Annotated in this window: 55 protein-coding genes (1 of these 55 running past the window's edge); 30 read left to right on the top strand and 25 right to left on the bottom strand. The window is 51.3% G+C overall.

Going from position 1 to position 56,774, the window contains the following annotated elements:
• From ACAW87_RS24815 to purE, 4 genes are all read right to left on the bottom strand, one after another.
• Positions 1–749, bottom strand: partial view of an adenylate/guanylate cyclase domain-containing protein gene (locus ACAW87_RS24815; protein ID WP_370726359.1) — the 5' portion only. Its footprint begins 295 nt before the window's first position; 749 of the gene's 1,044 nt are visible here — the first part of the coding sequence; its start codon is at positions 747–749; its stop codon lies off the left edge, out of view.
• A gap of 193 nt (positions 750–942) precedes the next feature.
• On the bottom strand, positions 943–2,772 hold the full coding sequence (gene htpG / locus ACAW87_RS24810; RefSeq protein WP_370726358.1) for a molecular chaperone HtpG: 1,830 nt from the start codon (positions 2,770–2,772) through the stop codon (positions 943–945).
• Positions 2,773–3,064: 292 nt separating this feature from the next.
• Positions 3,065–3,769, bottom strand: coding sequence for a LysM peptidoglycan-binding domain-containing protein (locus ACAW87_RS24805; RefSeq protein ID WP_370726357.1), 705 nt, complete (start codon positions 3,767–3,769; stop codon positions 3,065–3,067).
• 15 nt (positions 3,770–3,784) lie between these two features.
• Entirely contained in the window at positions 3,785–4,264 is a 480-nt protein-coding gene (gene purE, locus ACAW87_RS24800) for a 5-(carboxyamino)imidazole ribonucleotide mutase (RefSeq protein ID WP_370726356.1), read from the bottom strand.
• Positions 4,265–4,465: 201 nt separating this feature from the next.
• Here purE and ACAW87_RS24795 point away from each other — a divergent pair, with 201 nt between their 5' ends.
• Positions 4,466–5,554, top strand: a complete 1,089-nt coding sequence (locus ACAW87_RS24795) for an endonuclease/exonuclease/phosphatase family protein (protein ID WP_370726355.1) — start codon at positions 4,466–4,468, stop codon at positions 5,552–5,554.
• A gap of 77 nt (positions 5,555–5,631) precedes the next feature.
• Here the strand turns inward: ACAW87_RS24795 and ACAW87_RS24790 are convergent, their stop codons facing one another.
• Entirely contained in the window at positions 5,632–7,107 is a 1,476-nt protein-coding gene (locus ACAW87_RS24790; RefSeq protein WP_370726354.1) for a tetratricopeptide repeat protein, read from the bottom strand.
• Positions 7,108–7,327: 220 nt separating this feature from the next.
• On the opposite strand from ACAW87_RS24790, the gene ACAW87_RS24785 reads away from it, so the two are divergent.
• Positions 7,328–7,543 (top strand): hypothetical protein, encoded by a 216-nt coding sequence (locus ACAW87_RS24785; protein ID WP_370726353.1) that lies wholly within the window; start codon positions 7,328–7,330, stop codon positions 7,541–7,543.
• A 3-nt stretch (positions 7,544–7,546) separates the two neighbouring features.
• Here ACAW87_RS24785 and ACAW87_RS24780 read toward each other — a convergent pair whose 3' ends face one another.
• Positions 7,547–8,395: a DUF481 domain-containing protein gene (locus ACAW87_RS24780; protein WP_370726352.1), complete on the bottom strand. Its 849-nt coding sequence runs from the start codon at positions 8,393–8,395 to the stop codon at positions 7,547–7,549.
• 69 nt (positions 8,396–8,464) lie between these two features.
• On the opposite strand from ACAW87_RS24780, the gene ACAW87_RS24775 reads away from it, so the two are divergent.
• Complete coding sequence (locus tag ACAW87_RS24775) at positions 8,465–9,460, top strand: Gfo/Idh/MocA family protein (protein ID WP_370726351.1); 996 nt, start codon at positions 8,465–8,467, stop codon at positions 9,458–9,460.
• 120 nt (positions 9,461–9,580) lie between these two features.
• On the opposite strand, the gene mscL is transcribed toward ACAW87_RS24775, so the two are convergent.
• Positions 9,581–9,976 (bottom strand): large conductance mechanosensitive channel protein MscL, encoded by a 396-nt coding sequence (gene mscL, locus ACAW87_RS24770; protein ID WP_370726350.1) that lies wholly within the window; start codon positions 9,974–9,976, stop codon positions 9,581–9,583.
• Between the two features lie 141 nt (positions 9,977–10,117).
• Between mscL and ACAW87_RS24765 the strand changes: the two genes are divergently transcribed.
• Positions 10,118–11,290 (top strand): AIR synthase related protein, encoded by a 1,173-nt coding sequence (locus tag ACAW87_RS24765; RefSeq protein ID WP_370726349.1) that lies wholly within the window; start codon positions 10,118–10,120, stop codon positions 11,288–11,290.
• A gap of 57 nt (positions 11,291–11,347) precedes the next feature.
• Positions 11,348–12,616 (top strand): T9SS type A sorting domain-containing protein, encoded by a 1,269-nt coding sequence (locus ACAW87_RS24760; RefSeq protein WP_370726348.1) that lies wholly within the window; start codon positions 11,348–11,350, stop codon positions 12,614–12,616.
• Between the two features lie 2 nt (positions 12,617–12,618).
• Here the strand turns inward: ACAW87_RS24760 and ACAW87_RS24755 are convergent, their stop codons facing one another.
• The 3 genes from ACAW87_RS24755 to ffh form a co-directional block, all read right to left on the bottom strand.
• Complete coding sequence (locus tag ACAW87_RS24755) at positions 12,619–14,037, bottom strand: S41 family peptidase (protein ID WP_370726347.1); 1,419 nt, start codon at positions 14,035–14,037, stop codon at positions 12,619–12,621.
• A 131-nt stretch (positions 14,038–14,168) separates the two neighbouring features.
• The gene (locus ACAW87_RS24750; protein ID WP_370726346.1) at positions 14,169–14,624 is read right to left on the bottom strand and encodes a hypothetical protein; all 456 of its coding nucleotides are present in this window, start codon (positions 14,622–14,624) and stop codon (positions 14,169–14,171) included.
• Positions 14,625–14,740: 116 nt separating this feature from the next.
• Positions 14,741–16,060 carry a signal recognition particle protein gene (ffh, locus tag ACAW87_RS24745; protein WP_370726345.1) on the bottom strand — a complete coding sequence of 440 codons (1,320 nt, stop codon included), beginning with the start codon at positions 16,058–16,060 and terminating at the stop codon, positions 14,741–14,743.
• 236 nt (positions 16,061–16,296) lie between these two features.
• Between ffh and ACAW87_RS24740 the strand changes: the two genes are divergently transcribed.
• Positions 16,297–16,599, top strand: a complete 303-nt coding sequence (locus ACAW87_RS24740; protein WP_370726344.1) for a hypothetical protein — start codon at positions 16,297–16,299, stop codon at positions 16,597–16,599.
• A 136-nt stretch (positions 16,600–16,735) separates the two neighbouring features.
• Here the strand turns inward: ACAW87_RS24740 and ACAW87_RS24735 are convergent, their stop codons facing one another.
• Complete coding sequence (locus ACAW87_RS24735) at positions 16,736–17,929, bottom strand: aldose epimerase family protein (RefSeq protein ID WP_370726343.1); 1,194 nt, start codon at positions 17,927–17,929, stop codon at positions 16,736–16,738.
• A gap of 307 nt (positions 17,930–18,236) precedes the next feature.
• A complete protein-coding gene (mdh, locus tag ACAW87_RS24730; protein ID WP_370726342.1) occupies positions 18,237–19,166 on the bottom strand; it encodes a malate dehydrogenase in 930 nt (309 codons plus the stop codon).
• A gap of 132 nt (positions 19,167–19,298) precedes the next feature.
• Here mdh and ACAW87_RS24725 point away from each other — a divergent pair, with 132 nt between their 5' ends.
• Entirely contained in the window at positions 19,299–19,946 is a 648-nt protein-coding gene (locus ACAW87_RS24725) for a peptidoglycan DD-metalloendopeptidase family protein (protein ID WP_370726341.1), read from the top strand.
• A gap of 83 nt (positions 19,947–20,029) precedes the next feature.
• Here the strand turns inward: ACAW87_RS24725 and ACAW87_RS24720 are convergent, their stop codons facing one another.
• Positions 20,030–21,217: a phosphoglycerate kinase gene (locus tag ACAW87_RS24720; protein WP_370726340.1), complete on the bottom strand. Its 1,188-nt coding sequence runs from the start codon at positions 21,215–21,217 to the stop codon at positions 20,030–20,032.
• A 139-nt stretch (positions 21,218–21,356) separates the two neighbouring features.
• Between ACAW87_RS24720 and ACAW87_RS24715 the strand changes: the two genes are divergently transcribed.
• Positions 21,357–21,743 carry a nuclear transport factor 2 family protein gene (locus ACAW87_RS24715; protein WP_370726339.1) on the top strand — a complete coding sequence of 129 codons (387 nt, stop codon included), beginning with the start codon at positions 21,357–21,359 and terminating at the stop codon, positions 21,741–21,743.
• A gap of 180 nt (positions 21,744–21,923) precedes the next feature.
• On the opposite strand, the gene ACAW87_RS24710 is transcribed toward ACAW87_RS24715, so the two are convergent.
• The 3 genes from ACAW87_RS24710 to ACAW87_RS24700 all read right to left on the bottom strand — a co-directional run bounded on the left by ACAW87_RS24710 (position 21,924) and on the right by ACAW87_RS24700 (position 25,361).
• The gene (locus ACAW87_RS24710; protein WP_370726338.1) at positions 21,924–23,012 is read right to left on the bottom strand and encodes an acyltransferase family protein; all 1,089 of its coding nucleotides are present in this window, start codon (positions 23,010–23,012) and stop codon (positions 21,924–21,926) included.
• Positions 23,013–23,211: 199 nt separating this feature from the next.
• Positions 23,212–24,390 (bottom strand): hypothetical protein, encoded by a 1,179-nt coding sequence (locus tag ACAW87_RS24705; RefSeq protein ID WP_370726337.1) that lies wholly within the window; start codon positions 24,388–24,390, stop codon positions 23,212–23,214.
• A gap of 5 nt (positions 24,391–24,395) precedes the next feature.
• On the bottom strand, positions 24,396–25,361 hold the full coding sequence (locus ACAW87_RS24700; protein WP_370726336.1) for a DUF2157 domain-containing protein: 966 nt from the start codon (positions 25,359–25,361) through the stop codon (positions 24,396–24,398).
• Between the two features lie 136 nt (positions 25,362–25,497).
• On the opposite strand from ACAW87_RS24700, the gene ACAW87_RS24695 reads away from it, so the two are divergent.
• From ACAW87_RS24695 to ACAW87_RS24685, 3 genes are all read left to right on the top strand, one after another.
• A complete protein-coding gene (locus tag ACAW87_RS24695) occupies positions 25,498–27,180 on the top strand; it encodes a VRR-NUC domain-containing protein (protein ID WP_370726335.1) in 1,683 nt (560 codons plus the stop codon).
• 34 nt (positions 27,181–27,214) lie between these two features.
• Positions 27,215–27,571: a helix-turn-helix domain-containing protein gene (locus ACAW87_RS24690; RefSeq protein WP_370726334.1), complete on the top strand. Its 357-nt coding sequence runs from the start codon at positions 27,215–27,217 to the stop codon at positions 27,569–27,571.
• A 135-nt stretch (positions 27,572–27,706) separates the two neighbouring features.
• Positions 27,707–28,114, top strand: a complete 408-nt coding sequence (locus tag ACAW87_RS24685; protein WP_370726333.1) for a PaaI family thioesterase — start codon at positions 27,707–27,709, stop codon at positions 28,112–28,114.
• A 110-nt stretch (positions 28,115–28,224) separates the two neighbouring features.
• On the opposite strand, the gene ACAW87_RS24680 is transcribed toward ACAW87_RS24685, so the two are convergent.
• Complete coding sequence (locus ACAW87_RS24680; RefSeq protein ID WP_370726332.1) at positions 28,225–28,968, bottom strand: class I SAM-dependent methyltransferase; 744 nt, start codon at positions 28,966–28,968, stop codon at positions 28,225–28,227.
• A gap of 10 nt (positions 28,969–28,978) precedes the next feature.
• The gene (locus tag ACAW87_RS24675; RefSeq protein ID WP_370726331.1) at positions 28,979–29,866 is read right to left on the bottom strand and encodes a cation diffusion facilitator family transporter; all 888 of its coding nucleotides are present in this window, start codon (positions 29,864–29,866) and stop codon (positions 28,979–28,981) included.
• A 53-nt stretch (positions 29,867–29,919) separates the two neighbouring features.
• On the opposite strand from ACAW87_RS24675, the gene ACAW87_RS24670 reads away from it, so the two are divergent.
• The gene (locus tag ACAW87_RS24670) at positions 29,920–30,201 is read left to right on the top strand and encodes a hypothetical protein (RefSeq protein WP_370726330.1); all 282 of its coding nucleotides are present in this window, start codon (positions 29,920–29,922) and stop codon (positions 30,199–30,201) included.
• Positions 30,202–30,262: 61 nt separating this feature from the next.
• Here the strand turns inward: ACAW87_RS24670 and ACAW87_RS24665 are convergent, their stop codons facing one another.
• On the bottom strand, positions 30,263–31,375 hold the full coding sequence (locus ACAW87_RS24665; protein ID WP_370726329.1) for an alpha/beta hydrolase: 1,113 nt from the start codon (positions 31,373–31,375) through the stop codon (positions 30,263–30,265).
• A gap of 183 nt (positions 31,376–31,558) precedes the next feature.
• On the opposite strand from ACAW87_RS24665, the gene ACAW87_RS24660 reads away from it, so the two are divergent.
• From ACAW87_RS24660 to ACAW87_RS24620, 9 genes are all read left to right on the top strand, one after another.
• A complete protein-coding gene (locus ACAW87_RS24660) occupies positions 31,559–31,945 on the top strand; it encodes a hypothetical protein (RefSeq protein ID WP_370726328.1) in 387 nt (128 codons plus the stop codon).
• 137 nt (positions 31,946–32,082) lie between these two features.
• Positions 32,083–34,416, top strand: coding sequence for a TonB-dependent receptor (locus tag ACAW87_RS24655; RefSeq protein ID WP_370726327.1), 2,334 nt, complete (start codon positions 32,083–32,085; stop codon positions 34,414–34,416).
• Between the two features lie 14 nt (positions 34,417–34,430).
• Positions 34,431–34,613: a hypothetical protein gene (locus tag ACAW87_RS24650; RefSeq protein WP_370726326.1), complete on the top strand. Its 183-nt coding sequence runs from the start codon at positions 34,431–34,433 to the stop codon at positions 34,611–34,613.
• An 86-nt stretch (positions 34,614–34,699) separates the two neighbouring features.
• Positions 34,700–35,527 (top strand): MbnP family protein, encoded by an 828-nt coding sequence (locus ACAW87_RS24645; protein WP_370726325.1) that lies wholly within the window; start codon positions 34,700–34,702, stop codon positions 35,525–35,527.
• Positions 35,528–35,572: 45 nt separating this feature from the next.
• Positions 35,573–36,622: a cytochrome-c peroxidase gene (locus ACAW87_RS24640; RefSeq protein WP_370726324.1), complete on the top strand. Its 1,050-nt coding sequence runs from the start codon at positions 35,573–35,575 to the stop codon at positions 36,620–36,622.
• 34 nt (positions 36,623–36,656) lie between these two features.
• Positions 36,657–37,571 carry a hypothetical protein gene (locus ACAW87_RS24635; RefSeq protein WP_370726323.1) on the top strand — a complete coding sequence of 305 codons (915 nt, stop codon included), beginning with the start codon at positions 36,657–36,659 and terminating at the stop codon, positions 37,569–37,571.
• A gap of 44 nt (positions 37,572–37,615) precedes the next feature.
• Positions 37,616–38,335 (top strand): DinB family protein, encoded by a 720-nt coding sequence (locus ACAW87_RS24630; protein ID WP_370726322.1) that lies wholly within the window; start codon positions 37,616–37,618, stop codon positions 38,333–38,335.
• A complete protein-coding gene (locus tag ACAW87_RS24625; RefSeq protein ID WP_370726376.1) occupies positions 38,223–39,026 on the top strand; it encodes a DUF4198 domain-containing protein in 804 nt (267 codons plus the stop codon). The genes ACAW87_RS24630 and ACAW87_RS24625 overlap by 113 nt, the downstream gene beginning before the upstream one ends.
• 18 nt (positions 39,027–39,044) lie before the next feature.
• Positions 39,045–40,259 carry a sialidase family protein gene (locus tag ACAW87_RS24620; RefSeq protein WP_370726321.1) on the top strand — a complete coding sequence of 405 codons (1,215 nt, stop codon included), beginning with the start codon at positions 39,045–39,047 and terminating at the stop codon, positions 40,257–40,259.
• Between the two features lie 99 nt (positions 40,260–40,358).
• Here ACAW87_RS24620 and ACAW87_RS24615 read toward each other — a convergent pair whose 3' ends face one another.
• Both ACAW87_RS24615 and ACAW87_RS24610 read right to left on the bottom strand, forming a co-directional pair.
• Positions 40,359–41,738 (bottom strand): M20/M25/M40 family metallo-hydrolase, encoded by a 1,380-nt coding sequence (locus ACAW87_RS24615; RefSeq protein WP_370726320.1) that lies wholly within the window; start codon positions 41,736–41,738, stop codon positions 40,359–40,361.
• Positions 41,739–41,825: 87 nt separating this feature from the next.
• On the bottom strand, positions 41,826–42,809 hold the full coding sequence (locus ACAW87_RS24610; protein ID WP_370726319.1) for an Rpn family recombination-promoting nuclease/putative transposase: 984 nt from the start codon (positions 42,807–42,809) through the stop codon (positions 41,826–41,828).
• A 71-nt stretch (positions 42,810–42,880) separates the two neighbouring features.
• Between ACAW87_RS24610 and ACAW87_RS24605 the strand changes: the two genes are divergently transcribed.
• A complete protein-coding gene (locus ACAW87_RS24605; RefSeq protein WP_370726318.1) occupies positions 42,881–43,732 on the top strand; it encodes an SdiA-regulated domain-containing protein in 852 nt (283 codons plus the stop codon).
• 63 nt (positions 43,733–43,795) lie between these two features.
• On the opposite strand, the gene ACAW87_RS24600 is transcribed toward ACAW87_RS24605, so the two are convergent.
• A complete protein-coding gene (locus ACAW87_RS24600) occupies positions 43,796–44,341 on the bottom strand; it encodes a hypothetical protein (protein ID WP_370726317.1) in 546 nt (181 codons plus the stop codon).
• Positions 44,342–44,460: 119 nt separating this feature from the next.
• On the opposite strand from ACAW87_RS24600, the gene recO reads away from it, so the two are divergent.
• Both recO and ACAW87_RS24590 read left to right on the top strand, forming a co-directional pair.
• Positions 44,461–45,153: a DNA repair protein RecO gene (recO, locus tag ACAW87_RS24595; protein WP_370726316.1), complete on the top strand. Its 693-nt coding sequence runs from the start codon at positions 44,461–44,463 to the stop codon at positions 45,151–45,153.
• Positions 45,154–45,272: 119 nt separating this feature from the next.
• Complete coding sequence (locus ACAW87_RS24590; RefSeq protein WP_370726315.1) at positions 45,273–46,073, top strand: hypothetical protein; 801 nt, start codon at positions 45,273–45,275, stop codon at positions 46,071–46,073.
• A gap of 92 nt (positions 46,074–46,165) precedes the next feature.
• On the opposite strand, the gene lptB is transcribed toward ACAW87_RS24590, so the two are convergent.
• Together lptB and recJ are read right to left on the bottom strand one after the other, a co-directional pair.
• On the bottom strand, positions 46,166–46,900 hold the full coding sequence (gene lptB / locus ACAW87_RS24585; RefSeq protein WP_370726314.1) for an LPS export ABC transporter ATP-binding protein: 735 nt from the start codon (positions 46,898–46,900) through the stop codon (positions 46,166–46,168).
• A 177-nt stretch (positions 46,901–47,077) separates the two neighbouring features.
• Positions 47,078–48,847: a single-stranded-DNA-specific exonuclease RecJ gene (gene recJ / locus ACAW87_RS24580; protein WP_370726313.1), complete on the bottom strand. Its 1,770-nt coding sequence runs from the start codon at positions 48,845–48,847 to the stop codon at positions 47,078–47,080.
• A 63-nt stretch (positions 48,848–48,910) separates the two neighbouring features.
• On the opposite strand from recJ, the gene ACAW87_RS24575 reads away from it, so the two are divergent.
• The 5 genes from ACAW87_RS24575 (at position 48,911) to ACAW87_RS24555 (ending at position 54,566) form a co-directional block, all read left to right on the top strand.
• Positions 48,911–49,327: a DUF2141 domain-containing protein gene (locus tag ACAW87_RS24575; RefSeq protein ID WP_370726312.1), complete on the top strand. Its 417-nt coding sequence runs from the start codon at positions 48,911–48,913 to the stop codon at positions 49,325–49,327.
• 87 nt (positions 49,328–49,414) lie between these two features.
• Positions 49,415–51,421, top strand: a complete 2,007-nt coding sequence (locus ACAW87_RS24570) for a M1 family metallopeptidase (protein WP_370726311.1) — start codon at positions 49,415–49,417, stop codon at positions 51,419–51,421.
• A gap of 88 nt (positions 51,422–51,509) precedes the next feature.
• On the top strand, positions 51,510–52,493 hold the full coding sequence (gene yiaK, locus ACAW87_RS24565; protein WP_370726310.1) for a 3-dehydro-L-gulonate 2-dehydrogenase: 984 nt from the start codon (positions 51,510–51,512) through the stop codon (positions 52,491–52,493).
• Between the two features lie 141 nt (positions 52,494–52,634).
• On the top strand, positions 52,635–53,087 hold the full coding sequence (locus ACAW87_RS24560; protein ID WP_370726309.1) for a VOC family protein: 453 nt from the start codon (positions 52,635–52,637) through the stop codon (positions 53,085–53,087).
• Between the two features lie 345 nt (positions 53,088–53,432).
• Positions 53,433–54,566, top strand: coding sequence for a glycosyltransferase family 1 protein (locus ACAW87_RS24555; protein ID WP_370726375.1), 1,134 nt, complete (start codon positions 53,433–53,435; stop codon positions 54,564–54,566).
• Positions 54,567–54,628: 62 nt separating this feature from the next.
• On the opposite strand, the gene ACAW87_RS24550 is transcribed toward ACAW87_RS24555, so the two are convergent.
• Positions 54,629–56,260: an NFACT RNA binding domain-containing protein gene (locus ACAW87_RS24550; RefSeq protein WP_370726308.1), complete on the bottom strand. Its 1,632-nt coding sequence runs from the start codon at positions 56,258–56,260 to the stop codon at positions 54,629–54,631.
• Between the two features lie 179 nt (positions 56,261–56,439).
• Between ACAW87_RS24550 and ACAW87_RS24545 the strand changes: the two genes are divergently transcribed.
• Complete coding sequence (locus tag ACAW87_RS24545; protein ID WP_370726307.1) at positions 56,440–56,688, top strand: hypothetical protein; 249 nt, start codon at positions 56,440–56,442, stop codon at positions 56,686–56,688.
• Positions 56,689–56,774: the final 86 nt, after the last annotated feature.

The raw sequence follows: 56,774 nt of genomic DNA, 5'->3' as shown, positions 1-56,774 counted from the left end.
ATATGCTGAATCTGGGTACGTATGGCCAAACTCGTTTCAATGGCACGGTCGAGGTGGTATTCGCCCTGAAAAACGGCCATCACAGCATCGCCCATGAACTTGTCGACGTATCCACCCTGACCCAGAATTTCTTTCACCATCACATCGAAGTACTTATTAATCAGGGCAACAACGGTGGCGGGTGTTTCGCGTTCGGCAATGGCCGTAAAGCCGCAAATATCAACAAATAGGATGGTGGCGGTGGTGGTTTCAGAGGCGGTCAGCGATTGCTCGAAGCCCGACTTGGTCATAAACTTCAGCACGCTTTCGTCTACATACATCCTCAGAATGTCGTTCTCTTTTACGGCTTTCACCGTCTCCCGCAGTTCGTGCACATGCTGAATGGTCTTCAGCATGGTTAGTTCCAGGTCTTCGAAGTTGACCGGCTTGCAGACGAAATCATAAGCGCCCCGGTTCATGGCCATACGGATATTTTCCATATCGCCGTAGGCCGAAACCATCACCGCTTTCAAAATCGGGTTAAACTCAGACATTTTCACCAACAGGGTCAGCCCGTCCATTTCAGGCATGTTGATGTCGGCCAGTACTACATCTATATCGGGTTCACGTTGCAGCACATCCATGGCTTCGAAGCCATTGTGGGCAAACGAAAACTCGTATTTCTGTTCGCGAATCTGCCTCCGAAATTTCTGTTTGATTAGCAGTTCGAGATCGGGTTCATCATCAACGACAAGGATTTTTGCTTTCATGCAGCGGGTGTATTCATTTCGTTGATAAAGATAAAGAGAAAAGGAAGAAAGGGAGAATGGAGAAAAGGAGGAAAGGTAGAAAAGGGAGGAACGGAGGAAGGGGAGGAAGGAGGAAAGGGGGCTGCCGCGAGTGTATCTATGCGGTAGCTCCCTTTCCTCCTTCCTCCCCTTCCTCCGTTCCTCCCTTTTTCTCTTACAATCCCGCTACCGTGCGCTTCACGAAGGCGGTTAGGCTTGGGCCAGTCAGGCGGTTTTGCGACAGCAGGGCCAGGTCATACAGTTGCTTGGCCAGCGCTTGCTGCGCGTCGCCCTCCAGACTCAGCACTTTCTGCGACAAGGCGTGGTTGGCGTTGATCACCACGTTGTAGCCACCCGGCATATTGCCAAACATATTAGCCTCACCCGAGAGGGCCGACATGTCTTTCATCCGACGCATAAATTCGGGCATCGTGATCGATACAGGCAGTTCGTCGGTTGGCAACGATTCTACGTTGACCATCAACGACTTGTCGTTCAACATGGTCTCGAACGCTTCTTTCAGCTTCGTCTTTTCATCGTCAGACAATACACTTTCGTTGGCAACGCCCGTGTCGATCAGCTTATCCAGTGTATCGGCATCTACGCGCTTGAACGTCGTTTTCTCCAGCTTCGATTCCAGCGTGTTGATGAAGTGTGCGTCGATGATCGTATCGAGCAACAGCACATCGTACCCCCGCCGTTTGGCCGATTCGATGTAGGCATCCTGCTGATTCCGGTCGGTCGTATACAACACCACTACCTGTTCGCTCTTGTCGGTTTGGTTAGCCTGTACGTGCTCGCGGTATTCGTTAAGCGTGAAGTACTTGCCCTCGGTATTTTTTACCAGCGCAAAGTCTTTGGCTTTTTCGTAGAACTTATCGTCGCTCAGTATACCGTATTTAACGAACAGCCCGATGTCGTCGAATTTGGCTTCAAAGCCAGCACGGTCAGCTTGGAACAGTTCGTTCAGTTTATCGGCCACCTTCCGGGTAATATAGCCGTTGATTTTCTTGACGTTACTGTCAGCCTGCAGGAAGCTCCGCGACACGTTCAGCGGAATATCCGGCGAGTCGATGACGCCGTGGAGCATCATCAGGAAGTCGGGCACCACGTCTTTCGTCTCATCGGTAATAAACACCTGCCGACTGTAAAGCTGAATTTTCTCCCGCTTCATCTGGAACTTGTCGTTGTCCAGTTTAGGGAAGTACAACACGCCCGTCAGGTTGAACGGATAATCGACGTTGAGGTGAATCCAGAACAGCGGCTCGGCCGACATCGGGTACAACTCGCGGTAAAACGTTTTGTAATCTTCGTCGGTCAGATCGTTCGGCGACTTTGTCCAGATTGGCGTGGCGTCATTGATCACCTTCCCGTCGAATTCGACCGGAATAGGCAGGAAACGACCGTATTTTTCCAGAATGCCCTGAAGGCGGAATTTGTCGAGGAACTCCTCAGAGTCAGGGGCAACGTGCAGAATGATCGACGAACCCCGATCTTCTTTCTCTACCTCGGTCAGTTCGTACTCGGTTGATCCGTCGCACACCCAACGCACTGCCTGCGATCCTTCCTTATATGATTTGGTAATGATCTCTACGTTTTCGGCTACCATAAACGCCGAGTAGAAGCCTAAGCCAAAATGACCGATAATATTGGTTTCTTCGCCCGCCTTGTCTTTATATTTCTCGATGAATTCGGTAGCTCCTGAGAAGGCAATCTGGTTGATATACTTCTTCACCTCATCGGCAGTCATACCAACACCCCGGTCGCTGATGGTGATCGTTTTAGCTTCAGGGTCAACTGAGACGGTGATCTTCAATTCACCAATTTCCTGCCCAAATTCGCCGTAGGAGGCTAGTTTCTGGAGTTTCTGGCTGGCATCGACCGCGTTACTGACCAATTCCCGCAGGAAGATCTCGTGGTCGGAATACAGGAATTTTTTAATGATCGGGAAGATGTTCTCGGTGTGGATCGAGATCTGTCCTTTTTCGTTTTGTACGGCTTCCATAAGCGAACGAGTGAACGAGTTAAAGAGTGATAGTTGCTGGGTACGTCCCCTCCAAAAGCCGGTCCATTCGGGCTAACTCTGTCAGATTGACAGAAAATGATACTCTGCTAACCATGTGCGCAAGCGCATCGATATATAAGCTGTACGATAAATCAGGCTTTACGCTCATAATACCATCATACCAAAATGCGAACCTGAAAAGAAGCCTGATCCAGTGACCAGGCTTCTTTTCAGGTTCGCATAATACTTTGTTCAGGTACGTGAGTTATCCCGATGACGTAACTGTCAGATACTATTCTTTCGATGAAAGCGGGATAATCAGTTTTTCGCCTCGAACAGCTCTGTCTTCCGTTTTGTGGTTGGCCTTCATAAGCGCCTCTTTGCTCACTCCATATTTCTGGGCAACTACCCGTAAGAGGTCGCCGGCACCAACAGTGTGAACTGCTTTTACCTTGATGCGAAGCTTCGTCACACCCGATTTTACGTTGTTTTCGTTTACATCAGGATTCAAGGCTTTCAACGTACTTACTTTCATGTTGAGCCGATTCGCAACGCCGTAAAACGTTTCGCCACTCCCTACTGTATAGGTCGATGTGGCTCCTTTGACAATGGGAACGTCAGGCTTTTTTTCTGGTTTTGGTTCTTCCTTTTTCGGCTCAGGCTTTTCTGCTACAGCCTCTTCAGCAACCGGTTTTTCAACAGGCGTTTCAGCGACTTCCTCGTCGGGCGGGGCAGGTGCTTGCGAAAGGTCAACGGGTGCAGGCGTGCTACTTGTATCAGGCAGCAGGTTTTCGGGATCCTCACTTTGTCCGGCCATTGCCTGATCCGTTGTATCCAGGGGCACGCTGGTTAGTTCGCGGGCATTTCCGGTGTCATCGGCCAGACTATCATAGCCAATATAGAGCAGGGCAGCAATTAGGCCTACCAGTACCAATAGCGTAATTAGCGGTAGCGATGCATTGCCCTTTTGGCGATCGTTGTTAGGAGTTTCGGGCATAGTAGTAGGACATAGTTACTTTAATTGCTCACTCATTTGAGCCACTTTTTCTTTCAGGTCTTCTTTGTAGGCGGCCAACCGAACGGCAACCGTTTCGTCAGCGGTGGCTATAATCTGTGCGGCCAGAATACCTGCGTTTTTGGCGCCGTTGAGGGCTACAGTAGCTACCGGAACACCGCCAGGCATCTGGAGGATAGACAATACAGAATCCCAGCCATCAATAGAGTTACTTGATTTGACCGGCACACCAATAACGGGTAAAATTGTCAGTGAGGCCACCATTCCGGGCAAGTGGGCAGCACCACCGGCACCGGCTACAATGACCCGAATGCCCCGGTCACGTGCCGATTTAGCATAGTCAAGCATTTTTTCGGGTGTACGATGAGCCGATACAATATCCATTTCCCAGGCAACGCCCAATTCCGTCAGCGCGTCGGCTGCTTCCTGCATCACCGGACGGTCGGAGATGCTACCCATGATGATTCCTACTTTCATTTACTGCGAAATAACGGACTTTACAGGCATTTAGAACGATATCAACTAAGTTTTTACTCAACGAACAGCTTTTCAGTGAACAGTTATCAGTTACCAGTTATCAGCTCCGCTTAGGTAAGTTACCCTAGCAGAGCTGATAACTGGTAACTGATAACTGTTCACTGTTAAAACCGGAAGGGCATAACTGTAGTTTAAGTCTGCATGACAACAACTGAGTGGGTCTGGCTTGTTTACGGATTGTTGATAACGATCCTTTCGTTTATTCATCTGCTAAGGATCGAATACTGGTGGGTACGTATCTGGGATTTCCCACACACTCAACTTGCTGCCCTTGCAGCCATTGGCCTAACTGGCTGGGTATCGTTCGTACACGATTATTCTTGGCCGCATTGGCTGGCTCCAGCCGGTGTAACGGCAGCCATGTTTTACCAGGCATGGCTATTCTGGCCCTATACATTTTTACACCCGAGGCAGGTAATCCGTCAACGGTATCCACGCGGGCAACGTACCCAGGCTAGTAAGGACCCCAATACACTGACGCTTTTAACGGCTAATGTATTGATGACCAACACGCAATGCCCGAAAGTGCTTTCACTGGTCCAAAAGCACAAACCCGATTTGATCATGATTCTGGAAGCGAGTGCGCACTGGAAACAAGAACTATCACCGCTCGAAGCAGATTACCCACACCGGATTTTATATCCGCAGGAGAACACATACGGCATGTTGTTCTATTCAAAATTTCCTTTCAAACATCAGGAACTTCGTTTCTTAGTCGAAGATGATATTCCATCAATTTATGTCCAGCTTGAGATCCGGTCAGGGCAAATTGTTCATTTTTACGGCGTACACCCACAACCGCCTAGTCCAACAGAACACTATCGATCTACCGAACGCGATGCCGAACTAGTATTGGTTGGCCGCGAGGCACGCCAGCAAACCGGCCCTGTCATGGTGGCGGGTGACCTCAACGACGTGGCCTGGTCGCACACCACGCGTCTATTTCAACGACTCAGTGGGCTATTCGACCCACGAATTGGCCGGGGACTGTACAGTACCTTTCACGCTGAATACTTCTTTCTCCGCTGGCCACTCGATCATGTTTTCGTTTCTCACCACTTCCGGTTGCGAACCCTTCGCCGCCTGCCCGCCTGTGGTTCCGACCATTTCCCGATTCTGGTTTCGCTAACGTATAACCCCGACCCCAAACGGATCAAAGATATTCCAGAGCCTGAAGGAGACGATCATCAGGAAGCCCACGAGATCGTAGCCAAAAGCCGGGAACAGTGAACAGTTAATCAGTTATCAGTTATCAGTTATCAGTTGCTCCGCTAAGGAGCCTATACCCAAGCAACGCTGATAACTGCTCACTGATAACTGTTCAACGCGGCTTTGGCTTTATTGTCGACGCTGTTTTTGTATTCGTGGTGCTTATAGCTCAGCGCCTTTTCGAAAGCCTGTCGGGCTTTGGGGACGTTACCCTGTTGCTGATAGAGATAGCCCAACTGCAGGGCTGATGTCGCTCCGAAGGATAGCTGCTCGGGATCGCTTAAGCGAATAGATCGTTCAAAACCCGCCATTGCGCCAGATACGTTGCCCTGTTTTTGATAAATACGACCCAGCCTATACTGATACTCCGCCCGCTCGGGCAAGGTCTGAAAGCTGGCTTCAGTATATGGTTTCAGCACAGTCAGTGCCTGATCCAGAAAACCACCGTCGGCCGCAAACCGGGCCTGCGTCAAGACACGTTGCCGTTGGTTTGGAAAAATTTTCAGGTACGTTGTGGCTGCCTTTTGCGCTGCTTTATCAGCCTCAACGGTGGTTCGGCCACTGACAACCACACGCGACAGTTCGGCACGGGCGCGCAATTCATCGCCGGCCAGCCAATAACAGAGAAAGCGTTTATAATGGCTATCTTTTATCAGGTTTTGACCTCTATACACGTTCAAAAATTGTCCGTAATGGCCAATGGCGGTGGTGTATTCCCCTTTTTGCAAATAAATATCACCCAGCAGATTGTCAATAACCGGCAACGAGACATAAGCTAAACCACGGGGCCGGGAGACCAGTAACGTCAGCGCCCGTTCTGACTGAGCGTTTTTCATGGCCGTGGTTGCAGCGAAAAACCGAACCAGCAGGTTATCCGGCGCATCGGCTATAAAATGCACTAAGTTGGCCTCGTCACTTTCTGTAAATTGTAATATGTAGGCCCGAATAAGAAGTTCTGCCATGCGGACTTCTGTTCTAAAAACAGGATCTTGCTGAGCACGTTGCAAATCGGCCAACCCATCGCGGGTGTTTCCGCGCAGGCCAAGCAACCTCGGCACCCAGGCATAGCTTTCCGGAACCGAGCCAATCATCACCCGAAGCATACCCAGCGATTTGTAAGTGGGCAGAAAGTCGGGGAATAATCGCTGATTTTCGGCCAGCAGTTTATAGGCTTTGATGATGCTCCAGCTTGCGGCCGTTTCTTTGCCGAATTTAAGCTTCACAAACGCCCAATGCAGGCGTACTTCAGCCAGGAGTAATCGTTGATAAGGTGATTTTTCGTTGAGGTCCTCTAACACATCAAGCCGTGTTTCTTCGTTGGCTGCCAGCTGACTAAATAACCGGTCATCATCAGAGCTGAGCAGAGCAATCATATCTGCATAATCAGCCACAAAAATCCGTAATCCGTTAACGGGAGCATCAGGCTCTGCCATCAAGATTTGCCTGGCTGCCGTTAACCTGCCTTTCGTCAGATCCGTATAAGCCTGCTTTACACCCGGCGTCCAGCGAAAATCCTGCGCCCGTCCGTAAACGGTTGTCATCATGCAGAACAGGAGCAGTAGGTTTCGCTTCATGGTGCAAAGCTATCAACCCTGATAACCAAAAAACAAACAGACATTTCTACCTGTAGATTGAATACTGAAACGCTTTTTGTGACCAAAGAAAGTACGCTTGAAATCATTATTGTAACAATTAAAACAATTTGGAAACCTAAAAAACAATTAAACTAAAATACTAAGTAATTACACTTAACTGCGCTTTATATTCGTGTCCATTCAACACAGTACCAACTATATGTATATAAGTATTTACCTGCTCTTTTACGGGTGTCTACTGCTTTTTTACGATTTTTTGGCATTCATCGATCATTCCTCACTTGTTGGCCTGAAACATTTTCGGCGTCTTCAGGAGCAAATCGGAAATCGTCAGGCCCATTGGGCATTACGCCTGATCGCCTTTTTGTTGGTTTTGGCGGGGTTGAGCATCTGGCACCGACAGCAGCGTTACTAACTGCTATTTGCGCTCATAGGTCATGCCGAGCGTTAAGCGCAGGTCGTTATTGACCCGCCCCGGCACCAAAATACTTTCATACGAATTAGCGAGTGTAGTTCTGAAACTCAACGACGTACTAAACTTGTACTGAACGCTTACGCTACCATTCCAACGCACATTTCGCGGCTGTCCGAGCGGTCTGCTCAACGCGGGCTGATAAAATGCAGTGTGCGACACCTTCCAGCGATCTTCGTCGAAGGTATACTCGCCAAATAGCCGTGCCGAGTTTCGCCAGATATTTACGTCGCTCAGTTCTACGTAATCGGTGTATTCGCGAATGAGTACATTGGTCAGCGATATATAAGCTCGCTTCCGGGCCAGTAGTTTGTACCCTAACCCCGCCGCCGCCGTGTACCGGTTTGAAATCTGGCGCAGGTTACTTCGTTCATACGACCCGAAAGCCAGGTAGTACAGCCGGTTTTCGTAGAACATGGTCAGGCGGGCATCACCGAAATATTCCCGTTCGGCCAGTACCCCGTTTTGGCGGCCAAATACAAACGACGGCGTGGTCGATAGTTTGGCAATCTTGCTCACCTCTACATCGAACGCGCTAACAAGTTGCAACAGAGATCGGTTAATGTTACCACTAGTTAACGTACCATCGGCCGTGAGTCTATACCGATATACCGACTTAAAAGCTGACTTGCTTTTTGGCTTTCCAGCCAATGAATCGGTAACAGCCCTGACCGAATCGGCGGCTACCTGTACACTGTCGGGAACAGATGGGCGCAAAGGGTCGGGTTGCTCTGTGTTTTGAGCCGCTGACCTAAGAAACGAGAACATAAACAGCAAAAGAAGGAGAAAGCGCATAACGTTGTTTTTACTGAAGTGACACAATGATTTTCGCAAAAGTCGCTTCATTGCGCTAAAAATAGAACCATGTCAACTAAAACTCGCTGGGCCATTCTGGGCCTGGGCCGCATCGCCCACAAGTTCGCTACCGACCTGATTACCATTCCCAACGCTGATTTAGTGGCAGTTGCCTCGACCGATCAGGGCCGCGCCGATGCCTTTGCCGCGGAGTATACACGAGCCAACGGAACACTTCCTCTTGCTCTGGGTTCGTATGAAGCCCTGCTCGATATGGCCGACGAAATCGACGTGGTCTACATTGCCACCCGGCACGTGTACCACCGGGCGAATACGTTGCTTTGCCTGAATGGCGGATTGGCGGTTCTATGCGAAAAACCGTTTGGTATGGCCATTGGTGATGTAAATCAGATGCTCAGCGTAGCCGAAGCGCGGCAAACGTTTCTGATGGAAGCCCTCTGGAGCCGGTTTATGCCCACGATTCAACAGGCGAAGTCATGGGTAGACGAAGGAGCTATTGGACAAGTATTGACCATCAAAGCCGACTTTGGGTTCAAGGCCGATTATGATCCCGGCAAGCGACTGTTCAACAAAGAACTCGGCGGCGGCTCCCTGCTCGATATCGGCATTTATCCGCTCTTTATCAGTTATCTCATTAATGGTATGCCGGTAAGCATTAAAGCATCAGCAACGCTGGCCCCGACGGGTGCTGATGAACAATGTGGCATGGTGCTGACCTATTCGAACGGAGCGATGGCTATTCTGAACAGCACGTTTATGGCCAATACCGAAAACGTGGCCCTGATCTACGGCACAGAAGGCACCATTCGCATTCACGGACGTTTTCACGAATCGACCGTCGTAACGCTTGAAAAGCCCGATGCAGAATCGGTTACGCATACCTTCGACCGCAGTACACATGGTTATGATTACGAAGCGCAACACGTGATGGACTGCCTCAACGAAGGATTCACCGAAAGTCCACTCTGGAGCCATACCGACAGCCGGAACCTGATGACCCTGCTCGACGATGTGCGCCGCGAAGCGGGTATTTTCTACGAGTAGCGTTCAATATCTAATGTCTGAAGTTCAATGTCTAAAGTCTAATGTTCAAAGTTGCTCTGCTAGCCCACGATTACTGAATCAGCGGAGCAACTTTGAACATTAGACTTTAGACATTGGACTTTAAATACTTTGCACCGGCCGTTTCCGTAATTCGTCGCGAATTTCGGTCAGTAGTTCTTCGGTTGGCGATGGGCCGGGAGGTGGAGCCGGGACGCCCAGTGCAGAGCCGGTCACCCGATTGTAAAGGCGAATGACCCAGAAGATGACAAAGGCGGTGATCAGAAAGTTAATAAACGTCTGAATGACAGCCCCGAATTTAAGCTGTGCCTTGTCGGTAAGCGATACTACGAGCGACTGACTCAAATCGAAACCGCCCAAAGCAAGTCCAATCAGAGGAGCTAGTAAATTTTCGGTTAGCGAAGTAACTACTCCGCCAAAAGCTGCACCAATGAGTACACCAACAGCCAGGTCCAGGGCATTACCCCTTTTGATGAATTCGGCAAAATCACGGATCATAACGACTAAACAATTGAGTGAAAATACTATTCTATTAAGTTGATAAGCAATATAGGAAAAGACCTAGAATTATCAATCGAAGTATAGCGTAACTGTTACTTCACGCAACGACAGACCGCACCTTGCCTTATCTTTGCGCGCATGACTGACCGCTATGCCCAACGGGGCGTTTCTGCCGACAAAGAAGACGTTCACAACGCTATTGCCCGTCTCGACAAAGGCCTTTTTCCGAAGGCTTTCTGCAAAATTGTCCCCGACGCCCTGGCTGGCGACCCCAATTACTGCACCATCATGCACGCCGATGGTGCGGGCACCAAATCATCGCTCGCTTATTTGTATTGGCGCGAAACCGGCGATATGAGCGTCTGGAAAGGCATTGCACAGGATGCCGTGGTCATGAATACCGACGATCTGCTTTGCGTAGGAGCCACCGGACCTATGTTACTATCATCGACTATTGGGCGTAACAAAAACCTGATTCCCGGCGAAGTCATTACTGCCCTCATCAACGGTACCGAAGAGGTGCTTCAGATGCTGCGCGACCACGGCATCGATATTCACAGCACTGGCGGCGAAACGGCCGACGTGGGCGATCTGGTCCGTACACTGATTGTAGACAGCACCGTTATTGCCCGAATGCGCCGCGCCGACGTGATCAGCAACGATCAGATCAGGCCCGGCGACGTGGTAGTCGGCCTGGCTTCATACGGACAGGCAACCTACGAGACCGAGTACAACGGCGGCATGGGGAGCAACGGCCTTACCTCGGCCCGGCACGACGTACTGGCACATGGGCTCGCCGACCGTTACCCTGAAAGCTTCGACCCCGCCGTTGATCGTAGTTTGATCTACAGCGGCAGCATGAACTTGCAGTCGCCAATTGAAGTAGGTCAGGGTAAGACCGTTCCGGCGGGCAAGCTAATTCTTTCGCCGACACGTACCTACGCACCGGTAGTAAAAACGCTGCTCGATCAGCTACGGAGACAGATTCACGGCATGGTACACTGTTCGGGTGGAGCCCAAACCAAGGTGCTGCACTTTATTGACGACCTGCACGTAGTGAAAGATAACCTGATGCCCGTACCACCGCTATTCAAGCTGATTCAGCAGGAAAGCGGTACTTCGTGGCAGGAAATGTTCAAGGTCTTCAACATGGGCCACCGACTCGAAGTCTATCTGGCTCCCGAATACGCGCAAACAGTTATCGATGTGTCGCAGTCGTTTGGCATTGATGCTCAGATTATTGGTCACGTAGAAACTTACTCGGGCAAATGCGTCACGATTCAGCATAATTCAGAAACGTTCGTATACTGATAAATTTGTAAGCAGTAGATAATTCAGTAGCTTGGCAACAGATCCACCCCGTTTGCCATGAAGCTTGCTGCCTATATTGGTCTGTTTTCTCTTTTCCTACAACCTGTCCGTGCGCAAACTACCCTGTTTCAGCAGGATTTTTCGGCGGGCAGTCCACTGAGCCAATACATCAGTGGATCACCCAACGCTAATCAGTTTAACGGCATAACGGGACCGTCGGTGGCCATTGTCAACGGCGCGTTGCAATTCGATCGTCCAAATAACAGCAGCACTGGCCATTTTGCCCGCTCAACTGATTTTTCACCAACCCCCGGTTCGCTCTACATGCAGATGGATTTTGAGGTGGTATCGGCTACTACGACGGCTGGTAACAGCGCGTTGCTTTTTTACGTCGGCAATGGCTTCAGCAACGGGCCGGGCAATCCCAGCAATGCCGATATCTATGCCCGGTTTGGCATCAACTTCACGGGTAACGGATACGAGTTTTCAGTGCGGCATATTCCCGTTGGCGGTGCCGGTTCGTTCAATTCAGCTACTTTTACCGGTAAGCAAACATTAACACTGGTCCTGAACAACACGGGCTACACCGTAACGTATCTGCAACCGGGCGGGGGGCTACAAACCCTGGCAAATGACACCTACGATTTGTGGGTCGGCAACACCGAAGTAGTCAACGGACTACCGGTGATTACGCCTAACCAAACCATGACCGACTTTAAACTGCGTATAGACGATGATGTGTACGCAGCGGTATTTCAGTTCGATAACTTTCTGATACGCGATATCACCGGCATTTTGCCCCTGTCAGCATCAGACTTTCAGGCCATCAGAAATGGCTCGCAAGTTGATTTGTCCTGGTCTTCGGCTAACCAATCAGCAAACTTTTTCGGGATAGAGCGGAGCGGAGATGCACAGGCATTTAGCGAAATTGGTCAGGTACGTACCCAGCCGAATCAGACCATTTATCGGTTCACCGACGACTTTCCCCCGGCCGGAACGAGCTATTATCGGCTCAAACAAACCCATGCTGATGGTGCCGTTTCAGTCAGCAAACCACTAGCCGTTGACGTCCCTGACAACGTACCTGACTTTACCGTGCTGGACAACCCCGGCGATGGCTCATCTATTGTAGTGCGGCCCCGCAACCTACCCGGTGCAACGTACCTGATTACGACCCTCAGCGGGCAAGTCATCCGGTACCAGCAACGCGAAACGCCCGACGGACAGGTAACGTTGCTGCTGCAACATCCCCTCCCATCGGGCGTTTATCTGCTCACGGCCCAAACCGAAACCCGTCGGCTTACCCGTAAGGTACTGGTACGCTAGGTTTATTTCAGTTTCACAAACGGCGATGCTGTGTACAACGTGTTAGCGCCCGGCTTGAAGTCATCAGATGAACCAATAGTTAAGTCAGGCGTACTTGCCCGGCGGCCACCTGTAGTCAGCCCTTTCATGTGGTTGATAGCGGTAGCCAAAAGAGGATCACGCAAATCACCTAATGGTACCAATGCACCAAACGGCTCGTTGACTTCTACTGTTGGTGTGAAGCCTGCCCAGTAGTCTGACTCGTTATTCTTGTTGAAGGTCCGGAAAACAATGGGCTGCATACCCCATTTGTTGCTCTTATTTTCATCGTCTGTAATGGTAATCGAACCAACATTTTTACCGTATGAAGTCGTGCCAATTGTGTTAACGGTCATGTACGGACGAAGACCATTAATCACCAACTCACTTGCCGAAGCCGTTCGCCGCGTAGTAACCACGTACACCCGCGATAACTGATTTCCTATATTGTTAGTCTTCGGCTGAAAATACGTGTTGAAGAAATTATCGCCCTCACTCGCCCTGATTTCCTGTGTCAGTGAAGCATTATATTCCCGGCGATGGAAAACCAGATTAGATTGACCATTCAATTCTTTCACGATCAGGCTGGCCAAATTAGTAGACGAAGTAGATGCCCCTCCTCCGTTGTAACGCAAATCCAGAATTAATTCGTTGACACCCTGCGCTTTAAATTTTCCAAAAATGGTATTGATCTGAGTGTCGTAAGAGGCTGTTGATGAGCCATTGGGGCCCGGTACAAACTGGTTATACATCAGATACGCAATTTTGCGACTACCATCTGTATACACCGAATCTTTAAAAATTGGATTTTCTTGAAGTACCACTGGCGTCACCGCTACGGTTTTGCTCGTTTTCGCAATAGCTCCATTCTGAATAGTGGCAATTCCGTACGTCTGTGTTACCGATTCATCGGCGAAAGCTCGGTTTAATACGGCCTGATCCGTAGTTAAGCTGATACCGTTAACCGAGTAAAATATGTCATTCCGTTTCATACCAGCTTTGTCGGCAGGCGAACCAGCTATTACATAAGTGACAACACCCACTACATCCGTCGATCCCTGTGCGGCCAGTAAAAGTGTAAAATCAAGACCGGTTGTTGTGGTCTCGCCGTTAAGCGTCGCAGTCAGTTCGGCCGCACTTTCCTGAATCCAGGAAAAGCGATCACCTTGCGGGTTAGACGTTGCATTGTATTTATACAGCAACCCATTAAAAAAAGCGTCGGGCGCCAACGCCTTGTTCGGACTAGCTGGAATTTTATCGTTCCAGTAATAGGCATATCGCATATTCTCCAGAATCCAGTCGTTGACGGCGGCATCGGCCGTTGTTACACCAGTTGGACTAACCTCAACGGGATCTTTTTTGCAGCCCGTCAGCAGCAACGTACCTACGACGAAAAGTGCCACAGAAGTACGTAATGGGTTTATTGATGTGTTCATAAATGACGTTGTAAACTCTTCTGGATTAGTAACGCAAAAAGCCCGGTAACTGGGATAGTACCGGGCTTAAAAATAGATGAAAATAAGGCTATATCCGTCTATTGATCAGCGCGTTTCCGAAAGTGCCAAACAAGCCCTAGATACGAGTAAAACACGCCCGATTTGAAGTTCGACCGGGCTGATGGCGATAGCTCAAAGGCAACGCGCAAATTGGGCAGGCTAGCCACCGGTGCCGCCCGCACGCCAACGTGCAGTGAGTAGCCTTCCAGAATTTTGTCGCCATTCACGGCATTGAGCGCGTTGACCTGAATACCCGGTCCTACATAATAGTTGACCCGCTCGGTACGGCTTACGTTCACCATCGGGCAAAACGTGGTGCTGAGTTGCTCGAACAGCGAGTTGGTCTGTAAGCGGCTATCGAGCCAAACCAGTTTATCGGGGTTGGTACTGACCGTAAACAAACCAAAGCTATTGAACGGATAATACCCCACCGACGCCTGGCAGAAGGCAGATATGGGTAAGGCAAGAAACAGGAGAATGGCGAGGTGCTTCATATGGTAAAAGAGTGAAAGAGGTGATGAGTGAAAGGTGCTCTGCCTGTGATCGACTCGTGATGCAAGCAGAGCACCTTTCACTCTTTCACTCATCACCTCTTTCACTCTTTAAATCTTTATTTCATCATCTTCGCCAGCTTGCCCGACGACTGCATGTTGTTCATTTTCTTCATCATCTTCCGCATTTCGTCGAACTGCTTCAACAAGTTAGTCACCTGCTGAACATCCGTGCCCGAACCGGCGGCGATACGCTTTTTGCGGCTTATGTCGATGATTTCAGGGCGAGACCGTTCTTTCGGCGTCATCGAACTGATGATCGCTTCGATGGGCGCGAATGACTTATTATCCAGATCGAGGTCTTTCACCATTTTGCCCATACCCGGAATCATCCCGATCAGATCTTTGATGTTACCCATCTTTTTGATCTGCTGCAACTGGCTCAGGAAGTCATCGAAATCGAACTGATTCTTCCGCATCTTGGCATTGATCCGGCGCGCTTCGTCATCATCGAACGCCTGTTGGGCACGTTCAACGAGCGAAATCACGTCGCCCATGCCCAGAATCCGGCTGGCCATCCGGTCGGGATAGAACACGTCGAGCGCGTCCATTTTCTCGCCGGTACTCATGAACTTAATCGGCTTGTTCACTACCGCCCGAATCGACAGCGCTGCTCCACCCCGCGAATCACCGTCGAGTTTGGTCAGCACCACGCCGTCGAAGTTCAAACGATCGTTGAAGGTTTTGGCCGTGTTTACCGCATCCTGCCCAGTCATTGAGTCAACCACAAACAGGGTTTCAGCTGGATTGAGCGCCAGTTTCACCTGCTCAATTTCCTGCATCATCACCTCGTCGACCGCCAAACGACCGGCCGTATCCACGATCATGATTTTCTTACCCGACTTCTTTGCATGTGCCAGCGCATTCTGCACGATAGAAACGGCGTTCTTGTTCTCTGGCTCGGCAAATACCTCAACACCAACTTGTTCGCCCAGTACTTTTAGCTGATCAATGGCGGCGGGGCGGTAAATATCGGCGGCAACGAGCAGTACGCTCTTGCCCTGTTTTTTGATGTATGAGGCCAGTTTCCCCGAAAACGTAGTTTTACCCGACCCCTGCAATCCGGCAATCAGAATCACGGCCGGATCACCTTTAAGGTTGATCGGTTTGGCCTCGCTGCCCATCAGTTCGGTCAGTTCCTCCTGCACGATCTTAATAAACAGTTGTCCCGGCTCAACGGCAATCAGCACTTTCCGGTCGAGGGCTTTTTCCTTCACCCGGTCGGTCACATCTTTGGCCACTTTATAGTTCACGTCGGCGTCGGTCAGCGCCCGGCGTACTTCCTTGATGGTAGCGGCAACATTGATTTCGGTAATGCGGCCCTGACCCTTCAGGGTTTTGAAGGCCTTATCAAGCTTACTCTGTAGGTTCTCGAACATAATGTGTACACGTAGTGACAGCAAAGATAACGGATTCGTATGCAGTGGCCTATAGGTGACTCGAAGGCATTTTAGTTGGAAGACATTTGGAGTCGAAACAGATAACTATCAATTCTATAGATCTAAATAAATATTATTTTACTGACAATTTTTGTCTAATCGCTTCGTCTAAAATTTATATATTGCTCCTTCGTAAGAATGAACGCCTGACCAACTAATCATATCAAAGCCTAGTTATGACCCGGATAATCGCCATACCCGTTTTCTCTTGCCTTGTATCGGCTTGTTTACTTGGTATTCCTGCCGATGCCACTGCTAATCAGCAACCGGTAGAAAAAACGGCTTCCGAAACGGTCAAAAAGGCTCCTCAGAAGACGCGAAAAAAGACCAGTCGTCCTACTTCTGCCAGGGTCACCTCACCAAAATCGACCACAGCGGTAGCCACTGCGAAATCAGATGAGAAACCCGGTAAACGCTTCTGGTCACGCATCATGGATGCGTTCCGCGATGTTCATTCAGTGGAAAAGAAGACGAATTAATCGCCCTCGTAATAACGTGGTTAAAGACGCATAACGTAACGCTCCGGCTTAGTAGAGAAGTCATGTAGTCTCTCTACTAAGCCGGAGCGTTGTCTGTTCACCTTCTTTCGATAAGCAGTTTATGCTGCTCAGTCAACTATTTATCGAACGTATACGTAGTTGTCTGGGTATACGTTTGTCCCGGTTTCAGCGTGGTTGTTGGGTACGTTGGCTTGTTTGGCGAATCAGGGTAGTGCTGGGCTTCCAAAGCAAAACCGCCCCGGAAGTTGGTCACCTGGCCGTATTTACCTTTGTCGGCACCCGTAAAGAAGTTACCGCCGTAAAACTGCATAGCCGGTTCGGTAGTTGATACGCTCATCTTGATGCCTGACTTGTCGCCAACAATTTCGACTACTTTATCGAGTGTGCCCATTTTGTGGTTCAAGACCCAGTTGTGGTCGTAGCCGCCGCCGAAAGTCAGTTGCTCGTTTTTCTCGTCGACCCGCGCCCCAACGGCAGTAGGCTTCCGGAAATCAAACGGCGTACCTTCAACTGAAGCAGGCTCACCCTGCGGAATCAGCCCTTTATCGACCTTCGAATACTTGTCAGCATCGATCATTAACACATGGTTATTGACGGTACCGCTGCCATCGCCGTTCAGGTTGAAAAACCCGTGGCTGGTTGGGTTATAGGGTGTCGCCTTGTCGGTCGTGGCTTTATAATCGATCTTCAGCGCATTGTCTCCATCAATTGAATAGGTAACCGTAGTGGTCACGTTGCCAGGGAACCCGCCTTCGCCGTCTTTCGACAGGTACGTTAGCTGCAAGGTTTTATCATCAACCTGTTTGGCATCCCAAACCTGACGGTGAAATCCATCTGGCCCGCCGTGAAGCGTATTGCCGTTGTTGTTCTGTGCGGTTTTATACGTCTTTCCGTCGAGCGTAAACTGTGCTTTTCCGATTCGGTTACCAAAGCGACCCACCACCGGACCGAAGAACTCGGCACCGGGTGCTTCGTACTCTTTCAGGCTGCCAAAGCCCATAGCCACATCGGTCATTTTGCCGTTTTTATCGGGCACCAGCAGTCCTACAATGCGTGCCCCATAGTTGGTGATGGCCACCTGAATGTTATCTCCTTTTAGGATGTATAGGCCCGCTTTCTTTCCATTGATTGTGCCATCGAACGCTTTCGGATCAGGCAATTTGTAATCAACCGCGGTTGAGTCAGACATAGCAGTGGTATTGGTCTGCATAGCAGTGGTATCGTCGGCGTTTTCCGACTTTGTTGAATTTTGACATCCCGCCCCCGACAATAATGTCAGCAGCGCGACAGGAAAAATTAAGTTTTTCATGCAAGAAAGGGTGATAGAGCCCATTAGGCGGGCGTAAAGTAAAGAAAAACGATGTTTAGACTTACTACAAAAAAAATACGTCGACCAAGGGGCCGACGTGTTTTCTTATTACTAACCTATGATGAAACAAGTTCATGTCAGGTAAAGTAAGTACCTGTCAATATCTCACCATAATTGAATTAAGAAGTGAGAGAAGAGAAGCAAGGGACAAGACGGTCTGCCGTCGCGGTTGCTCCGCCAGATCAAACAATTCTGATATAGCAGCGCATCTCTTGTCTCTTGCTTCTCTTCTCTCAATTCTTAACTCCTATAGCGTCTTCAGCACTTCGTTCATATTCCGCACGGCTTCGGCCGATTTGTTGAACGTAGCCTGCTCGTCGTCGGTCAGTTTATAGTCGATAATTTGCTCCCAGCCGGTTTTTCCAATCACTACCGGAACACCCAAACAAATGTCGGATTGGCCATATTCACCTTCCAGCGCTACGCAGCAAGGGAAAATGTGTTTCTGGTCGCGAACAATGCTTTCTACCAGCTCGGCCACAGCCGCACCTGGTGCATACCAGGCTGACGTACCGATCAATTTGGTCAGTGTAGCGCCTCCTACCATCGTATCGGCCGCTACTTTCTGAAGCGTTTCTTCATCGAGGAACTGACTCACCGGCACGCCGTTACGGGTAGCCAGGCGCGTGAGCGGGATCATGGTCGTATCGCCGTGACCGCCGATTACAGCCCCGTGAATGTCGTTGGGTGGGCAATCCATGGCCAGCGACAGGTACGTTTTGAAGCGGGCCGAGTCGAGAATACCACCCATACCGATGATCCGGTTTTTGGGCAGACCCGATGCCTGAAGCGCTAGTTGGGTCATGGTATCCATCGGGTTCGACACGATGATAATGATGGCCTCGGGCGAGTATTTCAGAATGTTTTCGGTTACGCCTTTTACAATGTTGGCGTTGGTACCGATCAGGTCTTCGCGGGTCATGCCTGGCTTACGCGGAATGCCCGATGTGATAACCACAACACCAGAACCGGCTGTTTTGGCGTAATCGTTGGTGCTGCCGGTTATTTTGGTATCGAAACCACAAAGCGTGGCCGTCTGGAACATATCCAGGGCTTTGCCTTCGCTAAGACCTTCTTTGATATCGAGCAATACGACCTCTTCGGCCAGTTCGCGACGGATAATGTTATCGGCACAGGTAGCCCCTACAGCGCCTGCTCCTACTACGGTAATTTTCATGCGAGAATCGGTTTTTAAAACGGGTAATGACGTTGGCCGTAAAGTTCAGGTACGTGACTGAGCAAAACAAGGAACTCGGGCCTACGTATCTGGTTAAGAACTATAGATTTCAGCAACATAAAGCGATACACCATGCGTTTACTACCCTTCGATTTTGCCCACGATCCGTACGTACTGCTCGACTTTACGGCACAAAACCCTGATTTGGCCAGCCTTGATTTAACCGATACAAGCACGTTCGCCAGGTACGTTGCCGACAAGCTACAGGCTGCGGGTGCCGTAATGGGGGTAGGCGGTTATGCCGAAGATCGGGTTATATACCGAGCCAGTGGCCATTTTACACCGACCGACGAGGAGCCCCGCACGATTCACCTTGGCGTTGATTTCTGGGCAGCAGCAGGTACGCCGGTATTTGCACCGGTCGACGGCATAGTGCACAGCTTTGCCGATAACGCCCGCTACGCCGATTACGGCCCTACGATCATTCTGGAGCACCAGACCGCATCGAAGGCCGTCAATGGCTTTCCGCGCTATAGCCTCTACGGGCACCTGTCGCGAACATCGCTGACGGATCTATACGAAGGAAAGGAATTTAAAGCGGGCGAAAAACTGGCCGAACTTGGCCCTTACCCTGAGAATGGCGATTGGCCGCCACATTTACATTTCCAGCTTATGCACGATATGCTGGGCCTACGGGGCGACTTTCCCGGCGTGTGTCGATTGTCGGAACGCGATTATTGGCTGGGGCTATGTCCTGACCCGAATCCATTTTTATTTTAGTTTGGTGTTTGACGTTGCGTTGCTAATCAACCGTATTGTGGACTAGCAGCGCAACATCAAACCCGAAACGTCAAATTCGAAACCTATTGAAGTGCCGCTACACCCGGCAGCACTTTGCCTTCCATGTATTCGAGCAGGGCACCACCGCCGGTCGACACGTAGCTGACTCGGTCGCCGTAGCCAGCGTTGTTGACAGCCGAGGCTGAGTCGCCGCCGCCGATGAGTGAAAACGCGCCGTTTTCTTCGGTGGCTTTCACCACCGCTTCGGCAATGGCGTTGGTACCTGTGGCAAAGTTCGGAAACTCGAATACGCCCATTGGGCCATTCCAGAGAATGGTTTTCGAGTTGGCCACAATCTCTTTGAACAACTCAACTGATTTCGGACCAATGTCTAGCCCTTCCCAACCGTCGGGAATCTGGCCGGTAGCTACTACCTGACTGTTGGCATCGTTTGAAAAGTCATCGGCGCAGACGTTATCGACCGGCATTACGATCTTCACGCCTTTGGCTTCGGCTTTTTTCAGAATTTCCAAAGCCAGATCCTGCTTATCGGCCTCGAGCAGTGATTTACCAATCTGTCCTCCTTGTGCTTTGGTAAACGTGTAAGTCATGCCGCCGCCGATGATGAGCGTATCCACCGTGTCGAGCAGGCGTTCGATGATCAGGATTTTGTCAGAGATCTTGGCACCGCCCATGATAGCCGTAAACGGACGCTCAGCATTGTTCAGCAACTTGTCGGCGTTTTCAATTTCAGCCAGCATCACGTACCCGCAAACACGATCCTGGAAAAACTGACCAACTACCGCCGTTGAGGCATGCGCACGGTGAGCCGTTCCGAAAGCGTCGTTTACCCAAACGTCACCCAGTTTCGATAGTTTTTCGGCAAACGCTACGTCACCTTTTTCTTCTTCTTTGTAGAAACGCAGGTTTTCGAGCAGCAATAGTTCGCCCGGTTGCAGACTGGCAGCCAAATCAGTAGCCGACTGACCAATGCAATCGTCAGCGAACTTTACTTCACGGCCAAATGTCTCCGACAACGTGGGAACCAGGTGTTTCAATGAATATTTCTCGGTTGGTCCATCCTTGGGACGGCCCAGGTGCGACATCATAATGGCAGAACCACCGTCGGCCAGAATCTTCTTGATGGTCGGAATGGTCGCTTTGATCCGGGTGTCGTCGGTGATGGCATAAGCTTTGTCGAGCGGCACGTTGAAGTCGACACGAACGAGGGCTTTCTTACCGGCAAAATTGTAGGAGTCTACGGTCTGCATAGAGCGTCGGAAGGTTATTTCTGGTTTGTATTACGGGTCAAAAGTACGCGAATCCAAACGTGGGGAGGTCAAGTGTGTGATAGTTTGGCTAAATTTCCCCTATTTCAGGGTTAAATTACCAAACCGAAGTTCCACCTGCATGACTGGTATTGAAGAAGCGAACGTACAAACAGTTATCGCTTACGTTGACGCATACAACCGCAAAGATATTGAGGGCATGATGGCCTGCCTGGCCGACGATGTCATTTTCGAGCATTTGACCAACGGTCATCCCACCATGAAACTGGCTGGGAAAACCGCTTTTCGCGAGCAGGCCGAGAAAGCGGCCCAACTATTTGCACAACGCGAACAGATCCTGCGCGACCGAACTATCGCCGATGACGTTATCAGCGTCAAAATCAACTTTACGGCTACGCTTGCCGTTGATTACAATGATCTGACCGCAGGCGAAACCGTCAACCTGCAGAGCCATTCTGTCTTTGTGCTAAAAGACTATTTGATCAGAAAGCTTATCGATATTCAGTAGCTTATAAAACAATCTTCACAGCCTTGTCTGTTTGGCAGTTGCCGCTGATGGACTCGTCTTTTACCTGTTAGAATAGCTAACTTCTGTTCAGGAGTAGAGCCGTATCAGCCCCCTTATAGTGGCCTGATGGGCCTATGTTGCCTTCTAGAGACAGACAACGTACCTGCCTCAACTCACCGGTTAGGTAGTCTTCAGCTTTCGGGGAAAGAAATAGTTCGTCAAGCTGTCTGTCAATGGTTTTTCTACAAATCGATACATGAGCAGGCTGGCTGCCGTACACATGATAACGAGAAACAAAATATACAGATCGGCACTGAGGTTAAGCTCCAGAATAGTTCTACGTCCGAAACTGATGAGCAATCCGTGCAGTAAATAGTTCGAATAAGACGCGTCGCCAATTCGGATCAGTAAAGAGGGAATAGCTAATGAATAGGCCCGTTCCAGTAACGTGCAACCCAGGAGAAATAACGAGCAGGGAATGCCCCAAAAAATACTCCGCAAAAAGGCCAAATAATTGCTGGATGTCACAGAACCCGCTTCTGATATTTCGCCGTAATTCCAAAAAATCGACGAAAGCATAGTCAAAATCCCAAGACTAAAAGTCACCATTCCGAATCTGGCTGAATTGGAATTTGTCTTAATTAAGTCATACAGTATACCGCAACCTATGCCCAACGCGAATTCAATCAAAAGCGGGCTGGTCAGAAATTGTAGAATCACAACAGGGGAATCATAAAGTGTACCCAGCAAGGCCAATAATAGAAGTAGAAGGAGCGCAATTAATTTTATTTCTCTAGCTTGAAATACTAATAAAATTACAACAATTGAGTAAAAGTACACTTCGTAACTCAACGACCAGCCAACACCTATAACCGGAAATTCAAACGCTGATTCGAAAATAGGAAAGAACAGCACCGTTTTAACAAAGGTAGCCGCCCTGATTGGGTACGTTCTGATAGTCAGTATTGTAGCAACAATAGAGAGCCCCCAATAGAGAGGAATTATCCGTAGGATACGCTTGTAAGCAAAGACTTTCCAGCCATCTTCCTGTCTGTAGGAATAAATAATTCTGGTTACTATAAATCCACTTATTACAAAAAATAAATCAAGCCCGATAGAACCCCAGTTTTCGAGATAGAAAAAGTCTAATTGTGTGGATGTACTAAAAATAGTCATTGACGAGTCTATGGCATGCGTATATACAACCAATACAACAGCAATAGCTCTTAGCCCTTGAATAGAATCAATTTTCTGAAGCGTTTTGACCATAAATTGGTAGCTATAATGAATTACCAGCCGAACCGGTTGCCATTTAATGCGAAAACTAACTTGCTTCCAGAATACGTGTTTACAAAGATTAACTATTAAACCTATAGGGTTTGTATTAATAATAGCCAATGGAACGTTATTACTGACACATCTTGATATCAGTCTATTTAAAAATTTAATCGTTCTAGTTTCCTTTCAATCAATAGTTTTCGCCAGCACCACCCCCACTAAAGTCTCCACCACCAAAGCGGGGACCAGTTGGGTGATTTTGGGCATTGGCTGTCCCCTGCAGCGTGGTTACCAAGCCTACATGACGCAGCAATTCGAGGGGCGGTTCTTCATCAATTGCATCGATGAAACCATATTTTGGTGTACTCAGATAACGAATGAAGCCGATAGCCAGGCCAATTATTGTGCTGCCAAGCATAGCCAGTACAACCGACAAAGGCCACGTTCCCAGATAATGGTTTACAGTAGCCACAGCAGCCACCACACCAACAGCGGCCACCATTAGTAACATCCGGTTTCGCCGCCGAAAGCCAAGGACCCCATACAGAAGCGGAATAACAAACGTAGTGGTCCAGAATAAGCCTCGTAACGCAATCTCGGGCGATAGAACACTCCGGGTTTCCAGTAATACGGCGTTTAACTCACGAACGGCATAGTAATTTCCGGCCGCCATACCAACCAATAAAGATACCCAACGGGTCAGCGTTAGTCCATCGGCATAATACACCGCCATATCCATCGACCGACCCAGCCAGGTAACCAAACCAAAGAGGCCCGCCGACGTACCAATGAGCACAAAAGGCAACGCCGATCTTCCCCAACTAAGATCAAGTAATCCATCGAAAATAGCGCCGTAAAAAGCTGTCAGCGCAAAATAGGTCAAGATGGTATCGCCGGTGTAGATGATATAGGCCAGCAGGATTGGCAGGGCAATCAGGCAGACCTCCCAAAAGGGCGGAAATACATCGTTGCGTTGAAAAAAGAGCAGTACCAGCCCCCACACTGCCGATAAAGCCGATACCAGCCACAAGGCATTATCGATACCATTGCGGTAAAACTGATTGGATCGAATAGACAATACAGCCGCAGCAAATGTGCCCGCCGCCATAATCAGCGATACCAGCCCCGAACCCCGGGAATCTATATCAAGCGTGATACTAACAAGGCCGTACAGCGCCAATGCAGCCAGTAACGTAAAAACGAACGAGCCAATTTCAAGGGCCGCACCCGTTTGCTTGAATCGAATCGGATAGGCGTCCCTAATTACGCTGACCTGCTGATCGGAGAGTATCTGTTGGGCGTGCCAGCGGTCGGCTTGTTGACGAATGTCCCGTTCTTTGAGCCAGTCAAGATTATATGCTTTTATCATCAGGTCTATTTGCGATACGTCTTGGTTAGGTAGATAACGGCACCCGCGCCCGTAGCGATAAAGTAGATCAGGTATACTTCGGTGGGGTAGTTCAGACCGTCGAGTAGTTGGAACAAGAGCAGGTACGTTATGCCGATATAGCCATAGACAACGCCCATCAGCCGGTAAAGAAATACGCCTTCCCAACGAGACAGCCACCAGTCGTAGGCTACACAAACGGCAAATAGCGGCAGGGCGTACAGCCACCGCCTTCCTTCGAAATTGAACACGCCCGCCAGCAGCGCCAGCAAGAGCAGGTTACCCGCAAAGGTCAGCAGCGTATTGGTAAAGTGGGCTTTGATACGCCGTTGTTGCAAAAAAAGCGCAGCTCCAATAAGCAACGTACCCAGCCCAATGGCAGCCAGTACAGTTGGTTCATCGAAAAAATTAGTCTTTAGCCGCAGCTCGAGCGGACGTACGGTGACGCCCACCCATGACGCCAGTGCGGTAAGGCCCATGCCTAGCACGCCCCGATGATCGAACCGGTAGGCCAGCGCTAGAAACAGCATCGCGGGCATGAACGTAGCAAGTCCGTATCGGGTGCCAAACACATTGAACTGGTACTGCGCATAGCCTTCCAGCGATAAAAACAGCAGACAGGCCATCAACAAGGCGTAATCACCAAACGTCGATCTGTTCCGTGCCTGCTCGTTAGAAAGTGGGGGGCGGTTTTGCCAGGCGTACACAAAGGCCGCTGCACACAGCGCCGCTATACCGCCCACAATGGCTACGTCGCCAATATCGTCGTAATGTTCGTAAATCAGCAAGCCTAAACCACCAGTCAGGAGCAGGATGCCAACATACAGCGCGGCGCGCAGTTCGTGGTGCAGCGAAACCGGGCGTTTACGCTCAAAATCAGCCAGTGCGTCGGCCTGTTCAGCGCCCAGCAGCTTCCGCTCTTTCAGCACCGCCAACACATCAAATGGGGACATAAACGGGGGGATAATTGTTCTATTTTAGGAAGCGTTTGTGGTTTGTCGTCTGTGGTTTGTAGTTGCGCTGCTTAGGTTAAAGACGGTAAGCAAAGCAGCGCAACTACAAACCACAGACGACAAACCACAAACTACTATGAATCAAAAAGTCATTCTCACTCCCCGCTATTACTGGCACAACTTCAGGTACGTGCTCGACTTTGTGCGGCGGCTCTACGGTGGGCTGCTCAACGAAGCGGAGACCGATTTCCTGGATCGATTCGATGCTTTAAGTACCGATGCGCAATGTCTGTATGTGCGGGTCAGTAATCGCAAAGGTGTATTCTTTCGGGTCAATAAACTGAATTATCGCGAAATAACCGATTTGCCGGTAGCCGTTGGCGAACTACTGAATGCAGGCTTCATCGAAAGGATACAGACTCGCCACGGCGGCATGGGACACGAAGCCCTCGACGTATTTACAAAATCCGATCTGCTCGATCTGCTGCCGCTCGAACCCGACGAACTACGGGCGCTGAAACAGCTCAAGAAAGAAGAGGTGGTTCGCTATGCGCTGAACGAACTGGATTTTGGCGAGATCGTCACCAGCCTCACTACCCGCGAAACGGTGGTGAAGGTCAATTTCGAGGCGGAGGTGATGATGGTGAAGTTCCTGTTCTTCGGCAATCGCGGCTCCGACATGACCGATTTCGTGATGCGCGACATGGGCATGATGAATTTCGAGCAGCACGACGAAAGTAAGATGACTGCCCGATTCCAAACCCGCAAGGAGGTGGAAGACAAGCTGTTGATTTCACTGACAAACGAAGCTTTTTACGAGCAAAAAGAAGCCGAAACACCACCAGAAGCCATTTATAACTGGTTTCTGAACTGGAACGAAACCCGCCCTGAACTCGCCCCAATCGCTTTTCCGGGCTACCAAAAACTGGTTTGTCGGGTTGGCGCTTACCTGGAACGGCAAAAACTCCCCGATCAGGCGTTGGCAGTCTACGAATTGTCGGATCGGGTACCGGCCCGCGAACGCCGGGTACGTTTGCTAGTCAAAAATGGACTGGTCGATGAGGCGCTGGCCTTGATTGACGAGATTGCCATAACGCCCCAAAACGCCGAAGAGCGATATTTTGCGCAGGATTTCCGGGAAAAGATTCTGGGGACCGCCGCCAAGAAACGTACCCGGAAAGCCACCACCCGCTTTTTGTCTGACGCCGAAAGCCTCGACATTCCGGCGGCCTACCGGCACCATGTGGAGGCGGGCGTGATGAATCACTATCTGGAAACGGGCTACGACGCGGCCTTCACCGAAAACTATCCCTGGCGCGGTCTGTTCGGGCTGGTGTTCTGGGATGTGATCTACGATGCCAACGTGGCCGCTATTCATCACCCGTTGCAACGCGCCCCGTCGGACTTTTACCTCCCTGATTTCTACATCCGCCGCGAAGAGCTATTGAAGAAACGGCTGGCCGAGCTCACCACTAAAGACGACTGGCGGAGACACGTGGGACGAACTTACAATGCCAAATACGGCATCACCAACGTGCTGGTAGACTGGAACGATGAACTGCTGGGTTTGGTGAATCAGTTAATCGCGGTGCTCGACGTGGAGCAGTTACGGCTGATTTTGCTGGAGATGGCCCGCAATGTACGCGAACACACCCGCGGTTTCCCCGATTTACTTGTCTGGAACGAAGCCGGTGAGTACAGTTTCGTGGAGGTCAAATCGCCTACTGATCACCTCGGCCCGCAGCAACTCCACTGGCTCGAATACTTCCAGACCATCGGCGTCCACGGAAAAGTCGTGCGCGTGATTTGGGCGATGTGATAAGTGACGTTTCTACCATTCAATAGACTAATCAATGACACTTAAAACGATAAAATCGGAGCAAGAGTACGACACAATGATGGCTTGGATCGACGGGCAATTCGATCAGAAAGTGAAGCCGGATAGTCCAGAGGGAGAGGCGTTGCAGGTCGCTTTACTTTTGATTAAATCATACGAGGATCAGCATTATCCCATACCCTCTCCTGACCCAATCGAGGCTATTCGGCTCAAAATGGCTGAGAAAGGCATTCACAATAAGGACTTTGTGGGTAAGTTGGGTAGCAAAAGTTATGTGTCAGCCGTACTCAACCGACGCAAACCGCTGACGCTCACAATGGCCAAGTTCTTTTATAAGGAATTAGGCATTCCAGCCAGTGTATTATTGACATAAACACCATCATAAGAGCGCAGTACGTTGACAAAACCAGCAACCTATCTTACACATCCATTTATGAGGCGGGTTCAGTAGATACGTTCGGCAACAAATTCCTCTCGGCTGTTGTAAATTGGCCTGAAATCGCTCTTTATGGAAATCCCGGAAGGCTTCGAGCCTATTTTTCGTACCAGCCCGTTTCTGGAAACGGCTGGCCCCCTCTATAGTCAACAGGTTGGTGATGAACTAATCATCGGCATGATGGTGCTCGACAAGCACGTAAACGGTCGTGGCCTTACGCATACCGGCGTGTACACGACCCTGGCCGACGTCGCCATGAGCTACGCCGCCGCGTTCTCTCAAAAACCGCCCGTACCACTCGTTACCGTTAGTCTTTCTACCGATTTTGTGGGCAACTCCAAAGTAGGCGACTGGCTGGAAGTACATACCGACATTCAGCATATTGGCGACGCCGTTGCCTTCGTCAACGCCTTTATCATGAAAGATGATGAGCGCGTTGTCCGCGTGAGCGCGGTATTCAACGTGCAGAAGAAAAAGTAGAGGAACGTCATTCGCTATGCGTCATTTAGTGGTCATTCATCGTTTTGCGACTAATGACAATGAATGACAACCTAATGAGGCGTAGCGAATGATCACTAAATGACAGTTCCCTACCCCCTCCGCCCAAGCCGCAGGAAGATCGGGAAACGGACCTCGCGGTGGCCGGGGCCCCACAGGCGGCGAAAGTCACTATCGAATTGGTCGATGGGGTCGTAGCCGTGTTGTTTCCGAAACGCCTGCACCGCCGACCAGGTACGCAGGTAATTCATGTACCATTCCACCAGCCATTCGCGGCGGGCGGTGATGTGGGTACGTTGCACGTCGGCGAACTCAAAAGGCAGGTTGGCGTATTCGGTTTCAATGTGCCGTCGCTGCGGGTCCCAGAAGGGGCCGACCACGTCGCGGTAGATAGACCGCACCAGGGCATCGATCGGCGCATTGACTTCATTGAGTCCGTAGCCCCATTCGGCAATGATGCCCTTTGGTTTCAGCACCCGCTTTACTTCGGCATGAAACGCAGGTACGTCGAACCAGTGCAGGGCCTGCCCTACCGTTACCAGATCAAAGCTTTCGTTGGCAAAAGGTGCGGATTCGGCGGTGGCCACCTGGTAATTGATGTTGGGTCGTTGGACGGCATTGGCTAGCTGATGCTCGCTCAGGTCGGTTGCTTCGATCTGCTCAAAGTAATTGGCCAGTGCCCCCGCCGCCTGCCCATTACCCGTCGCACAGTCCCAGGCGGCCTGCCGGTCAGGTACGTAGGTAAGCACGTAGTCGTACAAGTCGCCGGGGTAATCGATGCGGTAACGGGCATAGTCGGCGGCGTGCCCCGAGAAGCGGTCGAGAGGAATAGCCATCAGGCAGTGTTTAATCCGTATTTATTTCCAGGGTCGCGTGGTCGATGCCGAGGTGTTCCAGCTCGTGGCGCACTTCTTTTTTCACGATCACGATCTGGTTTTTTGTCAGGTCCGGTGCAACGGTCAGGTGGGCGGTGAGGGCGTTTTCGGTGGTGCTCATAGCCCAGATATGGACATGGTCGACAGACCGGACGCCCGGCACAGCGGCAACGATTTTCTGCACCTCGGCCAACTCAATGCCAACGGGTACGCCATCGAGCGTTAGTCGGAGGCTATCGGAGAGGAGGCTCCACGTACCTGATAAAATAACCAGCGCCACTACGATACCAATCGCCGGATCGAGCCAGATCCAGCCGGTGTACCCGATCAGCAGGCCCGACGCCACCACACCTACCGATACCAGTGCGTCGGTCAGCAGGTGCAGGTAGGCCCCTTTCATGTTAAGATCATGGTCTTTTTGCCGAAAAAACAGTAGAGCCGACCCTGCATTGACAAGTATGCCAAGCCCGGCAACCCACGCCACCACATTGCCCGCAACGGGTTCGGGATGGCGAAACCGCTGAATACTTTCGATCAGAATACCACCCACAGCCAGTAGCAACAGCACAGCGTTAATGAGCGAAGCCAGTACCGTACTTTTCCGAAGCCCGTACGTAAACCGCTGATTCGACTTGACACGCGCTAGCCGAAATGCCAGCAACGACAGTAGCAGCGTAGCCACATCCGACAGGTTATGCCCGGCGTCGGCCACCAGCGCCAGTGATTTGGTTTGCAGGCCCATCACGAATTCTAGCACGACATACGCACTATTTAGTACCACACCAAGCAACAGCGTGCGGGTTATGGTTGTTACTCTAGGCGTATGGGCGTGCGAATGATCGTGCGCGTGATTGTGCATTCGTGTATCTTTAGTCGGCAAGTCTACAAAGCAACGCAGTATTTCAAGAGGTGATGAAAAAATCGATAAAAACCTATGTTACACCCGACGGACGCATTGTGAGCTGGCGCTGGTTTCGGGTTCCGGCTGTACTCTGGCTCATTGTAGTAGGGTCTATCCTCACCGCGCTAACGCTCGTGGTTCGGATTGGCTACCTGCTGGCCCGACAAGGCCCTATTCAGCCCGGCGACGATTTTAATCTCACTGTTTTCACATTCCTGCTCAGTGGCGCGGGGGCGCTGGTGTTTAGCCTGGTCATTTACCTACTGGCGAAACCGGAAGAGCCAGATATATAACAAAAAAGGTAGCGCTGCCAGAGCAGAACTACCTTTCGTGGGATTTAGGAATTAAAAAAAGCTACTTCGCGAAGGTTGCTTTCAACTGCTGAGCGGCAAAATCCTGGGCTCGTCCAGCTTGCCCAATTACAGCTTCAAGTCCGAAGAATTCGTGCGTTGTTCCGGGGTATAACTGATAAGTTGTGGGCACACCTACGCTCTGAAATTTATCGGCCAGCGATTTACCTTCCGTTTGTAGCGGGTCAATTTCAGCACCAATAATCGTAGCGGGTGGCAAACCTGTCAGATCAGCCACATCGACCAGCGAAATCAGGCGATTGTCTCCATCACTCATGGCGGTAAAATAGTTGGTCGTAAAATACACGATACCCGCCCGGTTGAGCGGTTGCGCATTGGCGTATTGATTATACGATGCCGTGTTCAGGTTATTATCGGCCACCGGATAGACCAGCAACTGATGTACGGGCAACGCAACACCCCGCTCTTTAGCCAACAGTGATACCCCAACGGCCATGTTCCCCCCAGCGCTTTCGCCTGCTACGGCAATCTTGGCCGGGTTACCGCCAATGGCAGCGGTGTTGTTACGTACCCAGACATAGGCCGAATACGCATCTTCGTGCGCCGCCGGAAACTTCGCTTCGGGCGACAGACGATAATCGACCGAAACCACCACAGCACCTACTTTCTCAGCCAGTGCCTTACACGATGGCTCGTACTGATTCAGACTTCCGATTACCCAGCCTCCGCCGTGGTAAAATACAATTACCGGAAAGCCACCCGCTACGCTGGCACTGGTTGGCGTATAGATCCGCAACAGCGTACCATCGGGTGCCGCACTTGGAATAACCCGCTGGCTGACAGACACATTACGCTCAGGCACCTGAATGTCATTTTTCTTCAGCAGCGTTTTCATCGCATCGGTTGGCGATGGCGTCATTCGGGCCTGTCGTGGAGTCAGGGTAGGTAAAGGCGGTGTTCCGAAGGCCAGGAGCTGCTCAATAACCGCCTGGTTTTGCGGGTCGATAGTTGGGCCCCACTCGGGTTTGGTACCGGTTGGCTGAATACCCGTACCATCGGCAGGTGAGGCATCGTTGTCTTTACAAGCCGCAAAGGACAGCCCGGTTAGCAGCAGCAAGCCATAGGCCGCCACTGATACGCATGATCGTTTGTTCATAAAATAGTTGGATAAACTATGCCGAATAACTACGCCTATATCTCTATTGTTTTAATAGATTATATCTTGGCATAAGTCGTCGACAAGCGAGCATTTTCTTCTGTCCGTTGAAAAAATGTACACTGTATTTTCTAAGGCGACGTGTAATCTTGCCTACATTTGCCGTCAGTATTCAGCTCATCTATGGTCCGCCAATTTCTGACATACACGCTCATCGCTTCCCTGCTGCTGCAATTGTTCAGCCGTGAAGCGATTGTGATGTCGTTTGAGTTGAACCGGGAGTTCATTGCCAAAACCCTTTGCGAAAACCGCGATCGTCCCCAGCTTAATTGCGACGGGCAATGCTATCTGGCCAAAAAGCTGAAAGCACAACACGATCGCGAAGACCGCGAAACCACCGAGCGCATCCAGAACATGCCCGTATTGACCCTGTTCTGCGCTGATTTATTTTCATTCGCCTTTGCTGACGTCCCCGGAGACGCAACGTCCGGCCTCCCGACCTCGTACTACCAGCAATCGCCTTATGCCGCGCCGTTGCACGGTATTTTTCAGCCCCCCCGCATCGGGTAAGCACATCTCGTAGTGGCAGTTGGCGATCTCATGCGCCTGACTATGTCTGTACGGTCGAAGCAACGACCTGACTGATTACTGCTATTCTCAACTGTTGTCTTACCCAACCGGACCTATCTGGTCCGACCCAATTTTCCATGCATTCATTTTTCGGTATCCTCCTGGGGCTGCTTGTCAGCGCAGGGGTGATGGCTCAGTCTGTTGTGACGGGCCAGGTGTACGACGCCCAAACCAAAGAACCGCTGCCCGGCGCTACCCTATCATGGGCCGATGGCAAAGCAGGCGTAACGACCGACGCCAACGGTCATTTTCCAGTAACGAATACCGCGACAACTATTACTGTGTCGGCGGTTGGTTACCGGCAGCGTGAGGTCACGCTCGAACCAGGCAAACCCGTTCGAATTTCGCTCGAACCCGCTATCGAAGACCTTCAGACGGTGGTGGTAACGGGCAACCGTGAAGCAGCGCTACGTACCCAGACGCCCATTGCCATTTCCAAATTGTCGCCCCGGCTTATCGAGGAAACCAAGCCTACGAGTATCTACGAAGCCATCAACAAAACGCCGGGCGTGCTGATGGTCAACCTCAATAACGAGCAGCACTCGATGGCCATTCGCCAGCCGATGACCACGAATGCTTACTTTCTGTACCTGGAAGATGGCGTACCAATCCGGCCAATGGGCGTGTTCAACCACAACGCCCTACTCGAAATGAACCAGTTTACGGTCAGTTCTATCGAAGTGGTAAAAGGCCCGGTTTCATCTATCTACGGGCCGGAGGCAGTAGGCGGTGCGGTCAATTTCATTACACAGCGGCCAACGGCCGTGCCAACAGCACGTATTGGCATTCAGGCCGACCAGTGGGGATATCAGCGGCTCCACTTCGGGGCGGGTGCCCGGCAAGGTAAGTTCGGCATCTATCTGGGTGGGCTGATTTCCCGGCAGCGCGACTCGTGGCTGGCCAGCTCCGACTACGATAAGTCGTCGTATTTTGCCCGGCTCGAATACGCGTTCACACCCAAAACCCGACTCACAGGTACGGTATCGTACAACGATTACGACTCACAGACTAGCGGTAGTGTGGATAGCACGGCTTTTTTCGCCCGGCAATACGTGAGCACCACTGGATTCACCTATCGCAAAACGGTCTCGTTCCGCAGCCGCCTTACGCTTGAGCATGATTGGCAAAACGGCTCTCAATCATTCGTGACGGCTTTCGTTCGGGACAACAGCGTGGGGCAGAACCCGGCCTATTCTATTCGGTGGACAAGCGGTTCAGCCACCGCAACGGGGCAGATCAACAGCAACGATTTTAAAAGCTACGGTGCCATTGCCCAACACACGCAACGGCTGATTTTTCTGAACAGCAAACTCACCGTTGGCGGTACCGTTGACATCTCGCCAAACACGTACTACGCCTATCAGACCGAGATGGCGGCCGAGTTACGGGCCGACAAAAAGTCGGTGATCAAGTACACGCTCCTGCGCGAACGACCCGACCTTCAATTGGCTAACTATCAGGCGCATATTCACAATACAGCCGCCTACGCACAGTACGACTTCGAGCCGATTCGTAAACTACGGGTATCAGCAGGCCTGCGCTACGACCGAATGGCGTTCGACTACACTAATGCGCTCGACAAAGCATCGGGCGAGAAAATATACAGTCAAACAACCCCAAAAATCGGGGCAACTTACGACCTCGGTAGTGGCAAAGGCCTGTACGCCAACTACGCTAAAGGCTTCGCTCCTCCGGCGCTCACGGCTATTTTCGTAAAACGCACCACGCCAACCCCATCCGGTGACCTGTTTTACTACAACCTGCAACCCGCCAAATTCGACAACATGGAAATTGGAGGTTGGGCTTCACTGCTGAACAACAAGGTGTACATCGATGCAGCCTTGTACCAGATGAACGGCACTAACGAACTGCTCAATATCCGCCAGCCCGACAACTCGACCGACTACCAATCGGCCGGAAAAACTCTGCATCGAGGCATAGAAATTGGCCTGACCTACCGTCCATCGAAGCAGTTGTTCTTCCGGGCGGGTGGCACCCACGCCATTCACCAGTTTGTTGAATTCACGCTGAGTCAGCGCGCGACCGATGCTGTACAGAATGTCAATGGGAAAGACATGCCGTCGGCCCCGCGCACGATCTGGAACACCGAGATCAGCTATTACCCGGTGTGGCTAAAGGGCTTCCGGTCGTCGGTAGAATGGCAGCACGTTGCGGGCTGGTACCAGAACCAGATAAACACGGTACGGTATGGTGGGTACGATTTTGCCAACGTTCGGCTAGGGTATGAGTGGAAAGGCATCGAGCTGTATACCAATGTATTGAACGTCACCGACGCCCTCTTCGCTAGCAACGCCACACGCGGCAACAACGCGACCGACCGCACCACCTTCACGCCAGCCGCACCCCGCACCTTCGTACTCGGATTACAATACAGCTTTTCAGGAAAATAAACAGCCAAAACGGTATGCTGACCAATCGTCATCTGCACCAATTGCTGACAGGCACAGGCGTCTGCTTACCCGATCGGCTGGCATGGTTCGAGCGGGAAGAGGTCATTTGGAGTGCCCTTTTTCTGGTCCATAGCCTTCTCTTAGTCGGTCTGCTGGTCATGATTTCGCCCCTTTCGGCGGGCGTGGCCAATAACTAGGCTCGCTTGTTTCGCTATTTCGGTCAGGCAATAGCCGAGCCTTACTCACTCAAATCTTTACCAATCAATTGTTTACCGACAAAACCATGTTTACCAATAAAGTTTTCTCAGCGCTTTCTATCGCCGCTTTAGTTGTCACGTTTTCATCCTGCAAGAAAACAGAAGTCGATGTCATCGACCCGAATGCGAAGAATACGGTTTCCCTTGAGTTCGATAACCGGGTGGGTGGTCAGAAATTAGTACTAGGTACACCTTCGTATAAAAACGCGGCGGGTGAAACCTTCGCCCTGACTACGTTCAACTACTTCATCAGCAATGTGTCGCTGAAAAACGAAAACGGCACGGTCGTCAAATTCCCCAATCAGTATTTCCTGATTCGCCAAACCGACACGCAATCACTGGTTGCCGCTTTAAGCAACGTACCTGCGGGCAATTACACCGAACTCTCCTTTATGGTAGGCGTCGACAGTCTAAAAAGTGTAGGCGGTGCCGGTGAGCGGACAGGCGTGCTGGACCCTACCAGCTACGGCACCGACGGTATGTACTGGTCGTGGAACTCGGGCTACATCTTCGCCAAAATAGAAGGTACGTCATCGGCTGTTCCAACAACGGTTAGCCCAACACAAGCCTTTGCTATCCACGTTGGTGGCTACGGCGGCGGCTGGAATGGCGGAGCTAAAACGGTGAGCAACCTGCGCACAGTAACACTTCCGTTGGCAAACAGCGCCACCGTTCGCGGTGACATTGCGCCTGACATTCACCTGTTTGTCGATGCGAAACAAATATTCGACGGACCTACGAAAATCAGTCTCGCCAAAACGAACAGCGTCCACAGCCCGGCGGCAGCCACGCCTATTGCCGACAATTACAAGACCATGTTCCAGGTCGATCACGTACACAACGACAAGCAGTAACCCGTAAATGGCGGTCCGGCACAAACGTCGGACCGCCCAAACTTTATGAAGACCTCGCCACCACGCTTCTTTATTGGTTTGTTAGTCGGCCTAAGTGTCGGGGTAAGTGGCTGTCAGTCTACTGTAGAAGACGCCCGGCCGGAGGTGCAATTTGCCGTACCAGCCAATTTTCCCGCACCGGTTTACGCCCTCGACCAAAACCAGCCCACCAAAGCGGGCGTATTACTGGGGCGTGCTTTGTTTTACGATGGTAACCTCTCCCGCGATGGGTCCATTGCCTGTGCAGAATGTCACAATCAGGCCTATGCGTTTACCCACCATCAACACGATGTCAGCCATGGAATAAACGACCGGGTAGGCACGCGTAACTCCATGCCGCTTCAGAATTTGGCCTGGGAAACCAGCTTTTTTTGGGACGGTGGGGTACATAACCTCGATTTAGTGTCCATTGCGCCCATCGAGAACCCCGTTGAAATGGATGAACAGTCGGCCAACGTGATTGCCAAACTTCGGAAAAACCCCAGATACCCAGCGATGTTTAAAGCGGCGTTCGGTACCGAAGAGATCAACGGGCCGCGCTTTTTACAGGCGCTGTCGCAGTTTATGCTCACGCTAGTATCGGGTAATTCACGCTACGACAAATGGGCCCGAAAAGAACCGGGCGGCATCCTGACCGACGACGAGCAGGCTGGCCTGGCGCTGGTTCGAGCCAAGTGCAATGGTTGTCACGGAGGCGAACTGTTTACCGACAATAGTTTCCGCAACAATGGGCTGTTTATTCAGGGAAGCAAAGACCTGGGCCGGGCTCATGTTACCGAACGAGCCGAAGATCGTTACCGGTTCAAAGTGCCCAGCCTGCGCAACATCGAGAAAACGCTGCCCTACATGCACGATGGACGCTTCTATTCGCTCGAAGCCGTACTCGATCATTACGCTGACAATGTGCAGCCTACGGAAAATCTGGATCGGCAACTGCAACAAAATGGCCGACTGGGTATCGCCCTGACCGCGACCGAGAAAAAACAGATTATCCAGTTCCTTAAAACGCTGACCGACGAGCAGTTCCTCCGCGATCCGCGCTTTGTTGAGCCCTAATTATAACAGACCGTTTTGGCGGTCACTGTCAACGATGAAAAAGACGTACCTGGTTTCGCTTTTCTTCCTGTTCCTGACTTTACCCGGTCTGGCCTGTGACCTCTGCGGTTGCAGCAACAGCGGTTCATTTTTCGGTATCCTGCCACAGGGGCACCGGGGTTTTGCGGGCGTACGGTATCGGCATGCCTCGTTCAATTCGCACATGACCAGCGTCAATCTGAAAAGCCACGAGCTATTCCGGACAGCCGAACTGTGGGGACGCTTTTACCCCATCAAGCGGGTACAGGTATTAGCTTTCGTGCCGTATCAGTTTAGCCAACAAACACTGCTCAAATCAGGCACCGTAACCCCGTTACAGGGACTCAGCGACGTGTCCGCGCTTGTGCAGTATAACCTGCTCAATACGTTTATGGACGATTCGGTAGTGCATAAAGTGAACCACAACCTGCTGGTCGGCGGTGGTGTTAAGCTGCCTACGGGCCGTTATAAATACGACGAGAATAGCCTCACCGACGTAGCTAATCCCAATTTTCAGCTTGGTACCGGTAGCACCGACTGGATGGTGAATGCCATTTACACTGCCCGCTACAACAACTGGGGTGCCAACGCCGACGTGTCGTACCGAATCACCACGACCAACTCGAACGGATACCGTTTCGGCAATCGATTAACTACATCGGCTTCGGTCTTTTATCTCACGGGCTCCGGCAAGTACTCGCTCATGCCCAATGCGGGCGTATTTGTTGAGCAGGGTGGCTACGACCGGCGAGACGGGGTGGTGAACAAACAAACAGGCGGCTACGCAACGTACCTGAATTTGGGCACCGAGGCTTATCTGGGCAAAGTATCGCTTGGCGTAAGCTATCGCCATCCAATTTCACAGAACCTGTCGGCTGGCGAACTACTGGCTGACGATCAGTTGAATACACATATAACGTTTATGTTTTAACCAGCCAACTGCCTGCTCATAAACCAATCATCAAACCGATAGCTATGAAACGCGACAGATTTTTAATAACCTTGGGAGCAGGCCTGCTCCCCCTGAGCGAGCTAGCCGCATCGACGAATACGCCATCAGAATCCCAGCGTATCCGTCTTGAACTGGCCGATGCCTGGCGCATTTCAGAAAAAACTACGCTGATTACTATCAGTCAAATGCCCGCTGACCTGTTCGAGTACAAGTACACACCCGAAGCCATGACATTCGCTGAGCAATGGCGGCATTGCTGCCTGTTCACGGTTATGCAATTATCGGGAAGGCTGGGCGTACCCAACCCGTATGAGAATCAAAAGCTACCGAAGGTGATGACCAAAGAGCAGGTGCTCGACGAAATAAAAAAGCTCTATAGCCATGTGCAAAACGTGATTCAGACGGTATCTGATGAGAAGCTGCTTGCCGGAACAGACTTTGGCGAAGGCAAGATTCCGGGCTGGCGGCTGCTCTACGCTATGGAGAACCACATCATTCATTCATCATCGGGGGCAGTGTATGGTCTATCTGCGCCTGAAAGGCATCACCCCCGAAGGCTACGTAGGCTGGTAATCGAACCGAACTCACCTATTGACTATGAAAAAGACATATTTGCTTATCGGCTTTGCCATACTGGTATCACTACTGGCGCAGGCCCACGAATTCTGGCTTCTGCCAGGTACGTTCTTTGCCGAACCAGGTCAGGTTGTACCCATCGAAGTACTGGTTGGCGAGTACTTTAACGGGGAGCGATCAGAAGGGAAGAAAAACCGCCTGATTCAGTATGCGCACTGGGTCAATGGTACAAAAACAGATTTATCCCCCAGCTTGACGGGAGGTCATTATGGCATTGTTCCGCTCAAAATAGCCACACCGGGCACCCACCTGATCGCCTTTGCGAATACGAACAAACAGCTTTCGATGCGGGCAGATAGCTTTCTGTTGTATTTGCAGGAAGAAGGTCTCGACCATGTTATTCAATTGCGTCAGAAAAGTGGGGAGGCGCAGACCCGCAGCCGGGAAGTATACCGTCGGTGCGTCAAAACGTTGATTCAGGCCGGAGCCGTTACGCCCGCCGATCAAACCTATGCACTGGATACAGGCATGCCCCTTGAGATTATACCCGTGCGAAATCCGTACGCGGTGAGAGCGGGCCAATCGGCAGATTTCCGGGTGCTGTTCGACCATAAACCACTCCGCAACGCACTGGTCCGGTATTGGAATCGACCGGCGGGTGGCCCCAAAACAGCCCCCGACTCCAAACCTGCCGGGTTGTCGGAAGAACATCTTCGAACAGATGCCAATGGCCGGGTTAGCTTTCGGCTGAAAAAAGGCCAGAATATGGTCAGTCTGGTACACATGGTTCCAACTACAGATACCACTGAGGCAGACTGGCAAAGCTTCTGGGGCAGTCTGACATTTGGTAGCCGATGACATTTATAACTTATCAACATGAAAACAATCGTATCACTCCTGCTCGTTGGTCTTACGCTTCTCGAAAAGCCTGTTAGGGAAACGACTATCTCAAATCCAACCCATGCCGGTGCTACGCCCCGGTTCACCACTGATCAACACGGTAATCCGGTGCTGACGTGGGCCGAAAAGACCGGTGATAAAGCTGCTACGTTTTTCTTCGCTATTTCGACCGATGGCGGCGAAACATTTGGCCAGAAAATGCGCATTCCCGTACCTGCAAACCTATCGACCCACGCCGAGGGAATGCCGAAACTGGCCGTGAAAGGCAACGGCACCCTGATCGCCCTCTTCGAGGTATCGAAACCCACCGCCGAATCGCCCTTCGCCGGTAACCTATACACGATGACTTCGGTAAACGGTGGTCAGTCGTGGACCGACCCCAAGCCGGTTCATCGGGACGTTACGCCCGGCAAAAGCCATTCGTTCGGTGATCTGACCCGCCTGCCTAACGGCGAAATTGGTCTGGTCTGGATCGACGAAAAACTACCGGGTCAGGAAGGTCGGTCTATCAAGTTTGTGCAGTCGCAGCCGCAGGGCGGTTTTGGCCCGGAGGTTCTTGTCGATAGCAACGCCTGCCAGTGCTGTCGGACCAACGTATTTGTCGATTCAAAAAACCAGATTCATCTCACCTACCGCGACATGATCCCTACGGCCAAAGGTACTCCTGCTGCCCGCGATTTTAGCCGGGCTACTTCGACCGACGGGGGCAAAACGTTTACCAAACCACAGGTAATTTTTGCCGACGACTGGCGGATTGCTGCCTGTCCGCATGCCGGTTCGAGCGTGGCACAGGTAGGTGATGCGTTATACACGAGCTGGTTTTCGGGCAAAGAAGGAAACGAGGGATTGCGACTGGCGAAAGATGGACAGGCCGATTTGGCAGCTGTCGTATTATCGAGCCGGTCAAAACATCCGCAGGTACTGGCCTATCAGAATCAACTTGTCTGGCTGTGGGACGAAGCAGTTCGCTTGCCTAACCAAGCTGCCGATGAGCCCATGCCGAAGTTTACGCAACGAATTGCGCTGCGCAGTTCGCCCACGGCGGTAACAACGTACCTGACCGCCGAAGCAGTGAGTGCCACGTACCCGGCCGCCATAGCCACGCCCAAAGGGTTGCTGGTTGCGTTCGAACAAACAACCGGAACTCAGAAGCCCGTGATCGTAACCCAACTTATTACCCGTCTACAATAAAAACGAGGCTAACCGTTGGCCTGATAAGTAGTGTATTGCTTTCGCCCGACTCGTCGACCAGGCGAAAGCAACACGTACTATAAGAGCATACGTTCTAGACTAGCGAAGGTTTGGCGAAGGCAACAGGGGGATACTTTCGTTACCGTCTTCCGAAACGGCCTGCACCGCGTAGAAGTAATTGTCTTTCGAGTATGGCAGGGTCATACCCAGTTTGGTCGTAAAAAACTTCTTCTGCCAGTAAGGCATGTGTGTTTCGCGCATCAGCACGTAGTAACCCTTTGTTTTGCGACTTCCGTCGGTTTTAGGTGCCTTCCAGTAGAGCGCCGTTGAGTTGGTCAGATTACGTACCTCGATGGTCACCTGCTGCGGCGGCGACGGGGCTTTAGCCAGATTGGCGAGCGTAGCCAGGTTTACGGCCGTGTTTTTCTTCAGGTAATCAAAATCCATGAACTTGGCGTAATCACCGTAGTCGATCGAGGGCGTCACTTTGGTATCGATGCGCAAGTCCTGATGTTGATGCTCGAAGTTTTCGTTCATTTCGGTGAGGCGAACGGCGGCAAAACCGCGTTGCACGTAGGGCGTATGATCTCCACCACGCAGATACCGGTCATTGCGGTAAACGGTCACAATTTCCAGGTTATCGACGTAGCGTTCGCCGAGTTCTTTAACGTACCTGGCCAGAGTGCGGGCTTTCCCGTCGTTCTCAGAACCAAACTGTCGGATGTTCGACGCTCTGTCGGCGAGCTGATACGCGGGCAATCCTTCACTGAATACCCGCAGCCGCGTGTTATCAACGATGCGCGTTTCGTTGGAGTTATTGCTACCCATAATGTCGTTGTTCAGCACAGCTTCCAGCTCCCACTTTTCCTGCACGGCCCGTTCGCTGAGGTGTTCGGCTCCTAACAGCCCCTGCTCTTCACCGGTTAGGGTCACAAAAATGATCGTGGCCGGAAACTGGGATTTGCTCAATACCCGGCACAGCTCGATCACCGCCGCCGTTCCCGATCCGTCGTCATTGGCACCGGGGGCGTCGCTTTCGCGGTTCATCACGTTGGTCACCCGGCTGTCCATGTGGCCCTGCACAATAAATACCCGGTTGTCGGTTGGATCAGTACCTTTCAGGGTAGCCATCACGTTTCCGATTTCCGAAGCCTTGTCGATGCGCCGTCCATCGGCCGCCAGCGTCCACGAATCGATGGCGGTAGTCATACGCCCACCCGATTGTTTGGCATACTGTTGAAACTTGCCCAGTATCCAGTTGCGTGCAGCACCGATTCCTTTTTTAGGATCTGTCGTAGTCGAGAGGGTGTGCCGTGTACCAAACCGCACCAGCCCGTCGACATGAACGCGAAGGCTATCGGCCGACAGTTGCGAAACCAGATCAGCAATGACGGGGTCACGCTGCATGATGGTTTGGGCAGATAAGGTCGACGAAAGTAAACCGAATGCGAGTAACAGAGTAGCTGTTCTTAATGCCATGATAGGTTGTTGATTTAGCAGACGAAACTACAATAAAAAAGCGCAAGCCCGATGAGCCTGCGCCAGTAGTATCTATATAGGGATGAGTTATGCGGTTGCGTTATCTGAATCGCCCAGAATGCGCTCTACTTCTTCAAGTGAATAGCCTGTCATTTGCGCAATCAAGGCCGGATCAGCCACCGAACGTGCAATGTTCAGAATGATTTGTTTACGTTCCAGAAGCATTCCTTGCTGCATGCCTTGCTGCATGCCTTGCTGAATGCCTTGTTGAATTCCTTTCTGAATTCCTTTCTGGAGGCCTCGTTGCTGAGCCTCGTTCTCTATCCAATCGTAGAGCGATGCAAATTGTTCTGCCATAGGATTGTGACCGAATACTTTATCGACTGCCGCCCGGCCAACGGTTTTGGTGATCTTAGACAAATATACAAAAACGGTACGCAGGTATGACTTTCCCTCGTCAGACTCTATAACCTCTGTTAGCCAATAGAATAGCTGGTTACCATACTGACTAACATAATCCATATCCTGACGATGTTTCATCAGGAGGAGTGACGTTGCTAAAAACTTGTTTTGTAACCGGTCGATCTGCTCATCAGCATACTGTGACAGATCGAACAATACATACGTAAACTCGGGTACAAAGGGCAATAGTTCTATCGAAAACCGACCGTAGTAGCTTGCCAATGATCGTTGATGCCATCGTTGATCACCATGATAAAAGATGATCGGGATAACCAGCACCGGCTTTCGTTTCTGCTTAATGTCTTCCCGTAAGCTGTTCAATAGATAACCCAGCAATTGAATATGCGGATAAGCTACCACATAACTTTTATGCTCGAAAAGTAGTGCTATTTTTACTGGCTCACCCGCTAGTTGGCAACTGTAAACCAGATCGGCAAATGATTCGTCCAGATCAGCATCGATGTACGAATTATTGGCCAGTTGAAGCTGCGTTAGGTCGAGTTGAGCCAACACCTGCACTGGCAGAACTTCCCGTAAAAACGATTCAGCAACCGATTGACGGGAAAAATTCTCTTTAAAAAACTTGTCGTGGGCGTTCTCTTTAGGCATAGTGCCTATAAAGTTAACCACTCATTCAAGTATAAAAAATAGCCTTATTTTATACTTAATCTACTAATCAAGTGAAGTATACGCTGATCTTAATTGGCTTATTGCTGACAACTGCCTGCCAGCCCGGCAAAAAGAAACAGGACGAAACCACCACCGCTACTCCGGCTGTGAACGCCCCCCTGCCCTATGACCTGGCCAACCCTACCGAACGCCATAAGCTGCCTGGTGACCTACGCGAGATATCGGGTCTGAGTTACTACAAACCCGGTCGGCTGGCTTGTGTACAGGACGAGTTGGGCGTGGTTTTTATCTACGATCTTCGGCAGAAAACAGTTGTCGACGAGCACGTTTTTGGTAAAAATGGCGATTACGAAGGCGTTGAATACGTGGGTAAGAAACTGTACGTGATGCGTAGCGATGGCGAACTCTACCAAAGCGAACCTACCGACGGTGTGAAAACCATTGGCGCCAGCCCTGAAACACGCCATATAAAGATAGACCTGCCGGGTAAAAATGATATGGAAGGGCTGGGCTACGACCCGCAACTCGACGCCTTGCTACTGGCAACGAAACAGGGAAAAGGAACCGATAAAATCATTTATTACTATAGCCTCAAAAACAAAACGCTGTTTCAGGGCATCGTGCTGAAACAGGCCGACATACAGGCTATCGACGGCACAGCGGGCGAATTCAAGCCGTCGGGCATTGCGGTTCATCCCAAAACTCGTGAGTATTATGTGCTGTCGAGTGCAGCCCACCGGCTAGCGGTACTGGCTCCGAATGGTAAAGTAAAAACAGTAACACCGATCGATCCGAAGACCCTCCCCCAGCCCGAAGGCATTTGCTTCGCCCCGGACGGAACGCTCTTCATCGCCAGCGAAGGCGACGGCAAAAAAGGAGTCATTTTGGAGTTTAAGTACTAGTTTCAAGTTGCTCTGCTTACGAACATGACGTCACTAAGCAGAGTAACTTGAAACCTAAAATTCTTACCTCATCGTCATCGTGCCGCCGAGGCCAACTACCGACGTACCCAGCGGAGTAGGTGTGTACACGCCTCCCACACGCAAAACGCTGGCAGGCACCTGCCTCAGCATAGTATTGTAACGGCCTACAGCCTTGTTTACCTGCGTATTGGCTATGATTACGGTACCGAGTGAAAGCACCACGCTACCGCCGTAGACCGTCCAGTATTGGCCGGTTCTGTTGTTTCTGGCCCCGGTAGTAATAAAATACGCCAGTGACACTAGACCTGTCAGGCGGCTAATCGTAGTCCAGGTACGGAAGCTTCGAAAATGCTGGTTCACCTGCGGGTCGTTAAGCTCAATAAACGGTACTTCCAGCGAAAAGGGGGAGTTTAGTTTTTTTCCGCCGTAGAAATAGACCCCACCCAATGCCGATGAGCCCGCAGCTCGTTCAACCGGACGCAAATGAGCAGGAACGGGCGTTTGCCTGTAATACAAGGTGTCGCGCTGTGCATAGCCAACCAGTGGCAAAAGCAATAACAGCAGGTTGAAAGTAGAACGTACGATCAAGGTTGTAGGAAGACTAATGGTGTAACTGTTACTCCAACGCAACAAGGTATCAGTTTGTTATCCGGTACTTTTTCCGCGTTAACCTTGTTATAGAAACAGGCGTATTTACTCCTTTTTCTATGCTGCACAAAACCCGGGGCATTACCCTGAGCTATATCCGCTACCGCGAATCGTCGATCATTGCCCGGGTGTATACCGAGGCCTTTGGGCTGCAAAGCTACATTGTGAACGGGGTACGTTCGGCAAAAAATAAAACGAACAAAATCGCCCTTTTCCAGCCACTTACCCTGCTCGATATGGTCGTGTATTACCGCGACGACCGTGATTTGCACCGACTGTCGGAGATAAAAACGCCTTACCCCTTCCAGCATATTCCGTTCGAGGTTGCCAAATCGAGCATGGCCCTGTTCATGACCGAGATATTGAGTAAAACATTGAAAGAAGAAGCCAGCAATCCGCAACTCTTTCGGTTTTTGCTGACCTCGATCGTTTATCTCGAAGAAGCTACGGACCACTACGAAAACATTCACCTGGCTTTCCTGCTCCAACTGGCAACGTACCTGGGCTTTGGTCCCGAAAGTGCGCAGGAATTCGAGAATCAGCTCCGTGAGCGGTCGGTCCCTTACATGGCTGATGAGGCAATGAACGACGCCCTGACCACACTTATGAGCCAGCCCATCCATACACCCGTTCGCCTGACACGTACCCAACGAGCCGACCTGCTCGATGCGCTGGTTTCCTATTACCGCATCCACTTCGACGATCTCGGAGAGGTAAAATCACTGCCTGTGCTGCGTGAGGTGCTAGGCTAGCAGCCAGCGATGTTAAGACTCTTTAACAAACAAATTAGTGAGTGTACGGCAACGGTCTGCCTCGTCCTGTGCGTATGGAGAAACAAGAGCATTATCCCGCTCGCTAAACCATTCGCAACATGCGCTTATTCATCATCATCGTTTCGCTGTTAACAGCTACGCTTACCTACGCTCAAGACAATATCATTCTCAGAAATGGCGAGGAAATTCCGGCAAAAGTGCTTGAAGTAACACCGACTGACCTCAAGTACCGGAAAGCGGCCAACCCCGAAGGCCCCATTTACACCGCTACTCTTCGCGATGTTCTGCTGATTAAGTACGCCAACGGTACCAAGGACACCTTTGGCAATGACCGGCCCGCGACGCGCAACAGACCGGTCCCACAACAGCGCCCAGAGATGGCTCCACCTGCGTCTGCTCCTACGGCACCCATGCAGGGCCTCGACGGGCTACGGTACCATAGGGGTCTCTTCAGCCGCTATTATGTTGGAAATGAGGGCCAGCGGATTGGCTTATCTGAAGCTAAATCGCTGTTCTATAGCCAGCCAGACGCCATATCGGCCCTTGAGCGCGGTCGTTCACTACGTACCTGGTCTGTCGTTACGGCCGTATCGGCTGGTGCCCTGATCGGCACGGGTATAGGTCTGGCTATTGGCCGGGACAGTCGCCTGGGGCGTGCTAATGGCCCGATGAACAGAAACGGCAACGGCAGACTTGATTTCGATGATCGGCGCAACGGCCACCGCGCGGGTGCAGCGTTGGTAGGAAGTGGCGTATTACTGGGAGTGGCCTCATTTTGGCTCGATCACCGGGCCAGCGTACAGTTTCGCCGGGCGGCTGATCGCTTCAATAACCGCCAGCCAACAACCCTCCGCTTCGCCCCCGGCCAAAATGGCGTTGGTGCTCTGCTGATATTTTAAAGTAATTGCTTCGTGCTGAAGGCTTCGCGAGGTAGGCCCTTCGACTAGGCGTCCCCCGCGAAGCAAATACTTTATGGCAACGTACCCAGCCGCTACACGAACTTCCGTTTTAGCTCGAAGTTCTGGCCGAGATAGAGGCGACGTACCTGCTCGTCGCCGGCCAGTTCTTCGGCGGTACCCTGTTTCAAGATTTTACCCTCGAAGAGCAGATACGCCCGGTCGGTGATCGAGAGGGTTTCGTTCACGTTGTGGTCGGTAATCAGAATGCCGATGTTGCGGTGTTTCAGCGTGGCCACAATACTTTGGATATCTTCAACGGCAATGGGGTCTACCCCGGCAAAGGGTTCATCGAGCAGGATGAATTTCGGATCAACGGCCAGCGCACGGGCAATCTCGGTCCGGCGACGTTCACCACCCGACAGCACCTTGCCCGGATTCTTGCGAACGTGCCCCAGATTGAATTCTTCGATTAGTTCTTCCGTCCGTTGCTTCTGCTCGGCTTTGGGTTTGTTGGTCATTTCCAGCACCGCCAGAATATTTTCTTCTACCGTGAGATCGCGAAAAATCGAGGCTTCCTGCGCCAGATAACCCAACCCAAGCCGAGCGCGTTTGTACATGGGCAGGTCAGTAATATCGGTATCGTCGATGTAGACTTTACCGCTATTGGGTTTCACCAGCCCTACGGCCATGTAGAACGACGTGGTTTTACCGGCTCCATTCGGCCCCAACAAGCCCACAATTTCGCCCTGCGCCACCTGATACGACACATCGCTGTTGACGAATCGACTGCCGTATTTCTTTACTAAATGTTCGGTTCTAAGTATCATGCGTCGTGTGGGTGATTAATGGTACGCGGATTAAAAGAATTTAAAACGATTTGTCCGGATTTTGGATTTAGAGGGATTGTCTCTGCTTCAACTCAAAATCCGCTTAAATCCAAAAATCTGCGTCAATCGTTTTTAATCCCCTTAATCCGCGTACCCACTAAAATCCGTGTACCATCGCTACTCCGCTAAACGAATATCCTTCAGCATCAATTGAATCGTAGACTGGTCGCGGAAGTGGTTCATATCGATCGAGTAACAAATGGCGAACGGTTCATTTTGGTGCAGTTGATCAGCCCATTCGGCCAGGCCGAAACCAACAGCGGTAAACGTGCGGGCCGAGCCTAGTTGCTTACAGGTGAACTTCAGGTGCTTCTCTTTCATAATGATCGGCTCGCCAACCAGTACCACATCCTCAGTGCAGAAAACAGGCGCCAGGTTTTTCGGACCAAAGGGCGACATCTGCTTCATGATCCGGTAAAACTTCGCATCGATCTCACTGAAATCAAGCGGTATGTCAATGTCAACTTTCGGAACCAGGTCTTCTTCTCGAATACGGGCCGACACTACTTCTTCAAACTTCTTCCGAAACGCCCCAATGTTTTCGACCGGCATGGTCAGTCCGGCGGCAAAGGTGTGGCCACCAAACTGTTCCAGCAAATCAGAACAGGCTTCAATGGCTTCGTATACATCGAACCCCGCCACCGACCGCGCCGACCCCGACGCTTTATCGTTCGACTTGGTCAGAATGATCGTTGGCCGGTAAAACCGTTCAATGCAACGCGACGCCACTATACCTACAACACCTTTATTCCAAGACGAGTCATACAACACCGTCGATTTAGCGTTTTTTAACCAATCATCGGCTTCAATCATGGCCAGTGCCTGCTCGGTCATGCTCTTATCGAACTTCTGTCGATCGGCGTTATGCTGATTCAGTTCGTAAGCAAAATCTTCAGCTTCGTAGTGATGTTTAGCCAGAAGCAGATCAACGGCAGCTTTGGCGTGCTTGATGCGGCCGGCAGCGTTAATGCGCGGGCCAAGGCCAAAAACCACGTTAGTTACGTCGAGGTGCTTGGCGGTCGGCGGGCAGGTTTCGTTGGGAGCCACAAAGCCCGCAATACGCAGCAAGGCGCACAAGCCGGTGCGAGGCGCTGAGTTGAGTTGTTTGAGCCCATAATAGGCTAATGCCCGGTTTTCGCCCGTAACCGGTACAATGTCGCACGAGATGCTGACTGCCACTAGATCAAGATACGGCCAGAGCGTTTCGGCCGGAATACCACGCGCCTTGCACAATGCCTGAAGCAGTTTGAAGCCAACGCCACAACCGGTTAGCTCATCATACGGGTAGGTGCAATCCTCCCGTTTCGGGTCCAGAACAGCTATAGCATCAGGAATTTCGCTACCCGGCCGGTGGTGATCGCAGATGATAAAATCGACTCCCAATGCCTTTGCGTCTGCCACCCGATCAATAGATTTGATGCCACAGTCGAGGGCTATAATCAGCGAGAAACCGTTTTCAGCGGCATAGGCAACGCCCGCTTTCGAGATACCGTACCCTTCTTTGTAGCGATCGGGAATGTAATGTTCGAGGCGGTCGTAAATGGTGCTTAAGAAGCCGTACATCAGGGCTACCGACGTGGTACCATCGACGTCATAATCGCCGTATACCAATATTTTTTCACCATTCTCGATAGCCCGCGTTATTCGGTCAACGGCCCGGTCCATATCCCGCATCAGGAATGGATCGTGCAGGTGGCTGATTTCGGGGCGGAAAAACGTGCGCGCTTCATCGAACGTAGTAACGCCCCGTTGTACCAGCAGGCTAGCCAGAAACGGACTGATGTTCAGCGTCTGCACCAGCGATTCGACCGCCTGTTTTTCAGAGGGCGATTCGGGAAACGGCTTGTAGAGCCAGCGTTTGGTAGCAGGGGAAGAACGAACAATCATACGGTCGGTTAGCAAAGCATCAGTACGCAAGTTAATTTCGTTTCAAAGAAAACAGTTTCGCTTATGCTCATTTTCCTGTCACTGATTCATCTCCTGACAACGCCAATCAACCCACCTGTCCGTAAAACGCTGTTTACTGTAGAAGTACACAATATTCAGGCAGCAACGGGCACCGTACAGATTGGCTTGTTCAAACCCTGTGACGGCTTTCCGGATAAGTGTAAACCCGCTGAATCTAAGCATGTGACAGCGGTGAAAGGAAGTGTAAAGGCAATTTTCGAAGTTGACCCCGGCGAATATGCTCTGGCAGTGTTTCACGATGTAAACAGCAACGGAAAAATCGACATGCGCCTTTTCGTCCCCAGAGAGCCATATGGTTTTAGTAACAATATCCGCCCCCGGTTTTCGGCGCCCAAATTTGCGGATTGCCGGGTTCAGATTGGGCATACCCCCAAAACGGTAACCATTCGCGTTGAGTAAAGTAGCGCCGAAGCTCCAGCTTCGGTAGTCTGATAAATATAGACAAAAGGCACTGCCGAATCTGGAGCTTTGGCACTACTGGTTCCTATGAAACACATCTTCTTTTTTCTTGCTAATTGCCTGTTACTCTCTGTTGCCTACGCGCAAACCAATCAGATAGGGGCCGATGTATGTGCCGATGGTAAAGTACGCTACTTCGGCAACCTCTTCCAGACCGGACAGGCATCGGGACGGCAAATGGCGCCCACCGTACAGGCCATTGGCGACTCCACCATAGACATCACGTACTACGGACTCGACCTGCGAATTACTACCTCGCCCAATTACCTGCGTGGGGCCACCACCGTGACCATGAAGGCCAACGTATCCAGCCTGTCACAGTTTTACCTGGATTTCAACACTAATATGAAGGTCGATTCGGTGAAGTTGGGCACTCAGAAACTGACCTACACGCACCTCAACAACCGGCTAACGATAACCTTGCCACAGGCCATTACAAGGGGGCAAACCGGACTCGTTACTGTTTTCTATCAAGGATTACCCGCTACACCCAACGCCGGTCTCACCGATCAGGCGTTTGTGTTCAGTACCCACGAAACCACCACCGATCCGCTGGTTTATACACTCAGCGAGCCCTATGGCGCATCGGACTGGTTTCCCTGTAAAGATACCCCCGCCGACAAAGCCGATTCGTCGGCGGTGAACATCACGATGGCACCCTTTTTCGTGTCAGCGTCGAATGGGCTGTTGCAGGGCGTAACTACCAACGCCGATGGTACTAAAACTTACCGCTGGAAAAACAGCTACCCCATTGCCCAATACCTGATCTCGATTGCCTGCTCGAACTACACGCTCTACGAAAACCCGATCACCTACCAGGGAGTGACCATGCCCGTTTCGCACTATGTATTTCCCGAAGATCTGGCAAGCGTGCGCGCCTCTTTGACAGAGACCAACGACATGATTCGGGTCTTCTCGGATATGTTTGGCACGTACCCGTTTATTCGCGAGAAATACGGACACGCTCAGTTTCGTTGGGGTGGTGGAATGGAGCATCAGACGATGAGTTCAATGATTAAATCGTCGATGACCCGCAACGTGATTGCCCATGAATTGGTGCATCAGTGGTTTGGCGATAAAATCACCTGCCGAAACTGGGAGAACATCTGGCTGAACGAGGGTTTCGCGTCGTATGGAGAGCCCCTTTATCAGGAAGTAGTGGGTGGCCGCACAGCCTATCAGAGCTATATAGCCAGTTTCATTACGCGAGCGCGGCGGGCTACAGGTACGTTGTACGTGCAGAACGTCAGTAGCATCAACCAGATTTTTGATAGCAATCGATCGTACGCTAAAGGAGCCGTAGTGCTGCATATGCTACGCGGTGTGCTGGGCGACAGCACGTTCTTCCGGGGCATGAAAGCCTACGCCAGTTCGCCCGTTGCCTACAGCACCGCCGTCACCGAAGACTTTCAGCGGGTGATGGAAACCACATCGGGCCGAAATCTGGGCTACTTCTTCCGAGAATGGATCTACGGCGAAGGCTACCCGACCTACAGTTATTCAGTATCGCCTGTAGCCGGCACCAACCGGGCGGTGGTGCAGCTTCGGCAAGCAGTCGGCACCAATCCTAGCTCGTTTACCATGCCCGTGCAGATCGTTGTGCAGTCAGCAGCCGGTGACAGTACCATCACCGTGTTCAATGATCAGCCGGTGCAGTCGTTTACCGTAACGGGCCGGGGTGCCGTTACCAACGTGGCTATAGACCCCAATAACTGGATTTTGAAGGCTGCCACTGTCCAGCAACTACCTGCCGAGCCAACTATTCTGGCTACGGAAGAATCGCTACAGCTACGCATTTTTCCGAATCCTGGCAACGAACTGCTCACTGCCGAGTTTACTACCCAAACGGCAGGTCCCCTAACGGTTTCGCTGGTCAACCTGCTAGGGCAACCCGTCGCAAGCCAGTCAGAAAGCAACGTACCTGCGGGCCGTCAGGCGCGTACTGTCAGTTTGAAGTCGCAACCGGCAGGCAGGTACGTTCTCCGATTACAAACCGCCGATGGCGTAATCAGCACGGCCGTGCTGGTGAAGTAGCCTCGCCTGTAGCACCGAAGCTCCAGCTTCGGTAGTGTGAATTATACCGTTCCGACTACCGAAGCTGGAGATTTGGTGCTACAATCCTATGCGTATTCCATTCGACCAATTACAGACTGAGTTTAAACGAGTCTTGCTGAGCCTTTCTTTCTCTGAATCGAGGGCCGACCTCTGCGCTCGGATATTCGCTGAAAACAACCGCGACGGCATTGAAACCCACGGACTGAACCGCTTTCCGACGTTCGTAAAGTTTGTTCAGCAAGGCCTGATTCACCCCAATGCCGAACCCGAGCCCATCGACAACCTGGGTGCGGTAGAACACTGGAACGGAAATCTGGCTCCCGGCATGTACAACGCTACACTAGCCATGAACCGGGCAATGGAGTTGGCCGAGGCTAACGGCATCGGTTGCGTGGCAATCAGTAACACCAATCACTGGATGCGTGGCGGTACCTACGGCTGGCAGGCGGCCGAGGCTGGCTACATCGGCATCTGTTTTACCAACACCATTGCCAACATCCCCCCCTGGGGAGGAACAGAACCCAAATTGGGCAACAACCCCATGGTGATTGCCGTACCCCGCCCCGGCGGACACGTAGTGCTCGATATGGCCGTGTCGCAGTATTCGTACGGAAAAATAGGGCAGTATGCCGCCGAGAAAAAGCAACTTCCCCTCCCCGGCGGTTATGATACCAATGGTAACCTGACCACCGACCCGGATGCCATTCGTGAAACACAGCGGGCCCTGCCCATTGGCTTCTGGAAAGGGTCGGGCCTTTCGCTCCTGCTCGACGTGATGCTGACGGCCCTGACGGGTGGCAAATCAGTGGCCGAAATCACCAACAGCGGTAACGAATCGAGTGTATCGCAGTGCTTTATCTGCCTCAAAAGCCCAGACATGCACGCGTCGCTCATCGACAAACTACTCGATTTCAACCAGACAAGCGCCCTGGTAAACCCCGATAAACCCATTACGTACCCCGGCGAAAACACCCTGGCTCGACGCATGGAAAGCCTTGAAAAAGGGGTGCCCGTTCATGAGAAATTCTGGCAGGAGTTACAGGCCATGTAACGGTCGGTAACCAAAACTGATCGAAGTAAACCGTTGCCCGACCAACAACCAACGTACCCAACGGGCATAAGTAAGAAAACCCTAATAGCTAGTTTACAGACTAATCCGTAGCCATTCCCTACGTTTACCAAAGCCTCTACCATGAAAATATCGATGCGTTTCCTGCTGCCACTTTTGTTTATCGCTCAATTTGCCGTTGCGCAGGATAAGTTGGGCATTGTTGGCCATAATCACCTGGCGTTACACGTAAAAGATATGGCTATCAGCACGGCGTTCTTCCGCGATGTCATGGGCCTCAAACCCATTCCCGTACCCGACAACCTGAAGGCAATTCGGTCGTGGTTCGATCTTGGCAACGGACAGCAGATTCACCTTATGGCGGGGCGTACTGAAGAAATTATTCATGACAAAAATGCCAGCCACATTGCTCTGTTTGTTGATGACATAGCTAAGTCGGAAACGTACCTGAAAGCCCGTAACCTCACCTTTCATAAACAAACCCGTTTTGATGGGGTGGTACAAATTTATTTCTCTGATCCTGACGGGTATTTGTGGGAGCTAAATCAGGGTAAAGTACTGAGCAAAGCCTATTAACAAAAATATGTCACCGGTTGTATCCATAAATTGCCGGACCATTGCCTAAGTATCTCATGGGCTGGTTAACTAAGTTGCTACACGCGGGTTCTTATTATACACGTTGCCGTTAGGCCGTTTGCCAATCAATACGTTTTCAGGTGCAGTCACTACTTATACGAGAGTCAATTCTCGCTACAACTTGTCATGTGCCCTGCTTGAGTGACGTTGGCCCTTTACTACATAACCCCGTTTCCGTCGCTTCCCATGAAACTCAGTGACTATCCTACGTCCTCATTAGACGCATCAACAAATGATCAATTATTGAATAAACCATCAGTAAACAGCTTGCTGATTAAGGCAGAAATTACCAGAGACAACAGATCTGACATAGTGGGTAGCCGGACGGCACTGCCCGAAAATCTAATCTGCTTCTCGCATCTGCGCTGGAATTTTGTGTATCAACGACCTCAGCACTTGCTGAGCCGTGCCAGTAAAGAAATGAAAGTATGGTTCCTGGAAGAACCCATATGGGGCCATGAACTGCGTGTTGAAGTACGTTCGGAAGGCGATAATCTGCAGATCGTTGTCCCGCACATTCCCCACGGAACGCCTCATCAGGACGTATTGGCTTACCAGCGGCGTATGGTTGACCAATTGATTGAATCAGAACGTATAGACAACTACGTTGCCTGGTACTATACACCTATGGCTCTGTTATTTAGCGATCATCTGACGCCAACCCGTACCGTGTATGACTGCATGGATGAACTGTCGGCTTTTCTGGGCGCCCCCCGCGAACTACTCGATCTGGAAACCAAGTTAATGGCCCGCGCCGATCAGGTGTTTACGGGTGGCTACAGCCTATACGAAGCCAAACGCAGCCGGCATGCCCACGCGCACGCTTTCCCCAGCAGTATCGACTTTGCTCACTTCTCGAAGGCCCGTAGCCGCCAGAACGACCCGGCCGATCAGGCTCAGATTCCGCAGCCGCGCATTGGTTTCTCGGGTGTAATCGACGAGCGTTTCGATGTTGATCTGCTCCGTGATCTGGCACAAAGCCGCCCCGACTGGCAGTTTGTGATTATTGGTCCAATCGTAAAAATTGATCCGGCTACGTTGCCCCACACACCAAACGTGCATTACCTGGGCATGAAGTCGTATAAAGAATTACCCGCCTACTTCAGCGGTTGGGATGTGGCCATGCTTCCCTTCGCTCTGAACGCGTCGACGAAGTTTATCAGCCCGACCAAAACGCCTGAATACCTGGCGGCTGGCTTACCGACCGTGTCGACACCGATTCGCGATGTGGTACGTACCTACGGCGAGAAAGGCTTCACGCAGATTGCCTCGACCGCCGCCAAATTTGAGGAAGCCATCGAAAAAGCCCTCAACAAGCAACACCCAACCAGTTGGGAAGCCGTTGACCAATTCCTGAACGAAAACTCATGGGATAAGACATGGCAGGGAATGTCTGAAGAATTGAGAATGAAGAATTAAGAATTAAGAATGGCTCTGCCAGAGGTTGCGCTTGGTACCCTAGCAGAGCCATTCTTAATTCTTCATTCTTTCGGCACTACCAACACTACATCCTCTTTCTCTACGACGACCTGGCCCTCAGCCAGGCCTTTTGGTTTACGGACGAATTTCTTGGGCGTTACAATCACCGGACACAGGCTGTCTGTGCGACGTTTTGAGTACCAGGCGGCGAGTTCAGCAGCGCGTTCGATCACCGTTTTCGGAAACGGTTTACCCGCTTTGTATTTCACCACCACATGCGACCCGCTTACGTCACGGGCGTGTAGCCACAGATCGTCTTTGTAAGCGTATCGTTGCGTGAGCAGATCGTTGTTCTTGGCGTTACGTCCGATCCTGATCACGAAGCCTTCGTACACTACCTCTTTAAACAGTTCGGCAGGGTCGGTGGTGGCCGGGGCGTCGCCTAACAGACCGTGCTGCTTCACGTATCGGCGCAATTCCTTTAGCGAAAGCATTGGCTCGATAACAGCCCGATGCGCCTGTAATTGCTCGATCTCCTGCTCGCGGTATTCGATCTGCTGCGTCAGGTGGTCAGCTTCGATTTTCTCGTTTTTCGCTTTCCGGTAATAGCCTTCCGCATTCCGCTGCGGGGTCTGGTCAACCTTCAGGCGGATAGTTACGGAGCGGTTATCACGGTAAAAATCCTCAACAATGATGGTTTCGGGCGAACGGCCGCCGGGCAATACAGGTACGTTGTGCAGGTTGGCCATCAGCAAGTTGCCCAACTCTTCGTGACTTGGCCCATCGTCGCGATTAATAAGACGTTGCAAGTTTGCCTCCATCAGGGCGTGCGCCCGTTTCAGCCGTTTATCGATCAAGCGAAGCACCTCGGCGCGCTCGCGCTCGACTACGTTCTGCCCGTTGTAGGCAATAAAAAAGCCGTTGGTCGCCTCGATGGGGTCAGCCCAGGTACGTATCGGTTCGGCCAACGGTACTAATGAGAGAGCAGGACGATGTTCGAACTGAATAAGCGAGTAAACCGGCTGATCGAGTTCGCGTAAGACAGTCTGCAACACCGACCATGTCACGCCTGTACCCGCCTCCTGCCCGCGTTTTTCCACATAGGCCCGCACTAGTTTTCCGAATGTTGGAAACAGTTTTCGGTAGTCGCCACCGGCCGCGTCAAACGCCGCTTCGGTCTGGTCGATGGGCCGGTCGATGCTATCGAGGGTCAGGTTTTTATCAGCAACAAGTTTATTATTGAACAGGTCTTCGACTACATTTTCGTTGAAAATGAGCAGATTGGGTCGATTACCAAAGAACTTAAACAGCAGCGTGTAGCCATCGGCGAGGTCAATGGCCAGGCAGCGTTCATTCAGAAACGAACGTACCCCCAGCACGGCTTTGCCGGGTGTTTCCATACCAGGCCGGTCGGGGTCGTCGCCGCCTTCATTGCCGGTCAGGTTGTTGAACAGGTCGACGCTATTGGTTCGGGCGCGGCGCACATCGTCAGAAACAAGCAACCCCGAAAAATCGGGGCGGAGTGTCGCTTTCACGAAAACCGGCTTGTAATAATTCGCCTTTCCCCGCGCCTGTGCAAAGGCCAACACCACCTCGTCGCGATCCTGACTGAAGCATTCCATGAAATAGAGCCCCTGCAATCGGGCCTGCAACACAGGAGCCAGTTGGCGCAAATAATAATAATTGGTGTGCATACGATCAATGAACAGTTATCAGTGAACAATGAACAGGTACCAATGGTGCTACCAGCAACGTACCTAAGCAACGCTATTTCTACTATACAATAAACAATGGCTCTGCTGAAGTACCGTTTGATACCTCAGCAAAGCCATTGTTCATTGTCCGTTGTTTATTACACATCAACACAAACGTTATGAGCAAGCAAACAACTCAGCCAACCGTCCGCGAAACCGCCGACCACACGAAGAAGCACGAACTGAACACGAATCTTCCCGACGAAGCACAAGGCAAAACGTCGCGGGGTGTTCATAAGAGCAAACAAAGCACGGAAGATGACCATTCACCAGCGGGCCGTCAGCAAACGCCGGGTGGCAAAACCAAAACCGAACTGGCCGATGAGCGCGGTCCCAAAGGGCACGGGCATAAAGACAAAAGTGAGTAGAAAAAGGAGTTAAACACAGAGGGGTCCGGCCTCCCGGTGCCAGGTACACAGAGAGAAGTAGCGAAACTCTGTGTACCTGGCACCGG

Source organism: Fibrella aquatica (genome assembly GCF_041321135.1).
Lineage (GTDB): Bacteria > Bacteroidota > Bacteroidia > Cytophagales > Spirosomataceae > Fibrella > Fibrella aquatica.
The sequence above is the reverse complement of the archived record's forward strand: the minus strand, read 5'-3'. Positions and strand labels throughout refer to the sequence as shown.

Excerpts from the sequence above, each read along its gene's own strand:
- htpG (WP_370726358.1), bottom strand. The coding sequence starts at position 2,772 with ATGGAAGCCGTACAAAACGAAAAAGGACAGATCTCGATCCACACCGAG.
- ACAW87_RS24805 (WP_370726357.1), bottom strand. The coding sequence starts at position 3,769 with ATGCCCGAAACTCCTAACAACGATCGCCAAAAGGGCAATGCATCGCTA.
- purE (WP_370726356.1), bottom strand. The coding sequence starts at position 4,264 with ATGAAAGTAGGAATCATCATGGGTAGCATCTCCGACCGTCCGGTGATG.
- ACAW87_RS24795 (WP_370726355.1), top strand. The coding sequence starts at position 4,466 with ATGACAACAACTGAGTGGGTCTGGCTTGTTTACGGATTGTTGATAACG.
- ACAW87_RS24790 (WP_370726354.1), bottom strand. The coding sequence starts at position 7,107 with ATGAAGCGAAACCTACTGCTCCTGTTCTGCATGATGACAACCGTTTAC.
- ACAW87_RS24785 (WP_370726353.1), top strand. The coding sequence starts at position 7,328 with ATGTATATAAGTATTTACCTGCTCTTTTACGGGTGTCTACTGCTTTTT.
- ACAW87_RS24780 (WP_370726352.1), bottom strand. The coding sequence starts at position 8,395 with ATGCGCTTTCTCCTTCTTTTGCTGTTTATGTTCTCGTTTCTTAGGTCA.
- ACAW87_RS24775 (WP_370726351.1), top strand. The coding sequence starts at position 8,465 with ATGTCAACTAAAACTCGCTGGGCCATTCTGGGCCTGGGCCGCATCGCC.
- mscL (WP_370726350.1), bottom strand. The coding sequence starts at position 9,976 with ATGATCCGTGATTTTGCCGAATTCATCAAAAGGGGTAATGCCCTGGAC.
- ACAW87_RS24765 (WP_370726349.1), top strand. The coding sequence starts at position 10,118 with ATGACTGACCGCTATGCCCAACGGGGCGTTTCTGCCGACAAAGAAGAC.
- ACAW87_RS24760 (WP_370726348.1), top strand. The coding sequence starts at position 11,348 with ATGAAGCTTGCTGCCTATATTGGTCTGTTTTCTCTTTTCCTACAACCT.
- ACAW87_RS24750 (WP_370726346.1), bottom strand. The coding sequence starts at position 14,624 with ATGAAGCACCTCGCCATTCTCCTGTTTCTTGCCTTACCCATATCTGCC.
- ffh (WP_370726345.1), bottom strand. The coding sequence starts at position 16,060 with ATGTTCGAGAACCTACAGAGTAAGCTTGATAAGGCCTTCAAAACCCTG.
- ACAW87_RS24740 (WP_370726344.1), top strand. The coding sequence starts at position 16,297 with ATGACCCGGATAATCGCCATACCCGTTTTCTCTTGCCTTGTATCGGCT.
- ACAW87_RS24735 (WP_370726343.1), bottom strand. The coding sequence starts at position 17,929 with ATGAAAAACTTAATTTTTCCTGTCGCGCTGCTGACATTATTGTCGGGG.
- mdh (WP_370726342.1), bottom strand. The coding sequence starts at position 19,166 with ATGAAAATTACCGTAGTAGGAGCAGGCGCTGTAGGGGCTACCTGTGCC.
- ACAW87_RS24725 (WP_370726341.1), top strand. The coding sequence starts at position 19,299 with ATGCGTTTACTACCCTTCGATTTTGCCCACGATCCGTACGTACTGCTC.
- ACAW87_RS24720 (WP_370726340.1), bottom strand. The coding sequence starts at position 21,217 with ATGCAGACCGTAGACTCCTACAATTTTGCCGGTAAGAAAGCCCTCGTT.
- ACAW87_RS24715 (WP_370726339.1), top strand. The coding sequence starts at position 21,357 with ATGACTGGTATTGAAGAAGCGAACGTACAAACAGTTATCGCTTACGTT.
- ACAW87_RS24710 (WP_370726338.1), bottom strand. The coding sequence starts at position 23,012 with ATGGTCAAAACGCTTCAGAAAATTGATTCTATTCAAGGGCTAAGAGCT.
- ACAW87_RS24705 (WP_370726337.1), bottom strand. The coding sequence starts at position 24,390 with ATGATAAAAGCATATAATCTTGACTGGCTCAAAGAACGGGACATTCGT.
- ACAW87_RS24700 (WP_370726336.1), bottom strand. The coding sequence starts at position 25,361 with ATGTCCCCATTTGATGTGTTGGCGGTGCTGAAAGAGCGGAAGCTGCTG.
- ACAW87_RS24695 (WP_370726335.1), top strand. The coding sequence starts at position 25,498 with ATGAATCAAAAAGTCATTCTCACTCCCCGCTATTACTGGCACAACTTC.
- ACAW87_RS24690 (WP_370726334.1), top strand. The coding sequence starts at position 27,215 with ATGACACTTAAAACGATAAAATCGGAGCAAGAGTACGACACAATGATG.
- ACAW87_RS24685 (WP_370726333.1), top strand. The coding sequence starts at position 27,707 with ATGGAAATCCCGGAAGGCTTCGAGCCTATTTTTCGTACCAGCCCGTTT.
- ACAW87_RS24680 (WP_370726332.1), bottom strand. The coding sequence starts at position 28,968 with ATGGCTATTCCTCTCGACCGCTTCTCGGGGCACGCCGCCGACTATGCC.
- ACAW87_RS24675 (WP_370726331.1), bottom strand. The coding sequence starts at position 29,866 with ATGCACAATCACGCGCACGATCATTCGCACGCCCATACGCCTAGAGTA.
- ACAW87_RS24670 (WP_370726330.1), top strand. The coding sequence starts at position 29,920 with ATGAAAAAATCGATAAAAACCTATGTTACACCCGACGGACGCATTGTG.
- ACAW87_RS24665 (WP_370726329.1), bottom strand. The coding sequence starts at position 31,375 with ATGAACAAACGATCATGCGTATCAGTGGCGGCCTATGGCTTGCTGCTG.
- ACAW87_RS24660 (WP_370726328.1), top strand. The coding sequence starts at position 31,559 with ATGGTCCGCCAATTTCTGACATACACGCTCATCGCTTCCCTGCTGCTG.
- ACAW87_RS24655 (WP_370726327.1), top strand. The coding sequence starts at position 32,083 with ATGCATTCATTTTTCGGTATCCTCCTGGGGCTGCTTGTCAGCGCAGGG.
- ACAW87_RS24650 (WP_370726326.1), top strand. The coding sequence starts at position 34,431 with ATGCTGACCAATCGTCATCTGCACCAATTGCTGACAGGCACAGGCGTC.
- ACAW87_RS24645 (WP_370726325.1), top strand. The coding sequence starts at position 34,700 with ATGTTTACCAATAAAGTTTTCTCAGCGCTTTCTATCGCCGCTTTAGTT.
- ACAW87_RS24640 (WP_370726324.1), top strand. The coding sequence starts at position 35,573 with ATGAAGACCTCGCCACCACGCTTCTTTATTGGTTTGTTAGTCGGCCTA.
- ACAW87_RS24635 (WP_370726323.1), top strand. The coding sequence starts at position 36,657 with ATGAAAAAGACGTACCTGGTTTCGCTTTTCTTCCTGTTCCTGACTTTA.
- ACAW87_RS24630 (WP_370726322.1), top strand. The coding sequence starts at position 37,616 with ATGAAACGCGACAGATTTTTAATAACCTTGGGAGCAGGCCTGCTCCCC.
- ACAW87_RS24620 (WP_370726321.1), top strand. The coding sequence starts at position 39,045 with ATGAAAACAATCGTATCACTCCTGCTCGTTGGTCTTACGCTTCTCGAA.
- ACAW87_RS24615 (WP_370726320.1), bottom strand. The coding sequence starts at position 41,738 with ATGGCATTAAGAACAGCTACTCTGTTACTCGCATTCGGTTTACTTTCG.
- ACAW87_RS24610 (WP_370726319.1), bottom strand. The coding sequence starts at position 42,809 with ATGCCTAAAGAGAACGCCCACGACAAGTTTTTTAAAGAGAATTTTTCC.
- recO (WP_370726316.1), top strand. The coding sequence starts at position 44,461 with ATGCTGCACAAAACCCGGGGCATTACCCTGAGCTATATCCGCTACCGC.
- ACAW87_RS24590 (WP_370726315.1), top strand. The coding sequence starts at position 45,273 with ATGCGCTTATTCATCATCATCGTTTCGCTGTTAACAGCTACGCTTACC.
- lptB (WP_370726314.1), bottom strand. The coding sequence starts at position 46,900 with ATGATACTTAGAACCGAACATTTAGTAAAGAAATACGGCAGTCGATTC.
- recJ (WP_370726313.1), bottom strand. The coding sequence starts at position 48,847 with ATGATTGTTCGTTCTTCCCCTGCTACCAAACGCTGGCTCTACAAGCCG.
- ACAW87_RS24575 (WP_370726312.1), top strand. The coding sequence starts at position 48,911 with ATGCTCATTTTCCTGTCACTGATTCATCTCCTGACAACGCCAATCAAC.
- ACAW87_RS24570 (WP_370726311.1), top strand. The coding sequence starts at position 49,415 with ATGAAACACATCTTCTTTTTTCTTGCTAATTGCCTGTTACTCTCTGTT.
- yiaK (WP_370726310.1), top strand. The coding sequence starts at position 51,510 with ATGCGTATTCCATTCGACCAATTACAGACTGAGTTTAAACGAGTCTTG.
- ACAW87_RS24560 (WP_370726309.1), top strand. The coding sequence starts at position 52,635 with ATGAAAATATCGATGCGTTTCCTGCTGCCACTTTTGTTTATCGCTCAA.
- ACAW87_RS24550 (WP_370726308.1), bottom strand. The coding sequence starts at position 56,260 with ATGCACACCAATTATTATTATTTGCGCCAACTGGCTCCTGTGTTGCAG.
- ACAW87_RS24545 (WP_370726307.1), top strand. The coding sequence starts at position 56,440 with ATGAGCAAGCAAACAACTCAGCCAACCGTCCGCGAAACCGCCGACCAC.